The organism is Cupriavidus gilardii, from assembly GCF_017598945.1.
GTDB lineage: Bacteria > Pseudomonadota > Gammaproteobacteria > Burkholderiales > Burkholderiaceae > Cupriavidus > Cupriavidus gilardii_E.
In genome coordinates this window covers 56,929-112,450 of the sequence record NZ_JAGFTW010000038.1, presented here as the reverse complement: position 1 = coordinate 112,450, position 55,522 = coordinate 56,929, and the positions used below count along the sequence as shown (strand labels likewise).

Annotated in this window: 56 protein-coding genes and 1 pseudogene (2 of these 57 running past the window's edge); 51 read left to right on the top strand and 6 right to left on the bottom strand. The window is 67.3% G+C overall.

Annotated features, from left to right (window positions below; all coding sequences use genetic code 11):
• From rplX to dsbD, 19 genes are all read left to right on the top strand, one after another.
• On the top strand, positions 1–168 hold the 3' portion of the coding sequence (gene rplX, locus J5T34_RS14250) for a 50S ribosomal protein L24 (protein WP_006576236.1). 141 nt of this gene lie to the left of the window's left edge; only the last 168 of its 309 coding nucleotides appear in the window; the start codon falls outside the window, past its left edge; it ends in the stop codon at positions 166–168.
• A gap of 25 nt (positions 169–193) precedes the next feature.
• Positions 194–736, top strand: a complete 543-nt coding sequence (gene rplE / locus J5T34_RS14245) for a 50S ribosomal protein L5 (protein WP_006576235.1) — start codon at positions 194–196, stop codon at positions 734–736.
• Between the two features lie 9 nt (positions 737–745).
• Positions 746–1,051: a 30S ribosomal protein S14 gene (gene rpsN / locus J5T34_RS14240; protein WP_006576234.1), complete on the top strand. Its 306-nt coding sequence runs from the start codon at positions 746–748 to the stop codon at positions 1,049–1,051.
• A gap of 27 nt (positions 1,052–1,078) precedes the next feature.
• Positions 1,079–1,474 (top strand): 30S ribosomal protein S8, encoded by a 396-nt coding sequence (gene rpsH, locus J5T34_RS14235; RefSeq protein WP_006576233.1) that lies wholly within the window; start codon positions 1,079–1,081, stop codon positions 1,472–1,474.
• Between the two features lie 9 nt (positions 1,475–1,483).
• Entirely contained in the window at positions 1,484–2,017 is a 534-nt protein-coding gene (gene rplF / locus J5T34_RS14230; RefSeq protein WP_208580298.1) for a 50S ribosomal protein L6, read from the top strand.
• A gap of 11 nt (positions 2,018–2,028) precedes the next feature.
• Positions 2,029–2,385: a 50S ribosomal protein L18 gene (gene rplR / locus J5T34_RS14225; protein WP_053822676.1), complete on the top strand. Its 357-nt coding sequence runs from the start codon at positions 2,029–2,031 to the stop codon at positions 2,383–2,385.
• Positions 2,386–2,406: 21 nt separating this feature from the next.
• Positions 2,407–2,925 carry a 30S ribosomal protein S5 gene (gene rpsE / locus J5T34_RS14220; protein WP_006576230.1) on the top strand — a complete coding sequence of 173 codons (519 nt, stop codon included), beginning with the start codon at positions 2,407–2,409 and terminating at the stop codon, positions 2,923–2,925.
• Between the two features lie 14 nt (positions 2,926–2,939).
• The gene (rpmD, locus tag J5T34_RS14215; protein ID WP_174107812.1) at positions 2,940–3,122 is read left to right on the top strand and encodes a 50S ribosomal protein L30; all 183 of its coding nucleotides are present in this window, start codon (positions 2,940–2,942) and stop codon (positions 3,120–3,122) included.
• Positions 3,123–3,155: 33 nt separating this feature from the next.
• On the top strand, positions 3,156–3,590 hold the full coding sequence (gene rplO / locus J5T34_RS14210) for a 50S ribosomal protein L15 (RefSeq protein ID WP_174107813.1): 435 nt from the start codon (positions 3,156–3,158) through the stop codon (positions 3,588–3,590).
• Between the two features lie 46 nt (positions 3,591–3,636).
• A complete protein-coding gene (gene secY, locus J5T34_RS14205; RefSeq protein ID WP_149319742.1) occupies positions 3,637–4,980 on the top strand; it encodes a preprotein translocase subunit SecY in 1,344 nt (447 codons plus the stop codon).
• 22 nt (positions 4,981–5,002) lie between these two features.
• On the top strand, positions 5,003–5,221 hold the full coding sequence (infA, locus tag J5T34_RS14200; protein WP_006577442.1) for a translation initiation factor IF-1: 219 nt from the start codon (positions 5,003–5,005) through the stop codon (positions 5,219–5,221).
• A 32-nt stretch (positions 5,222–5,253) separates the two neighbouring features.
• Positions 5,254–5,370 carry a 50S ribosomal protein L36 gene (gene rpmJ, locus J5T34_RS14195; protein WP_006160433.1) on the top strand — a complete coding sequence of 39 codons (117 nt, stop codon included), beginning with the start codon at positions 5,254–5,256 and terminating at the stop codon, positions 5,368–5,370.
• A gap of 19 nt (positions 5,371–5,389) precedes the next feature.
• Positions 5,390–5,755, top strand: coding sequence for a 30S ribosomal protein S13 (gene rpsM, locus J5T34_RS14190; RefSeq protein WP_006577443.1), 366 nt, complete (start codon positions 5,390–5,392; stop codon positions 5,753–5,755).
• A 25-nt stretch (positions 5,756–5,780) separates the two neighbouring features.
• Positions 5,781–6,182, top strand: coding sequence for a 30S ribosomal protein S11 (rpsK, locus tag J5T34_RS14185; RefSeq protein WP_023264857.1), 402 nt, complete (start codon positions 5,781–5,783; stop codon positions 6,180–6,182).
• Positions 6,183–6,466: 284 nt separating this feature from the next.
• Complete coding sequence (rpsD, locus tag J5T34_RS14180; RefSeq protein ID WP_174107814.1) at positions 6,467–7,090, top strand: 30S ribosomal protein S4; 624 nt, start codon at positions 6,467–6,469, stop codon at positions 7,088–7,090.
• Between the two features lie 178 nt (positions 7,091–7,268).
• Positions 7,269–8,249 carry a DNA-directed RNA polymerase subunit alpha gene (locus J5T34_RS14175; RefSeq protein WP_149319741.1) on the top strand — a complete coding sequence of 327 codons (981 nt, stop codon included), beginning with the start codon at positions 7,269–7,271 and terminating at the stop codon, positions 8,247–8,249.
• A 161-nt stretch (positions 8,250–8,410) separates the two neighbouring features.
• The gene (gene rplQ / locus J5T34_RS14170; RefSeq protein ID WP_006577446.1) at positions 8,411–8,806 is read left to right on the top strand and encodes a 50S ribosomal protein L17; all 396 of its coding nucleotides are present in this window, start codon (positions 8,411–8,413) and stop codon (positions 8,804–8,806) included.
• A gap of 129 nt (positions 8,807–8,935) precedes the next feature.
• Positions 8,936–9,265 carry a divalent-cation tolerance protein CutA gene (gene cutA, locus J5T34_RS14165; RefSeq protein WP_208580297.1) on the top strand — a complete coding sequence of 110 codons (330 nt, stop codon included), beginning with the start codon at positions 8,936–8,938 and terminating at the stop codon, positions 9,263–9,265.
• A gap of 81 nt (positions 9,266–9,346) precedes the next feature.
• A complete protein-coding gene (dsbD, locus tag J5T34_RS14160; RefSeq protein ID WP_432207670.1) occupies positions 9,347–11,290 on the top strand; it encodes a protein-disulfide reductase DsbD in 1,944 nt (647 codons plus the stop codon).
• A gap of 45 nt (positions 11,291–11,335) precedes the next feature.
• On the opposite strand, the gene J5T34_RS14155 is transcribed toward dsbD, so the two are convergent.
• From J5T34_RS14155 to yihA, 3 genes are all read right to left on the bottom strand, one after another.
• Entirely contained in the window at positions 11,336–12,637 is a 1,302-nt protein-coding gene (locus tag J5T34_RS14155) for a magnesium transporter CorA family protein (RefSeq protein ID WP_208580296.1), read from the bottom strand.
• A gap of 10 nt (positions 12,638–12,647) precedes the next feature.
• Positions 12,648–13,640 carry a porphobilinogen synthase gene (gene hemB / locus J5T34_RS14150; RefSeq protein WP_208580295.1) on the bottom strand — a complete coding sequence of 331 codons (993 nt, stop codon included), beginning with the start codon at positions 13,638–13,640 and terminating at the stop codon, positions 12,648–12,650.
• Between the two features lie 321 nt (positions 13,641–13,961).
• Positions 13,962–14,696, bottom strand: a complete 735-nt coding sequence (gene yihA, locus J5T34_RS14145) for a ribosome biogenesis GTP-binding protein YihA/YsxC (protein WP_208580294.1) — start codon at positions 14,694–14,696, stop codon at positions 13,962–13,964.
• A 291-nt stretch (positions 14,697–14,987) separates the two neighbouring features.
• Between yihA and J5T34_RS14140 the strand changes: the two genes are divergently transcribed.
• From J5T34_RS14140 to msrQ, 6 genes are all read left to right on the top strand, one after another.
• Positions 14,988–15,647: a c-type cytochrome gene (locus J5T34_RS14140; RefSeq protein ID WP_006577451.1), complete on the top strand. Its 660-nt coding sequence runs from the start codon at positions 14,988–14,990 to the stop codon at positions 15,645–15,647.
• A gap of 144 nt (positions 15,648–15,791) precedes the next feature.
• The gene (locus tag J5T34_RS14135; RefSeq protein WP_208580293.1) at positions 15,792–18,008 is read left to right on the top strand and encodes a cytochrome c biogenesis protein ResB; all 2,217 of its coding nucleotides are present in this window, start codon (positions 15,792–15,794) and stop codon (positions 18,006–18,008) included.
• A gap of 10 nt (positions 18,009–18,018) precedes the next feature.
• Positions 18,019–19,227 carry a c-type cytochrome biogenesis protein CcsB gene (ccsB, locus tag J5T34_RS14130; protein ID WP_244258903.1) on the top strand — a complete coding sequence of 403 codons (1,209 nt, stop codon included), beginning with the start codon at positions 18,019–18,021 and terminating at the stop codon, positions 19,225–19,227.
• Between the two features lie 150 nt (positions 19,228–19,377).
• The gene (locus J5T34_RS14125; RefSeq protein WP_208580292.1) at positions 19,378–19,839 is read left to right on the top strand and encodes a COG4315 family predicted lipoprotein; all 462 of its coding nucleotides are present in this window, start codon (positions 19,378–19,380) and stop codon (positions 19,837–19,839) included.
• A 139-nt stretch (positions 19,840–19,978) separates the two neighbouring features.
• Positions 19,979–20,980, top strand: coding sequence for a protein-methionine-sulfoxide reductase catalytic subunit MsrP (msrP, locus tag J5T34_RS14120; RefSeq protein WP_208580291.1), 1,002 nt, complete (start codon positions 19,979–19,981; stop codon positions 20,978–20,980).
• Positions 20,981–20,999: 19 nt separating this feature from the next.
• Positions 21,000–21,749, top strand: a complete 750-nt coding sequence (msrQ, locus tag J5T34_RS14115) for a protein-methionine-sulfoxide reductase heme-binding subunit MsrQ (protein WP_208580290.1) — start codon at positions 21,000–21,002, stop codon at positions 21,747–21,749.
• On the opposite strand, the gene lysA is transcribed toward msrQ, so the two are convergent.
• Positions 21,746–23,005, bottom strand: coding sequence for a diaminopimelate decarboxylase (lysA, locus tag J5T34_RS14110; protein ID WP_208580289.1), 1,260 nt, complete (start codon positions 23,003–23,005; stop codon positions 21,746–21,748). The genes msrQ and lysA overlap by 4 nt on opposite strands.
• 427 nt (positions 23,006–23,432) lie before the next feature.
• On the opposite strand from lysA, the gene cyaY reads away from it, so the two are divergent.
• Positions 23,433–23,768, top strand: a complete 336-nt coding sequence (cyaY, locus tag J5T34_RS14105; protein ID WP_208580288.1) for an iron donor protein CyaY — start codon at positions 23,433–23,435, stop codon at positions 23,766–23,768.
• Positions 23,769–23,854: 86 nt separating this feature from the next.
• Here cyaY and J5T34_RS14100 read toward each other — a convergent pair whose 3' ends face one another.
• A complete protein-coding gene (locus tag J5T34_RS14100; RefSeq protein ID WP_208580287.1) occupies positions 23,855–26,233 on the bottom strand; it encodes a penicillin-binding protein 1A in 2,379 nt (792 codons plus the stop codon).
• 468 nt (positions 26,234–26,701) lie between these two features.
• On the opposite strand from J5T34_RS14100, the gene J5T34_RS14095 reads away from it, so the two are divergent.
• From J5T34_RS14095 to J5T34_RS14055, 9 genes and pseudogenes are all read left to right on the top strand, one after another.
• A complete protein-coding gene (locus tag J5T34_RS14095; RefSeq protein WP_208580286.1) occupies positions 26,702–27,394 on the top strand; it encodes a PilN domain-containing protein in 693 nt (230 codons plus the stop codon).
• A complete protein-coding gene (locus J5T34_RS14090) occupies positions 27,381–28,475 on the top strand; it encodes a pilus assembly protein PilP (RefSeq protein WP_208580285.1) in 1,095 nt (364 codons plus the stop codon). The genes J5T34_RS14095 and J5T34_RS14090 overlap by 14 nt, the downstream gene beginning before the upstream one ends.
• 110 nt (positions 28,476–28,585) lie before the next feature.
• Positions 28,586–29,938: pseudogene (locus J5T34_RS14085) on the top strand (type IV pilus secretin PilQ); the annotation flags it as partial.
• Between the two features lie 226 nt (positions 29,939–30,164).
• Complete coding sequence (locus tag J5T34_RS14080; RefSeq protein WP_208580316.1) at positions 30,165–30,761, top strand: shikimate kinase; 597 nt, start codon at positions 30,165–30,167, stop codon at positions 30,759–30,761.
• Entirely contained in the window at positions 30,748–31,866 is a 1,119-nt protein-coding gene (gene aroB / locus J5T34_RS14075; RefSeq protein WP_208580283.1) for a 3-dehydroquinate synthase, read from the top strand. Before J5T34_RS14080 ends, aroB begins: the two co-directional genes overlap by 14 nt.
• A gap of 60 nt (positions 31,867–31,926) precedes the next feature.
• Positions 31,927–33,063, top strand: a complete 1,137-nt coding sequence (locus J5T34_RS14070; RefSeq protein ID WP_208580282.1) for a deoxyguanosinetriphosphate triphosphohydrolase — start codon at positions 31,927–31,929, stop codon at positions 33,061–33,063.
• 145 nt (positions 33,064–33,208) lie between these two features.
• Positions 33,209–33,922, top strand: coding sequence for a transposase (locus J5T34_RS14065; RefSeq protein ID WP_208580281.1), 714 nt, complete (start codon positions 33,209–33,211; stop codon positions 33,920–33,922).
• A gap of 358 nt (positions 33,923–34,280) precedes the next feature.
• Positions 34,281–39,038, top strand: a complete 4,758-nt coding sequence (locus J5T34_RS14060; RefSeq protein ID WP_244258906.1) for a glutamate synthase-related protein — start codon at positions 34,281–34,283, stop codon at positions 39,036–39,038.
• A 121-nt stretch (positions 39,039–39,159) separates the two neighbouring features.
• The gene (locus J5T34_RS14055; protein WP_208580279.1) at positions 39,160–40,623 is read left to right on the top strand and encodes a glutamate synthase subunit beta; all 1,464 of its coding nucleotides are present in this window, start codon (positions 39,160–39,162) and stop codon (positions 40,621–40,623) included.
• A gap of 176 nt (positions 40,624–40,799) precedes the next feature.
• Here J5T34_RS14055 and J5T34_RS14050 read toward each other — a convergent pair whose 3' ends face one another.
• Positions 40,800–41,330, bottom strand: a complete 531-nt coding sequence (locus J5T34_RS14050; RefSeq protein WP_208580278.1) for a GNAT family N-acetyltransferase — start codon at positions 41,328–41,330, stop codon at positions 40,800–40,802.
• Positions 41,331–41,521: 191 nt separating this feature from the next.
• Between J5T34_RS14050 and J5T34_RS14045 the strand changes: the two genes are divergently transcribed.
• The 16 genes from J5T34_RS14045 to hisH all read left to right on the top strand — a co-directional run.
• Positions 41,522–42,667 (top strand): Bug family tripartite tricarboxylate transporter substrate binding protein, encoded by a 1,146-nt coding sequence (locus J5T34_RS14045; RefSeq protein ID WP_208580277.1) that lies wholly within the window; start codon positions 41,522–41,524, stop codon positions 42,665–42,667.
• 185 nt (positions 42,668–42,852) lie between these two features.
• On the top strand, positions 42,853–43,701 hold the full coding sequence (locus J5T34_RS14040) for an ABC transporter ATP-binding protein (RefSeq protein WP_244258901.1): 849 nt from the start codon (positions 42,853–42,855) through the stop codon (positions 43,699–43,701).
• A complete protein-coding gene (gene mlaE / locus J5T34_RS14035) occupies positions 43,701–44,489 on the top strand; it encodes a lipid asymmetry maintenance ABC transporter permease subunit MlaE (RefSeq protein WP_244258900.1) in 789 nt (262 codons plus the stop codon). Before J5T34_RS14040 ends, mlaE begins: the two co-directional genes overlap by 1 nt.
• A 49-nt stretch (positions 44,490–44,538) precedes the next feature.
• Positions 44,539–45,018, top strand: a complete 480-nt coding sequence (mlaD, locus tag J5T34_RS14030; protein WP_174107839.1) for an outer membrane lipid asymmetry maintenance protein MlaD — start codon at positions 44,539–44,541, stop codon at positions 45,016–45,018.
• Positions 45,015–45,848 carry an MlaA family lipoprotein gene (locus J5T34_RS14025; protein ID WP_208580275.1) on the top strand — a complete coding sequence of 278 codons (834 nt, stop codon included), beginning with the start codon at positions 45,015–45,017 and terminating at the stop codon, positions 45,846–45,848. The genes mlaD and J5T34_RS14025 overlap by 4 nt, the downstream gene beginning before the upstream one ends.
• Before the next feature lie 183 nt (positions 45,849–46,031).
• Positions 46,032–46,655, top strand: coding sequence for an MlaC/ttg2D family ABC transporter substrate-binding protein (locus J5T34_RS14020; RefSeq protein ID WP_149319718.1), 624 nt, complete (start codon positions 46,032–46,034; stop codon positions 46,653–46,655).
• 166 nt (positions 46,656–46,821) lie between these two features.
• Positions 46,822–47,196 (top strand): STAS domain-containing protein, encoded by a 375-nt coding sequence (locus J5T34_RS14015; RefSeq protein WP_208580274.1) that lies wholly within the window; start codon positions 46,822–46,824, stop codon positions 47,194–47,196.
• A gap of 301 nt (positions 47,197–47,497) precedes the next feature.
• The gene (locus J5T34_RS14010; RefSeq protein WP_208580273.1) at positions 47,498–48,535 is read left to right on the top strand and encodes an ABC transporter ATP-binding protein; all 1,038 of its coding nucleotides are present in this window, start codon (positions 47,498–47,500) and stop codon (positions 48,533–48,535) included.
• 77 nt (positions 48,536–48,612) lie between these two features.
• The gene (locus J5T34_RS14005) at positions 48,613–49,383 is read left to right on the top strand and encodes an ABC transporter permease (RefSeq protein WP_208580314.1); all 771 of its coding nucleotides are present in this window, start codon (positions 48,613–48,615) and stop codon (positions 49,381–49,383) included.
• Positions 49,384–49,461: 78 nt separating this feature from the next.
• Positions 49,462–49,725, top strand: a complete 264-nt coding sequence (locus tag J5T34_RS14000; protein WP_208580272.1) for a BolA family protein — start codon at positions 49,462–49,464, stop codon at positions 49,723–49,725.
• A gap of 16 nt (positions 49,726–49,741) precedes the next feature.
• Positions 49,742–51,007: a UDP-N-acetylglucosamine 1-carboxyvinyltransferase gene (murA, locus tag J5T34_RS13995; protein ID WP_208580271.1), complete on the top strand. Its 1,266-nt coding sequence runs from the start codon at positions 49,742–49,744 to the stop codon at positions 51,005–51,007.
• 19 nt (positions 51,008–51,026) lie between these two features.
• Positions 51,027–51,689, top strand: coding sequence for an ATP phosphoribosyltransferase (gene hisG, locus J5T34_RS13990; RefSeq protein WP_149319713.1), 663 nt, complete (start codon positions 51,027–51,029; stop codon positions 51,687–51,689).
• A 31-nt stretch (positions 51,690–51,720) separates the two neighbouring features.
• Entirely contained in the window at positions 51,721–53,049 is a 1,329-nt protein-coding gene (gene hisD, locus J5T34_RS13985) for a histidinol dehydrogenase (protein ID WP_208580270.1), read from the top strand.
• A gap of 52 nt (positions 53,050–53,101) precedes the next feature.
• On the top strand, positions 53,102–54,202 hold the full coding sequence (gene hisC / locus J5T34_RS13980) for a histidinol-phosphate transaminase (RefSeq protein WP_208580269.1): 1,101 nt from the start codon (positions 53,102–53,104) through the stop codon (positions 54,200–54,202).
• A 4-nt stretch (positions 54,203–54,206) separates the two neighbouring features.
• Positions 54,207–54,794: an imidazoleglycerol-phosphate dehydratase HisB gene (hisB, locus tag J5T34_RS13975; RefSeq protein WP_208580268.1), complete on the top strand. Its 588-nt coding sequence runs from the start codon at positions 54,207–54,209 to the stop codon at positions 54,792–54,794.
• A gap of 138 nt (positions 54,795–54,932) precedes the next feature.
• Positions 54,933–55,522 carry the 5' portion of an imidazole glycerol phosphate synthase subunit HisH gene (gene hisH, locus J5T34_RS13970; RefSeq protein WP_208580267.1) on the top strand. 64 nt of this gene lie beyond the right edge of the window, so only the first 590 of its 654 coding nucleotides appear in the window; the start codon lies at positions 54,933–54,935; its stop codon lies beyond the right edge, outside the window.

Here is a 55,522-nt window from a genome sequence, read left to right as displayed (position 1 = left end):
CCGATGCTGGGCACGACCGGTGGCGTGATCGACAAGGTCATGCCCCTGCATATTTCCAACGTTGCGCTCGTGGATGCCAATGGCAAGCCGTCGCGCGTCGGCATCAAGCTGGTGGAAGGCAAGCGCGTGCGCGTGCTCAAGACCACCGGCGCCGTCGTCGCCGCTTGATTCTGGGCACGGATAGGAGTTGAGCATGGCAGCACGTCTGCAAGAGCAGTACAAAGAACAGGTCGTTCCGGCCCTGATGAAGAAGTTCGGCTACAAGTCGGTCATGGAGGTGCCCCGCATCACCAAGATCACGCTGAACATGGGTCTGGGCGAAGCCATCAATGACAAGAAGGTCATCGAGCTGGCAGTGGGCGACCTGACCAAGATCGCTGGTCAGAAGCCGGTCGTGACGAAGGCCCGCAAGGCCATCGCCGGCTTCAAGATTCGTCAGGGCTATCCCATCGGTGCGATGGTGACCCTGCGTGGCGAACGGATGTGGGAATTCCTCGACCGTTTCGTCACCGTGGCCCTGCCGCGCGTGCGCGATTTCCGTGGTGTGTCCGGCAAGTCGTTCGACGGCCGTGGCAACTACAACATCGGTGTGAAAGAGCAGATCATCTTCCCCGAAATCGAGTACGACAAGATCGACGCGCTGCGCGGTCTGAACATCAGCATCACGACGACGGCGAAGAATGACGAGGAAGCCAAGGAGCTCCTCGCCGCATTCAAGTTCCCGTTCCGCAATTAAGGGGTAACCGTGGCTAAATTGGCTCTGATTGAACGTGAGAAGAAGCGCGCGAAGCTCGCGGCGAAGTACGCCGAGAAGCGCGCTGCCCTCAAGGCCATTATCGACGACCAGGCAAAGTCGGAAGAAGAGCGTTACGAAGCGCGTCTGGAGCTGCAACAGCTGCCGCGCAACGCCAATCCGACCCGCCAGCGCAATCGCTGCGCGATCACCGGTCGTCCCCGCGGTACCTTCCGCAAGTTTGGCCTGGCGCGTAACAAGATCCGCGAGATCGCCTTCAAGGGCGAAATTCCGGGTCTGACGAAAGCCAGCTGGTAATTACGCACAGGCTACAGGAGAAACAGTATGAGCATGAGCGATCCTATCGCCGATATGCTGACGCGCATCCGCAACGCCCAGGGCGTGCAGAAGGCGTCGGTTGTCATGCCGTCGTCGAAGCTGAAAGTGGCGATCGCCAAGGTTCTGAAGGACGAAGGCTATATCGACGACTACGCTGTCGCCGAGGAAGGCGGCAAGGCACAACTGACCATCGGTCTGAAGTACTACGCCGGCCGTCCGGTGATCGAGCGCATCGAACGCGTGTCGAAGCCCGGTCTGCGCGTGTACAAGGGCCGCAGCGAAATCCCGCAAGTGATGAACGGCCTGGGCGTCGCAATCATCTCGACCCCCAAGGGTCTGATGACCGATCGCGCGGCACGTGCCACGGGCGTGGGCGGCGAAGTCATCTGCTACGTCGCGTAAGGAGTAACCATGTCCCGTGTAGGTAAGGCTCCCATCGCGCTGCCGAAAGGCGCGGAAGTGAATGTGGCGGCCGGCGTGCTCACCGTCAAGGGCCCGCTCGGTACGCTGTCCCAGCCGATTCACAGCCTGGTCAAGGTCAATGTCGAAAACGACACGCTGACCTTCGCCGCCGCTGACGAATCGCGCGAAGCAAACGCTCTGCAGGGCACCATGCGTGCTCTGGTGGCCAATATGGTCAAGGGCGTGACCACCGGTTTCGAGCGCAAGCTGAACCTTGTCGGCGTGGGTTACCGTGCCCAGGTCCAAGGCGCTGCGCTGAAGCTCCAGCTTGGTTTCTCGCACGACGTGATCCATGAGATGCCGGAAGGCGTGAAGGCGGAAACGCCGACGCAGACCGAGATCATCATCAAGGGTGCGGACAAGCAGAAAGTCGGTCAGGTTGCCGCGGAAGTCCGCGCGTACCGTCCGCCCGAGCCCTACAAGGGCAAGGGTGTTCGCTACGCAGACGAGCGCGTCATCCTGAAGGAAACCAAGAAGAAGTAAGGGGTGCAGTGATGAACAAGAAAGACGCTCGTTTGCGCCGTGCACGTCAGACCCGCGCCAAGATTGCCGAGCTGAAGGTCAATCGTCTGACTGTGTTCCGTACGAATTCGCATATTTACGCTCAGGTCTACTCGCCGTGCGGCACCCAGGTGGTGGCGTCGGCTTCGACCGTCGAAGCAGAAGTGCGCAAGGAACTGACCGGCAGCGGTGCCACCACCGCTGCTGCCACCGTGATCGGCAAGCGCATCGCCGAGAAGGCGAAAGCCGCCGGCGTGGAAACCGTGGCGTTCGATCGCGCCGGCTTCCGCTTCCACGGTCGCGTGAAGGCTCTGGCTGACGCTGCCCGCGAAGCCGGCCTCAAGTTCTAAGCGCAGAGAGAGAGATACGTCATGGCAAAGATGCAAGCAAAAGTCCAGCAGGACGAACGCGACGACGGCCTCCGCGAGAAGATGATCTCGGTCAACCGCGTCACCAAGGTGGTGAAGGGCGGCCGGATTCTCGGTTTCGCTGCGCTGACCGTGGTCGGTGACGGCGATGGCCGCATCGGCATGGGCAAGGGCAAGGCGAAGGAAGTGCCGGTGGCCGTGCAGAAGGCAATGGACGAAGCCCGTCGCAAGATGGTCAAGGTCCCGCTGAAGAACGGCACGCTGCAGCACGAAGTCGTTGGCAAGCACGGCGCCGCCAAGGTGCTGATGATGCCGGCCAAGGAAGGTACCGGCGTGATCGCCGGCGGCCCGATGCGCGCGATCTTCGAAGTGATGGGCGTGACCAACGTGGTCACCAAGTCGCACGGCTCGACCAACCCGTACAACATGGTTCGCGCCACGCTGGACGGTCTGCAGAAGATGAGCACCCCGGGCGAAATTGCTGCCAAGCGCGGCAAGTCGGTCGAAGACATCCTCGGCTAAGGCAGGTGAACGAAATGTCGCAGAAAACTGTAAAAGTGCAGCTCGTGCGCAGCCTGATCGGCACGCGTGAGGATCATCGCGCCACCGTTCGTGGTCTGGGCCTGCGCCGTGTCAACTCGGTGTCGGAACTGCAGGACACGCCGGCCGTGCGCGGCATGATCAACAAGGTCTCGTACCTGGTGAAGGTCCTCGGCTGAGCCCCGGGCTGAGTTCGGGATATGGAGAGCAATATGCAACTGAACAACCTGAAACCGGCCGCCGGTTCGAAGCACGCCAAGCGTCGCGTCGGCCGCGGTATCGGCTCCGGCCTGGGCAAGACCGCCGGTCGCGGTCACAAGGGTCAGAAGTCGCGTTCGGGCGGCTTCCACAAGGTGGGCTTCGAAGGCGGCCAGATGCCGCTGTACCGTCGCCTGCCGAAGCGCGGCTTCACGTCGCTGACCAAGGCGTTCACCGCCGAAGTCACGCTGCGTGATCTGGAGCGCCTGGAAGCGGCCGAGGTCGACCTGCTGGTTCTGAAGCAGGCTGGCCTGGTCGGCGACCTGGTCAAGAGCGCGAAGGTCATCAAGGCCGGCGAGCTGACTCGCAAGGTGACGATCAAGGGTCTGGGTGCCACCGCTGGCGCCAAGGCAGCGATCGAAGCCGCGGGTGGTCAGATCGCGGAGTAAGTAAGCAGATTTCGCAGCATAGGCGAGTCACAAGTCGGAGCATCGTTTGGCCACGGCGAAACCCAATGCAAGCGCACAGGCCAGGAACACGGCGAAGTACGGCGATCTCAAGCGCCGGCTGATGTTCCTGGTGCTGGCCCTGATCGTCTACCGCATCGGTGCGCATATTCCGGTGCCGGGAATCGATCCGGAGCAACTGGCGCAGCTGTTCCAGAGTCAGTCGGGTGGCATCCTCGGGATGTTCAACCTGTTCTCGGGGGGCGCGCTGTCGCGCTTCACCGTGTTCGCGCTCGGCATCATGCCGTACATCTCGGCGTCGATCATCATGCAGTTGCTGACGATCGTGCTGCCGCAGCTGGAATCGCTGAAGAAGGAAGGGCAGGCCGGACAGCGGAAGATCACCCAGTACACCCGTTACGGGACCGTGCTGCTGGCGACCTTCCAGGCGTTCTCGATCGCGGTCGCGCTCGAGTCGCAACCGGGCCTGGTGATCGACCCCGGCATGATGTTCCGCGCTACCGCGGTGATCACGCTGGTGACCGGCACGATGTTCCTGATGTGGCTGGGTGAGCAGATCACCGAGCGCGGACTGGGCAACGGCATCTCGATCATCATCTTCGGCGGTATCGCGGCGGGCTTGCCCAATGCGATCGGCGGGCTGTTCGAACTGGTCCGTACCGGCTCGATGAGCATCATCGCGGCGATCTTCATCGTGGCGATCGTGATCGCGGTGACGTTTGCGGTGGTGTTCGTCGAACGCGGCCAGCGCAAGATCCTGGTGAACTACGCCAAGCGTCAGGTCGGCAACAAGGTGTACGGCGGTCAGTCGTCGCACCTGCCGCTGAAGCTGAACATGGCAGGGGTGATTCCGCCGATCTTCGCATCGTCGATCATCCTGTTCCCGGCGACGATCGCGGGCTGGTTCACGTCGGATTCGACCGGCGCCGTGGGCAGGTTCATCAAGGACCTGGCCGCGACCCTGTCGCCCGGCCAGCCGGTGTACATCCTGCTCTATGCTGCGGCAATCGTGTTCTTCTGCTTCTTCTATACGGCGTTGGTGTACAACAGCCGGGAAGTTGCGGACAACCTGAAGAAAAGCGGTGCCTTCATTCCGGGCATCCGTCCTGGCGAGCAGACGACGCGCTATATCGACAAGATTCTGGTGCGACTGACGCTGGCTGGTGCGATCTACATCACACTGGTCTGCCTGTTGCCGGAATTCCTGGTGCTGCGCTGGAACGTGCCGTTCTATTTCGGCGGAACTTCGCTGCTGATCATCGTGGTCGTCACGATGGACTTCATGGCGCAGGTCCAGTCCTACGTCATGTCGCAGCAGTATGAGTCGTTGCTGAAGAAGGCCAATTTCAAAGGTAACCTGACTTTGCGCTGAGCCGGGTCAGGACAGGCTAGGTATGGCTAAAGACGACGTCATCCAGATGCAGGGTGAGGTAATCGAAAACCTGCCCAATGCGACCTTCAGGGTGAAGCTGGAAAATGGCCATGTCGTGCTGGGCCATATCTCCGGGAAGATGCGGATGCACTACATCCGCATCCTGCCGGGGGACAAAGTTACGGTCGAATTGACGCCATACGATCTGTCACGCGCGCGCATCGTCTTCCGGACGAAGTGAGCCGAAACAGGAATTGAAGGAAGAGGAAAATCATGAAAGTGCTGGCTTCTGTTAAGCGCATTTGCCGCAACTGCAAAGTTATCAAGCGCAACGGTGTCGTGCGCGTGATCTGCTCGTCGGATCCCCGCCACAAGCAACGCCAAGGCTAATCGTAAAGAGGATTGACGAATGGCACGTATCGCAGGGGTTAACATCCCGAATCACAAGCATACCGAGATCGGCCTGACGGCGATTTACGGTATCGGCCGCTCGCGCGCTCGCAAGATTTGCGAGGCCACTGGCGTTCCTTTTGACAAGAAGGTCAAGGATCTGACCGACGCCGACCTGGAAAAGCTTCGCGACGAAGTGGGCAAGGTCACGGTCGAGGGTGACCTGCGTCGTGAAACCACGATGAACATCAAGCGTCTGATGGACCTTGGTTGCTATCGTGGCCTGCGTCACCGCCGCGGCCTGCCGCTGCGTGGCCAGCGCACCCGCACGAACGCCCGTACCCGCAAGGGTCCGCGTAAGGCCGGCGTGGCTCTGAAGAAGTAACGCCCTAGGCAGAGGAAGATAACTAATGGCAAAAGGTCCGAACAACGCCGCCCAGCGCGCGCGTAAGAAGGTCAAGAAGAACGTTGCCGACGGCATCGCGCACGTCCACGCCTCGTTCAACAACACGATCATCACGATCACCGACCGTCAGGGCAATGCCCTGTCGTGGGCGACCTCGGGTGGCCAGGGCTTCAAGGGTTCGCGCAAGTCGACCCCGTTCGCAGCCCAGGTTGCTGCCGAGAACGCCGGCCGCGTGGCGCAAGACCAGGGCATCAAGAACCTGGAAGTGCGCATCAAGGGCCCGGGCCCGGGTCGCGAATCGGCTGTCCGTGCGCTGAACGCGCTGGGCATCAAGATCGCCGTGATCGAAGACGTCACGCCGGTGCCGCACAACGGCTGCCGTCCGCCGAAGCGCCGCCGTATCTAAGCGTCAGGCATCGCCGGACCCGCGCCGGATTTTCCGGGCGCGGGTCCTGTCGTTCTTGTTGTGATAGAATGCCGCGTTTTGTCGGCGAGGCATCCGCGCCAGCGGTTGCTTCCGGACAGATCGTCGGAATTCCGTGCGAATTCATAGTGTGGCGCGCAGCCGTCGGGCCGCGCGCGTTGGATAAGCCCACCGTTCGCCATCACCGCCTTTCCGGGCGGATGCAAGCAGGCGGACTCGCGGCGCGTCGATCCTGGCGTCGCGATCGAATCAGTAAGGAAGATAAAGTGGCACGTTATACCGGCCCGAAGGCCAAACTTTCCCGCCGTGAAGGCACCGACCTGTTCCTGAAGAGCGCGCGCCGCTCGCTCGCCGACAAGTGCAAGCTGGACAGCAAGCCGGGCCAGCACGGCCGTACCTCGGGCGCCCGTACCTCGGACTACGGCACCCAGCTGCGTGAAAAGCAGAAGGTCAAGCGCATCTACGGCGTCCTCGAGCGCCAGTTCCGCCGCTACTTTGCCGAGGCCGACCGCCGCAAGGGCAACACCGGCGAGAACCTGCTGCAACTGCTGGAAACGCGCCTGGACAACGTCGTGTACCGGATGGGCTTTGGCTCGACCCGTGCCGAAGCGCGCCAGCTGGTGTCGCACAAGGCGATCCTGGTCAACGGCCAGACCCTGAACGTGCCGTCGGCACAGATCAAGGTCGGCGACGTGGTGTCGATCCGCGAACAGGCCAAGAAGCAGGCGCGTATCGCCGAGTCGCTGTCGCTGGCCGAGCAGTCGGGCTTCCCGACCTGGGTGGCCGTCGACGCCAAGAAGTTCGAAGGCACCTTCAAGCAAGTGCCGGATCGCGCCGATATCTCGGGCGACATCAACGAAAGCCTGATCGTCGAATTGTATTCGCGTTAATCGCCCGGACCCGTTCGCCTACAACGGCCGCGGCTTGCGATTTCTCGTCGAGCTCCATCTCCAGCCCGGCGCGCTTCGGCGCGCCGGGCTTATTGCCCATCGTACGATGGGTTTTTTCGGGTTCCAAAACTCAGCCTTATCGGTGTAACGAGCCGAGGGTATTGAAAAGGACAACCTAATGCAAACAGCACTCCTCAAGCCAAAAATCATCGCCGTCGAGCCGCTGGGCGATCATCACGCCAAAGTCGTGATGGAGCCGTTCGAGCGCGGCTACGGCCATACGCTCGGTAACGCCCTGCGTCGCGTGCTGCTGTCGTCCATGGTCGGCTATGCCCCGACCGAAGTGACGATCGCTGGGGTGGTCCACGAATATTCCACCATCGACGGCGTGCAGGAAGACGTCGTCAACCTGCTGCTGAACCTGAAGGGCGTCGTCTTCAAGCTGCATAACCGCGATGAAGTCACGGTGTCGCTGCGCAAGGAAGGCGAAGGCGTGGTGACGGCCGCCGATATCGAGCTGCCGCACGATGTCGAGATCATCAACCCCGGCCACGTGATCGCCCATCTGTCCGCCGGCGGCAAGCTGGACATGCAGATCAAGGTCGAACAGGGCCGCGGCTATGTGCCGGGCAACGTTCGCAAGTTCGGCGACGAGTCGAACAAGGTGATCGGCCGCATCGTGCTGGACGCCTCGTTCTCGCCGGTGCGCCGCGTCTCGTACGCGGTCGAATCGGCCCGTGTCGAGCAGCGTACCGACCTGGACAAGCTGGTGATGAACATCGAAACCGACGGCGTGATCTCGCCCGAGGAAGCGATCCGTCAATCGGCGCGCATCCTGGTCGACCAGCTGTCCGTGTTCGCCGCGCTGGAAGGCACCGAGTCGTCGGCGGAAGCCGCTTCGAGCCGCGCGCCGCAGATCGACCCGATCCTGCTGCGCCCGGTCGACGACCTGGAGCTGACGGTGCGCTCGGCCAACTGCCTGAAGGCCGAGAACATCTATTACATCGGCGACCTGATCCAGCGTACCGAGAACGAGCTGCTGAAGACCCCGAACCTGGGTCGCAAGTCGCTAAACGAGATCAAGGAAGTCCTCGCTTCGCGTGGCCTGACGCTCGGCATGAAGCTCGAGAACTGGCCGCCCGCCGGCCTGGAGAAGTAATCTGCGCGGCGGGCGCCAGTCGGCGTCCGCCGCCAGTCCCTGCTGCTCAGGCCAGATGGCCGGGCGGCGCAAACCGACTACCGGCCCGCGCCGGCACGCTCCGACCGGAATGTGCTGGCGATAGAAGAGCTGGTCAAACACTGTTCTAGAAAGGAATCATCATGCGTCACCGTCATGGTTTGCGGAAACTGAACCGCACCTCGTCGCACCGTCTCGCGATGCTGCGCAACATGTCCAACTCGCTGTTCCAGCACGAGCTGATCAAGACCACGCTGCCGAAGGCCAAGGAACTGCGCAAGGTCGTCGAGCCGCTGATCACGCTGGCCAAGAAGGACACCGTCGCCAACCGCCGTCTGGCTTTCGCCCGCCTGCGCGACCGCGACATGGTCACCAAGCTGTTCAACGAACTGGGCCCGCGCTACGCCACCCGTCCGGGCGGCTACACCCGCATCCTGAAGTTCGGCTTCCGTCAGGGCGACAACGCGCCGATGGCGCTGGTCGAGCTGGTCGATCGTCCGGAAGTGACCGAGGCCCCGGCCGAGGAAGCTGCGGAGTAAGACCTTCGCCCCCTCGCCAATCCGACGCGGCGGCCCCACCGGCGCCGCGGATAGGCGAACCGCTTACAATCGAGCCAGGCAATTGCCTGGCTCTTTTGTTTTTGGGCCGACGTCATGCAGGAGGTGTCGATGGACGCATCGGAGGTACTCGTGGTGATCACCACGCTGCCGGACGAGGACAGCGCCGCCGCATTGACCCGCGCGCTGCTGGAAGCGCGGGTCGCCGCGTGCGTGAACCGCTTGCCGGCCTGCGAGTCGCAGTACTGGTGGCAAGGGGCAATCGAGACCGCGCGCGAACTGCCGCTGCTGATCAAGACCACACGGGCGCGCTACGACGCGCTCGAAGCGGTCATCCGCCAGCACCATCCCTACGACGTGCCCGAGATCGTCGCGCTGCCCGTGATGGCGGGCTTGCCGGGCTATCTCGACTGGGTACGCGAGCAGACCGCGGCGACATAGCCCAGAGGCATGGCGCAAAGAGACAAGGCGCAAAGAGACAAGGCGCAGCGACATAACCAATAACAGGCAGGAAACCGAACGATGGGCAGCAGCTTGGGGTCGATGGACAGGGGCACGCGGCAGGGAGCACAACGCTGGCGAAGCTGGCAAACGCTGGCCGCGATCGCGCTGGCGATGCTGACGGCCTGGCTGTGCCTTGGCGCCGGACTCGCCCGTGCCGCCGATCAGGACGAGTTCCTGCCGCCCGAGCAGGCGTTCCGCTTCGCCGCCCGCACCCTCGATGCGCGCACCGTCGAGGTCCGTTTCGATGTCGCGCCGGGCTACTACATGTACCGCGAACGCTTCGCCTTCGCCGCGCAACCGGCGCAGGTCAAGCTCGGCGCGCCCGCCCTGCCTGCCGGCAAGGTCAAGTTCGACGAGACCTTCGGCAAGGAGATGGAGACCTACCGCGACACGGTGACCATCCGCGTGCCGGTCGAGTCTGCGCCCGAGGACGGCAAATGGACGCTGGTCGTGACCTCGCAGGGCTGCGCGGACAAGGGCCTGTGCTATCCGCCGATGGAGAGCGTCTACCAGGTCGGCGGCGGCGCCGGCATTGGCGCGCTGCTCGGCGGCCGTTCCAACGCGTCCATCGCGGCCGCCACGCCGCTCGCCTCGGGTACCGAGGGCGCAGGTCTGGGCGCCGTCACCAGGGCCGATACCGGCAAGGCGGTCGACGACAGCGGCCGCATCGCCGCGACGCTCGCCGGCGGCCAGCTGCTGACCATCGTCGCGCTGTTCTTCGGCCTCGGCCTGCTGCTGACCTTCACCCCTTGCGTGCTGCCGATGGTGCCGATCCTGTCGTCCATCGTGGTCGGCGAGCATCTGCACCGCGGCCGCGCCTTCGTGGTGTCGCTGGCCTATGTGCTCGGCATGGCGGTGGTGTACACCGCGGTGGGCGTCGCCGCGGGGCTGATCGGCGAAGGGCTGGCGGCGACGCTGCAGCAGCCGTGGGTGCTGGCGCTGTTTGCCGCGTTGATGGTGGCCCTGGCGCTGTCGATGTTCGGCCTCTATGAACTGCAGCTGCCGCAGCGCTGGCAGACGCGGCTTGCCGACTCGGCCAATCGCCGCCCGGGCGGCCAGATCGCCGGCGCCGGGGCGATGGGCGCCATCTCGGCGCTGATCGTCGGCCCCTGCGTGACCGCGCCGCTGGCCGGCGCGCTGGCCTATATCGCGCAGAGCGGCGACGCCTGGACCGGCGGCACCGCGTTGTTTTCGATGGCGACCGGCATGGGCGTGCCGCTGCTGCTGGTCGGCGTCGGCGCCGGCAATCTGCTGCCACGCGCGGGCCGCTGGATGGAAGCGACCAAGCGCGTGTTCGGCTTCCTGCTGCTCGGGGTCGCGCTGTGGATGATCGGACCGGTGCTGCCGGCCTGGCTGTCGATGCTCGGCTGGGCGACGCTGCTGCTGGTCGGCGCGGTGTTTCTGCGGGCCTTCGATGGTCTGGGCAACGAGCCGCATCCGGTGGCGCGGCTCGGCAAGGGGCTCGGCGTGCTGTCCGCGCTGGCCGGCGCGATCCTGCTGGTGGGCCTGGCCTCGGGCAGCCGCAATCCGCTGCAGCCGCTGTCGCATCTGGTGGCGGGCGCCCGCGACGACGCGCCGGCGGCCGAGGCGGTGCGTTTCGAACGGGTTCGCTCGGTGGCCGAGCTCGATGCCCGCATCGCGCAGGCCAGCGCAGCCGGCAAGCCGGTGCTGCTGGACTTCTATGCGGACTGGTGCGTCAGCTGCAAGGAGATGGAGCGCTTCACCTTCAGCGATCCGCGCGTGCAGGCACGACTGGCGGACGTGGTGATGCTGCAGGCCGACGTCACCGCCAATAACGCCGACGACAAGGCGCTGCTCAAGCGCTTCGGCCTGTTCGGCCCGCCGGGCATCATCCTGTTCGGCGACGACGGGCGCGAACTGCCGGTGCGGGTGATCGGCTATCAGGCAGCCGGGCGATTCCTGGCGAGCCTGGAGCGCGCGTTCGGACCGGCGGGCGCCTGACTCGCGCCCAGGCCGGCCGTCCCGCGCCGAATCGCTCGCGCTACATCACTCCCGCCACAGCCAGCGGCCGACCGCCCACATCGCCGCGATTCCGACCACTACCGCCCCCATCAGCGAGATCGACCACCAGAAGCCGCTGGGCTCCTGCAGCCACGGCATGCGCTCGAAGTTCATGCCGAAGATGCCGGTGATCAGTGTCAGCGGCATGAACAGCGCGGTGATCATCGTCAGCATCCGCATCGTGCGGTTGGTCCGGTGCGCGACCGCCGAGAAGTGGATCTGCACCGCGGATTCGATCGAATCCTCGAGCCGCCGCGCATGCGCCAGCACGCGCAGGATGTGTTCCATCACATCGTTGATGCGCACCAGCAGCACCTCGTCGCGGTCGTTGGCAGTACCGCCGGCCGGGTCGCTGTAGGTGTTGTCGAGCAGGCTGTCGCGGAATTCCTGCAGCGCGTCGCGTTGTTCCTCGCATAGATGTTCGAGCCGGCGCAGCTGGATGCGCGCATCGAGCAGGCCCTCCCAGCTGGAGAAGCCGCTGCGCGCGTTGAGGAGCGCGCGCTGCCAGCGGTCCAGCTGCCGCGTCAGCGGTGCGCGCAGTTCGAGATAGCGGTCGACCATCGCATTGAGCAGCCGCAGCATCAGGTCCTCGGGGCGCGTCGGCGGACGAATGCCGTGCACCAGCGCCGTGCCGCCGTTGGCGCGGACTTCCGACCGCGGCGCGCGGGTCAGCTCGAGCAGCCGCTGGCGCACCTGCTCGATCGTGCGCGACTGGCCGGGCCGCACGGTGGCCAGCACATGGTCGAACACGAAGAAGGCCACCGGCTGCGTATCGATGCGCGCCAGCGCGGGCAGAAAGCCGGGCGGGTGGCGGCGCGGCTTTGCGGCTGCGGCGGATGCTCCAGACGTGGTGGCCGTCGCCGCTGGTGCCGCCGTCGTCGCCGAAGTTGTCGAAGCTGTCGCACTTGCCGCAGTTGCCGCAGTCTCCGCGCCGCCGCCGTTGGTCTTGGCGACAGCCGGCGCGGGCCCTTCGCTACCCGCCTCCGCAATCAGCCGGCTGGTCTCGAACGTCAGCTTGCGGAAGATCACCATGTCGTAGGCATGCGTCGTATCGAAGAACGACGGATGCGCGGCGTTGGTGGCGTCGGCCAGATGCAGGTCGAGCACCGGCGCCCCGGTCAGCGTCTGCAATTGATCGCGCCAGGCCGCCGGTGCGGCGCTGACCTCGGCAAGCGTGCAATCGACCCAGACGAAGCGCGGCGCGGCCTGTTCGGCGAGAAAGGCGCGGGCGGCCTCGAGCGAGTCGAGCGGATGAACCTGGCTGGCGGAAAAACCGAGCAGCTGCATGCGCGAGGGATCAGCGCGCCAGCAGGCGGGCGGCGTCGAGCGCGAAATAGGTCAGGATGCCGTCGGCCCCGGCGCGGCGGAACGCCAGCAGCGATTCCATCATGACCTTGTCGTGGTCGAGCCAGCCGTTCTGCGCGGCGGCCTTCAGCATCGCGTACTCGCCGCTGACCTGGTAGACGTAGGTCGGGAAGCGGAACTCGTCCTTGACGCGCCGAACGATGTCCAGATACGGCATGCCCGGCTTGACCATCACCATGTCGGCGCCTTCCATGATGTCCTGCGCGACCTCGCGCAGCGCCTCGTCGGTGTTGGCCGGGTCCATCTGGTAGGTCATCTTGTTGCCCTTGCCCAGATTGGCGGCCGAGCCCACCGCGTCGCGGAAGGGGCCGTAGAACGCCGACGCGTACTTGGCCGAGTACGCCATGATGCGCGTGTGGATCTGGCCCGCGTCTTCGAGCGCGTTGCGCACGGCGCCGATGCGGCCGTCCATCATGTCCGACGGCGCGACGATGTCGACGCCGGCCGCGGCCTGGGTCAGCGCCTGGCGCACCAGGATCTCCACCGTTTCCTCGTTCAGCACGTAGCCGTCGGCATCGAGCACGCCGTCCTGGCCGTGGCTGGTGTACGGGTCGAGCGCGACATCGGTCAGCACGCCGAGCTCGGGGAAGCGGTCCTTCAGCGCGCGCACGGCGCGCGGAATCAGCCCGTCCTCGCGGGTGGCCTCGATGCCGTCGGGCGTCTTCAGCGACGGATCGATGACCGGGAACAGCGCGATCACGGGAATGCCCAGCTGCACGCATTGCTCGGCCACCGGCAGCAGCAGGTCCACCGACACGCGTTCGACGCCGGGCATCGACGCGACGCTCTGGCGCTGGCCCTGTCCGTCGAGCACGAACACGGGATAGATCAGGTTGTCCGGCGACAGCCGGTGCTCGCGCATCAGCCGGCGCGAGAAATCGTCGCGGCGCATGCGGCGGGGGCGGAATTCGGGGAAGGTGGACATGGTGGGATCGTCAGTCAGGGGACGGCGGAGCGAGGCGGCCCACGATACCTGGGCGATCACGGCGTCACGGCGAACGGACCAGATGTGGCAGGGGCTTGGCCTGACGGGCGGCAGCGTCCCGCGTCCAATAAAAAACTAAACTTTTGTGCGTGCCCGCTATCATACTCGCGGACCCTTTGCGTTGCGCCGCGTGCGTGGCGCGAGGTCCCCCGCTACTCCTCCCTGAGCGGGTACCCGCCTCGCGGCGGGAATATTCCCCCCCGTTGCTTGCAGCGGGGTTTTTTTTGCGCGCTTGTTGGCTGGCTGGTTTTGCTCGCCGGGTTACGACGGGGTTCCGCCGCTGCCGGGCTCGTCGCCGGGCGCTGCGTCGCCGGCCTGCGGCGTTGCATCGGCCGCCGGCGCCGCGCCCGCGGCCGGCTGCGCCTCGGGCAGCCCCAGCCATCCGGCGATATGGCGCTGCGCCTCCTCGATGCCGCGGCGCTTCAGGCTCGAGAACAACTGCGCGGTCAGCAAGGGCGGGTTCTCCAGCTGGGCCGCATAGTCGGCCAGCACGCGGCGCGTCTCGCGCAGCGCCAGCGCGTTCTCGCTGCTCGTCAGCTTGTCGGCCTTGGTCAGCAGCACATGGATCGGCTTGCCGGTGGGCAGAAACCACTCGACCATCTGGCAATCGAGGTCGGTGAAGGGCCGGCGCGCATCCATCATGATCACCAGCCCGGCCAGTTGCTGCCGGGCCTGCACGTAGTCGCTCAGCAGCGATTGCCAGTGGTACTTGGCCGAGCCGGAGACCTGCGCATAGCCGTAGCCCGGCAGGTCGACCAGGAAGGCCAGCGGATCGGGCGCCTTGACCGGCGCCACTGCAAAAAAGTTGATGTGCTGCGTGCGGCCGGGCGTCTTCGACGAGAACGCCAGCCGCTTCTGGTTGCACAGCACGTTGATGGCGGTCGACTTGCCCGCATTGGACCGTCCGGCGAAGGCGACTTCGGGCACGGCGGTGGCCGGCAGGTCGCGCAGATGGTTGACGGTGGTGAAGAAGCGGGCCTGGTGGAGAAGGGACATGAGGAGAGGCAGGGTCGGGGAGGCCCGCGCGGGAGTGCGCCAGGCGTCTATCCGGGAAGCGATTTATTGTACAATACCGCGGTTAACGGCCTCCCGGCCGGGTGGCGTTCGACGTTCTTTTGGCCTTGTTGGCGGCTGGCATGACCCGGACAGTATCGGGCAATGACTGGCCGGCAGTGGTCTGCCAACGGGTCTGTCCCGTCTTTTCGCCCCAATGCGCGTCCTCATCGCAGGCCGGAGGCTGACCGGCACGCGATAGCGAATTCAAAACAATTCAGACAAGGTGTGCGAATGAATGGCATTGCGAAACTTGTGGCTGTCGTAGCACTGGCCTTGCCGGCAACGGCCTTCACGGGTCTGGCCTCGGCCGCCGAGCAAGCCGCCGCCAAGGCGGACCCGGCCAAGGGCGAGACCCTCTACACGCAGGGCGCGCCGGATCGCAATGTTCCCGCCTGTCTGAGCTGCCACGGCGCCAACGGCAACAGCGGCGCCGCGGTCAATCCGAAACTGGCCGCGCAGCATCCCGAATACGCCCACAAGCAGCTGGCCGACTTCAAGGCCAAGGTCCGCAACAACCCGATCATGACGCCGATCGCGGCGCAGCTGACCGATCAGGAAATGCGCGACGTCGGCGCCTATCTGGCGCGCCAGACGCAGAAGCCGGCCTCCGCGAAGAACAAGGACACCATCGAGCTGGGTCAGAAGATCTACCGCGCCGGCATCGCCAACAAGGGCGTGCCCGCGTGCGCCGCCTGCCACGGCCCGGCCGGCGCCGGTATCCCGGCGCAGTATCCGCGCATCGGCGGCCAGTTCTCCGAGTACACCGAGGCCCAGCTGGTGGCCTTCCGCCAGGGCGGCCGCAAGAACAACGCGGTGATGACCGAGGTCGCGGCGCGGATGTCCGACGCCGAGATCAAGGCGGTGGCCGACTACGTCGCCGGCCTGCGCTAAGCCCGCCGGTACCCCCGAGCCGGCCGGCCCTCGCCGGCGCGGGTGGGGCGCAACCAAACCAGCCGGCGATAATCGAAGAGGGTGGCCTGCGTGAGCGAGCCTCCCTCTTTGTCTTTTGCGCGCTGCGCTCCTGCCTTTCCTGCCATGCCGACCGCTTCCACTTCGGGCCTGCGCCTGAAGACCACCCACCGCCTGCTGCGCGATACCGTCGAGCTGGTCTCGTCGATGCGCTTTGCGATCGCGCTGCTGTCGGTGATTTCGATCGCCAGCGTGATCGGCACCGTGCTCAAGCAGAACGAGCCGTACGCCAACTACGTCAACCAGTTCGGTCCGTTCTGGGCCGAGCTGTTCCACGCGCTGTCGCTGCAGAAGGTGTACGGCTCGTGGTGGTTCCTGCTGATCCTGGCCTTCCTGGTGGTGTCGACCTCGCTGTGCCTGATCCGCAATGCGCCGAAGATGGTGGCGGACATGCGCTCGTGGAAGGACCATGTGCGCGAGCGCAGCCTGCGCGCCTTCCATCACCGCGTCGAGTTCGATGCCGCGCCGTCGCGCGCGGGCGCGGTGCAGCGGCTGGGCGGGCTGCTGGCCAACCGCGGCTATCGGGTGCGCCAGATCGAGCACGAGGGCGCCACGCTGCTGGCGGCCAAGGCCGGCGCCGCCAACAAGCTGGGCTATATCCTTGCGCACGCGGCGATCGTGGTGATCTGCATCGGCGGCCTGCTCGATGGCGACATGCTGATCCGCGCGCAGATGTGGTTCGGCGGCAAGACGCCGATCAGCGGCAATGCGGTGATCAACGAGATTCCGCCGCAGCACCGGCTCTCCAGCAGCAACCCGGGCTTTCGCGGCAATGCCTTTGTGCCGGAGGGCGCCACGGTGTCGACCGCGATCCTGAACGTTGCCGACGGGGCGCTGGTGCAGGATCTGCCGTTCACGCTGACGCTGAAGAAATTCGTCATCGAGCATTACTCGACCGGCATGCCCAAGCTGTTCGCCTCCGACGTGGTCGTCACCGACCGTGCGACCGGCAAGCAGACCGCCGCCACCATCAAGGTCAATGAACCGCTGATCGTCGACGGCATCGCGATCTACCAGTCCAGCTTCGAGGACGGCGGCTCGCGGCTGAAGTTCGTCGGCTATCCGATGCGGGGCAACTCGGCGGCGAGCTTCGCGTTTGCCGGCACGGTCGGCAACAGCGCGCCGCTCAAGGGCACCGGCAGCGGGGTCGACGCGGAAGGGCTGACGGTCGAGTTCAGCGACTTCCGGCTGATGAACATCGAGAACATCACCGATGCCTCGGGCAAGGCCGATGCGCGCGGCGTCGCCACGCGCTCGCTGAACGAGCGCCTCGGGGCGCGGCTGGGCGCCGCGGCCAATCCCGAGCGCGAGAAGCAGCTGCGCAATGTCGGCCCGTCGGTCCAGTACAAGCTGCGCGACCGCAACGGCCAGGCGCGCGAATTCCACAACTACATGGTGCCGGTCCAGCTCGACGGCCAGTCGGTGTTCCTCGCCGGCACGCGCGATTCGCCGAGCGAGCCGTTCCGCTATCTGCGCATTCCGGCCGACGAGCAGGGCAGCGTGGCCGACTGGATGCGGCTGCGCGCGGCGCTGCAGGACAGCGCGCTGCGCGGCGAGGCCGCGCGCCGCTTCGCGCTGGCGTCGATGCCGGGCGGCGACAAGGCCGAGGTGCGCTCGCAATTGGCCGAAAGCGCGCGGCGCGCGCTCGATCTGTTCGCCGGCGCGGCGCGGCACGATGCCGATGCGCCGCCGGGCGGCTTCGCCGCGATCGCGGCCTTCCTCGAGCGGTCGGTGCCGCAGACCGAGCAGCAGAAGGCCGCCGACGTGCTGCTGAAGATCCTGAACGGCTCGATGTGGGAGCTGTGGCAGCTCGCGCGCGAACGCGCCGACCTGCCGGTGGTTGCCAACAGCGCGCAGAGCGGCGCCTTCCTGCAGCAGGCGATCAACGCGCTGTCGGACAGTTTCTTCTATGTGGCGCCGGTGTTTCTGCAGCTGGACGACTTCCAGGAGGTCAAGGCCAGCGTGTTCCAGATGACCCGTGCGCCTGGCAAGAACATCGTGTATCTTGGCTGCCTGCTGCTGGTACTGGGCGTGTTCGCCATGCTCTATATCCGCGAGCGCCGCGTGTGGGTCTGGGTGAAGGATGCCAAGCCGGATGCACAGCCGACCGGCGCGCCGAACGATGGCGCGCAACGCGCCGCCGGCAGCCACGTGCTGATGGCGATGTCGACCCAGCGGCGCACCCTGGACTTCGAGAAGGAATTCGCCGCGCTGCGCGAGGACGTGCAGCGTGCCGCGGCGGCAGCGCAGGACGCGCCGCCCCCGGCGCCGGCGACACGGTAGGGATTTCGTCATGTCTTCCAATTCTTCCAAGCTGCACGCCCCCGCCAACGCCCCGGCGACCGAAGGGCACGTCGCGTCGGCAGCGGACACCTCGTATCTGGAGCCGTCGTTTCTGCGCCGGCTGTCGTGGCTGGACTGGCTGTTCGCGCTGCTGCTGGTGGTGGGCGCCGGCGTCGGCCTGGCGCGCTACGGCCAGTGGATGGACGGCTACGACAAGGCGGTGCTGATCGGCGCGGTGCCGACCTTCGCGCTGCTGGGCTGGCACTGGAAGCCGGTGCGCGCGCTGATGATCGGCCTGGCGGTGCTGGCGCTGCTCGCGGTCCAGCTGTATCAGGGCGAACTGGCGCGCGCGGAGCAGGCCTTCCTGCTCAAGTACCTGCTGTCGAGCCAGTCAGCCATCCTGTGGATGTGCGCGCTGGTGTTCCTGTCGACGCTGTTCTACTGGGGCGGCCTGCTGGCGCGCTCGCAGACCGGCTACGGCATCGGCCACAAGCTGGCCTGGGCAGCGGTGGTGCTCGGCTTTACCGGCATGCTGGTGCGCTGGTACGAGTCTTATCTGATCGGTCCCGATATCGGCCATATCCCGGTGTCGAACCTGTACGAAGTCTTCGTGCTGTTCGTGCTGATCACCACGCTGTTCCATCTGTACTACGAGGGCCGCTACCGCACCGGCGCGCTGGGCCCGTTCGTGATGCTGGTGGTGTCGGCCGCGGTCGGCTTTCTGCTGTGGTACACGGTCAGCCGCGATGCGCATGAAATCCAGCCGCTGGTGCCCGCGCTGCAGAGCTGGTGGATGAAGATCCATGTACCGGCCAACTTCATCGGCTACGGCACCTTCGCGCTGGCCGCGATGGTCGCGGTGGCGTATCTGCTGAAGCAGCGCGGCATCCTGGCCGAGCGCCTGCCGGCGCTGGAGTTGCTCGACGACGTCATGTACAAGGCGATCGCGGTCGGTTTCGCCTTCTTCACGATCGCCACCATCCTCGGCGCGCTGTGGGCGGCCGAGGCCTGGGGAGGCTACTGGAGCTGGGATCCGAAGGAAACGTGGGCGCTGATCGTCTGGCTGAACTACGCCGCCTGGCTGCACATGCGGCTGATCAAGGGGCTGCGCGGCGCGATGGCCGCCTGGTGGGCGCTGATCGGGCTCTTGATCACGACCTTCGCCTTCCTCGGCGTCAACATGTTCCTGTCCGGCCTGCATAGCTACGGTGAACTGTGATTCGTAAGTAACTTATCGGTCAGTGAAGCGAGCAAACCTGCCCTTTTGGGCAGGTTTTTTTATGGAAAGGGAATAAAACGGCGCCTGAGGGTGTTTACTGGGAAACACGGCGCCGGTGGGCGGCGCCGCCTTTTCCTGGAGACAGACATCATGACCCTCTCGCGCTTTACCGCTTCCGGTCGTCTTGCCCTTCCCGTGACCGTCGCCGCCGCCATCCTGCTCACCGCCTGTTCCGGCATGGGCATGGGCTCGGGCAGCAGCAGCGCCAGCGGCGGCAGCACGGCCAGCACCAGCGGCAACATGCCGCCGACGGTCAAGGTCAGCAACGGCGTGCTGACCGATCCGCAGGGCCTGACGCTGTACACCTTCGACCGCGATACGGCGGGCAGCGGCAAGAGCGTCTGCAACGGACAATGCGCGGTCAACTGGCCGCCACTGCTGGCCCAGCCCGGCACCTCGGCCACCGGCCAATACACCATCATCACGCGCGACGACGGCAGCCGTCAGTGGGCCTATCGCGGCAAGCCGCTGTACCGCTTCGCCAAGGACACCAAGCCGGGCGACCGTACCGGCGACAAGGTGATGAACGTCTGGCACATCGCCACGCCGTAAGGCATCCGCCACGGGCACCGCGGGGCCGGACCCTACGCACCAATGGTCCGCCGGCCGGTCCAAAGTGTGCCGGCCCGGCACGGTTCCGCAGCCCCGCAGAACCGCCGCGCGCCGGCGCTCCGCCAAGCAAGGAACGACGATGTGGATTCCCTCTCCGAAATGGCTGCGCGGCGACGACATCCCGTCCAGCGAGATCACGCCGCCGGAAGCGTTCGCCGCGCGCCGCCGCTGGCTGGCGATGGTCGCCGCCGGCGCGGCCGGCAGCACGCTGGCACCGTGGGCCGCACGCCAGGCGCTGGCGCAGCCGGGCCGCGGGCAGAAGCTGGCGGCCACCGCCAACCCCGCCTATGTGGTGACCGAGAAGCGCACGCCTTACGAGGACGTCACCACCTACAACAACTTCTACGAGTTCGGTACCGACAAGGCCGACCCGGCGCGCAACGCCGGCACGCTGCGGACGCGTCCGTGGCAGGTCAAGGTCGAAGGGCTGGTGCGGCAGCCCAAGGTCTATGACATCGACGGCCTGATGAAGATGGCCGCGATGGAAGAGCGGGTCTACCGGCTGCGCTGCGTCGAGGGATGGTCGATGGTGATTCCGTGGATCGGCTTTCCGCTGGCCGAGCTGATCCGGCGCGCCGAGCCGCTGGGCAGCGCCAGGTTCGTCGAGTTCGTGACGCTGGCCGACAAGAAGCAGATGCCCGGACTGGGCAGCCCGGTGCTGGATTGGCCCTATCGCGAAGGCCTGCGCCTGGACGAGGCCATGCATCCGCTGACCTTGCTGACCTTCGGGCTGTACGGCGAGGTGCTGCCGAACCAGAACGGCGCGCCGGTGCGCATCGTGGTGCCGTGGAAGTACGGCTTCAAGAGCGCCAAGTCGATCGTCGCGATCCGCTTCGTCGACAAGCAGCCCGCCACCAGCTGGAACCTGGCCGCGCCGCAGGAGTACGGCTTCTATTCGAACGTCAATCCGGAGGTCGACCATCCGCGCTGGAGCCAGGCCACCGAGCGCCGCATCGGCGACGACAAGGGCGGCGGCTTTGCGGCGCTGTTCGCGCCCAAGCGCAAGACGCTGCCGTTCAACGGCTACGCGCAGCAGGTCGCCTCGCTGTATCAGGGCATGGATCTGCGCAAGTTCTTCTAGCCCGTCTTCGGACTACCGCATGCCTTCCACCGAGACGACGCCGGCCGCCCCGCGTACCGCAGCTGCGGGCGGGCGCCGGGCTAGCGCCACGCCCGGCACCTTGTCGCCCACGCGGCTGCGCGCGCTGAAGACGCTGATCTGGGTACTGGCCTTGCTGCCGTTCGCGCGGCTCGTGTACCTGGGCGCGACCGGCCAGTACGGCGTCAATCCGCTGGAATTCGTCACGCGCTCCACCGGCACGTGGACGCTGGTGATGCTGTGCGCGACGCTGGCGGTGACGCCGCTGCGGCGTCTGAGCGGCTGGAGCTGGCTGCTGCGGATACGGCGACTGCTGGGTCTGTTCGCCTTCTTCTACGGCACGCTGCACTTCCTGCTGTGGCTCGGCGTGGACCGCGGCTTCGATCTGGCCTACATGGCCAAGGACGTGTTCAAGCGTCCGTTCATCACGATGGGGTTTGCCGCGTTCGTGCTGATGGTGCCGCTGGCCGCGACCTCGACGCATGCGATGGTGCGCCGGCTGGGCGGCCGGCGCTGGCAGGCCCTGCACCGCAGTATCTATGCGATCGCGGTGCTGGCGATCCTGCACTACTGGTGGCACAAGGCCGGCAAGAACGATTTCGGCGAGGTGTCGATCTACGCCGCCGTGGTGGCGGCGCTGCTCGGCGCGCGGCTGTGGTGGTGGTGGCGCGGGACGGCCCGCGCCGGCGCCAACACTGACACCAACACCACCGGGACGAGGGCGCCGTCGCGCCAGTCGACGCGACGTTAGCGCGGCAGCAGCTTCTCGTCGCGGAACAGGTCCTCGACGCGCTCGCGGGCGCGCACCAGATGCACCGCGTCGCCATCGACCATCACCTCGGCCGCGCGCGGACGGGTGTTGTAGTTCGAGCTCATCACGAAGCCATAGGCGCCGGCGGACATCACCGCCAGCAGATCGCCCGGCGTCACCGCCAGCGCGCGATCGCGGCCCAGCCAGTCGCCCGATTCGCACACCGGGCCGACCACGTCATAGGTCACCGCTTCACCCGCATGCGGCACCACCGGCTCGATCCGATGGAACGCCTCGTACATCGCCGGGCGCGCCAGATCGTTCATCGCCGCGTCGACGATGCAGAAGTTCTTGGCCTCGCCGGGCTTGAGGAATTCGACGCGCGTCAGCAGCACGCCCGCATTGCCGACCAGCGAACGGCCCGGTTCGAACAGCACCTCGCGATGGCCGTGGCCGCGCTGCGCCACGCGCTCGAGCAGCGTGCGGGCGAAGCCGGTGATATCGGGCGGCGTCTCGTCGTCATAGGTGATGCCCAGCCCGCCGCCGACATCGATATGCGACAGCACGATGCCTTCGCGCTCGAGCGCCTCGACCACGTCGAGCACCTTGTCCAGCGCCTCCAGATACGGCGCGACCTCGGTGATCTGCGAGCCGATATGGCAGTCGATGCCGGTGATCTCCAGATGCGGCAGCGCGGCGGCGGCGCGGTAGGTCGGCAGCACGTCGTCGAAGGCGATGCCGAACTTGTTGCCCTTGAGCCCGGTGGAGATATACGGATGGGTGCGTGCGTCGACGTCCGGATTGATCCGCAGCGACACGCGCGCGCGCTTGCCGACGCGGCCCGCGACCGCATTCAGGCGATCGAGCTCGGGGATCGATTCGACGTTGAAGCACAGCACGTCGTGCGCCAGCGCCAGTTCCATCTCGGCCTCGGACTTGCCCACGCCCGAGAACACGACCTTGCGCGGATCGGCGCCCACCGCCAGCACGCGCTGCAGTTCGCCGCCCGACACGATGTCGAAGCCCGCGCCCAGCTGCGCGAAGACCTGCAGCACGGCCAGGTTCGAGTTGGCCTTCATCGCGTATTGCACGCGGGCGCGATGGCCGGCGCAGGCGGCGGCGTACGCCTGGTAGGCGGCGGTCAGCGCCGCGCGCGAATAAACGTAGGTCGGCGTGCCGAATTGTTCGGCGATGCGCGCGAGCGGCACCTGTTCGACGGCGAGGGCACGGTCGCGGCGATGGAAGAATGCGGTCATGTTATCGGGCGGCGGGTGCGGACGCGGGCGCGGCGGACGAGGGCGATGAAGACGACGAAGACGTGCGGGCCGGCGGCGTGCGCGCCGGCATCGGCGCGGCGTCCGGCTGCGACAGGCCGGGGTCGGGAACGCTGGGCTGCACCGGCGCGGGCGGGCGCTGCGGCATCACCAGCGGGCCGCGGATGCCGCATCCGCCGAGCAGGGGCATCGCTAGGCCGGCGGCAAACGCCGCTACAATCGCAACACGACGCAACATCGGGTCGTCCTTGGAAACAGGGGTCGAACGGGAGGCGGACCGGATGGACCGGATTCGCCGTGGCCGGGCAGCGATGCCGGCAGGCATCCGGAGCGGCCCGCAGAACAAATGCATCAGCCGCGCTGCGGTCCAGACAGGGACCGGCCGCGGCTGGCGGTCTTGGAGTGTAGCATGTCCCTTTTGAGCGAAAGCGAGTTCCTGGCGCTGGCGACCGGCGAGCTGGATCGGCTGGAAAGTGCGATCGAACAGGCGGCCGATGCGGCCGACGCCGATATCGAGATCAACCGCAGCGGCAATGTGATGGAGCTCGAGTTCGAGGACGGCTCGAAGATCATCATCAACAGCCAGGCCCCGATGCAGGAGCTGTGGGTCGCGGCGCGCGCGGGGGGCTTTCACTTCCGCCGCGACGGCCAGCGCTGGGTCGACACGCGCGAGGGCACCGAGCTGTATCAGGCGCTGTCGCGCTATCTGAGCCAGCAGGCCGGGACCACGCTGACGCTGGGCTGACACCGGCGTCGCGACAAGCAGCACAAACGAAAAGGCCAGCCCATCATCGGGCTGGCCTTTTCGTTGTGCCTTTAGGTACGGCCGCGTCAGCCGCCGCCGAACATCTCCAGGATGCGGCGCTTCTCCTGCTCCAGATCGGCAGCCGATGGCGCGCCGGGATCGGGCGCCTTGCCCGGCCACGGGTCGCCCAGACCGACCGACGCCACGCCGGCGCCGCCGGCATTCTCTTCCAGCGTCCAGTCGCCGGCCACCATCAGCACGCCTTCCGGCGGCTGGCGGTCCGGGCTCTCGGGCACGCCCTTGAGCATCTTCGACATGTAGCTGATCCAGATCGGCAGCGACAGGCCGCCGCCGGTCTCGCGCACGCCCAGGCTCTTGGGCTGGTCGTAGCCCATCCAGGCCACCGCCACCAGCTTCGGCGTATAGCCGGCGAACCAGGCATCGACCGCATCGTTGGTGGTACCGGTCTTGCCCGCCAGGTCGTTGCGGCCCAGCCGCTGCTTGGCGGTATAGGCCGTGCCGGTGCGCACCACGTCGCGCAGCATGCTGTCCGCGATAAAGGCCGTGCGCGCATCGAGCACCCGCACCGCATCCTCGCCGGCGCGCTGCGGCTTGGTCTCCGACAGCACGTTGCCGCGCGAATCGACCACGCGCTGGATCAGGTACGGATTGATGCGATAGCCGCCGTTGGCGAACACCGAGTAGGCGCCCGCCATCTGCAGCGGCGTCACGCTGCCCGAGCCCAGCGCCATCGGCAGATAGGCCGGATGCTTGTCGGCCTCGAAGCCGAAGCGCGTGATGAAGTCCTGCGCGTACTGCGTGCCGATCGCGCGCAGGATCCGCACCGACACCAGGTTCTTCGACTTGGCCAGCGCGCGGCGCATCGTCATCGGGCCTTCGAAGCGGCCGTCGTAGTTCTTCGGCTCCCACACCTGGCCGCCGGTATCGGGGCCGATCGACAGCGGCGCGTCGTTGATCACGGTCGCCGGCGAGAAGCCCTTCTCCAGTGCGGCGGTATAAATGAACGGCTTGAAGCTCGAGCCCGGCTGGCGCCACGCCTGCGTGACGTGGTTGAACTTGTTGCGGTTGAAGTCGAAGCCGCCGACCATCGCGCGGATCTCGCCGTCCTCCGGGTTCAGCGAGATGAACGCCGCGGCCACCTCGGGCAGCTGCGCCACCGACCACGCACCCTTGTCGTTCTGCACCACGCGGATGATCGCGCCGGGACGGATCTTGACCTTGGGCTGCGCGTTGGCCGCCAGCGACGGCGCGATATAGCGCAGCGCCGACCCTTCGATCACCACTTCCTCGCCGGACAGCAGCACCGCGCGGACCTGCTTGCTCGATGCCGCGGTGACCACCGCCGAGCGCATGTCGTCGCTGGCCGGATGCTCGACCAGCGCATCGTCGATGGCCTGCTCGCGCTCGGCCGGATCCGACGGCAGGTCGATGAAGGCCTCGGGACCGCGGTAGCCGTGCTTGCGCTCGTAATTCATGATGCCGGCGCGCACGGCCTCGTAGGCCGCGTCCTGATCGGGCTTGGTCAGCGTGGTGTACACCGTCAGGCCGCGCGTGTAGGTCTCCTCGCGGTATTGGGCGTACATCAGCTGGCGCACGATCTCGGCCACGTATTCGGCGTGGGTCGAGAACTCGTTGCCCTCGTTGCGGACCTTCAGTTCCTCGTGCACCGCCTCGTCGTACTGTTGCGGCGTGATATAGCCCAGGTCGCGCATTCGCTGCAGGATGTATTCCTGCCGCACCTTGGCGCGCTTGCGGTTGACCACCGGGTTGTAGGCCGACGGGGCCTTCGGCAGGCCGGCCAGCATCGCGGCCTCGGCCACGGTGACGTCCTTGATCGATTTGCCGAAGTACACGCGCGCGGCGCTGGAGAAGCCGTAGGCGCGCTGTCCCAGATAGATCTGGTTCATGTACAGCTCGAGGATCTGGTCCTTGCTCAGGTTCGCCTCGATCTTGTACGCCAGCATCATCTCGTAGATCTTGCGGGTGTAGGTCTTCTCGCTGGACAGGAAGAAGTTGCGCGCGACCTGCATCGTGATGGTCGACGCGCCCTGCGACAGGCCGCCGCGCAGATTGGCGAGGCCCGCGCGCAGCACGCCGATGAAATCGACGCCGCCGTGCTCGTAGAAGCGATCGTCCTCGATCGCCAGCACGGCCTTCTTCATCACGTCGGGGATCTCGGCGATCGGCACGAAATTGCGCCGCTCCTCGCCGAATTCGCCGATCAGCACGTTGTCGGCGGTGTAGATGCGCAGCGGAATCTTGGGACGGTAGTCGGTCAGCGTATCGAGCGACGGCAGATTCGGCGCCGCCACCAGAAGCGCGTAGCCGAGCAGCAGGGCCACCGTGACGACACCCGCGGCCATCAGGCCCAGCGCCCAGTAGCTGGCGCGTATCCACAGCGGGCGGCGAGCCGGTTTAGCCGGCTTCTGTTGTGCAGTAGCCATTGGGTAATACCTAGTTGGAGGTGCCCGGATTATATCGCTCGCATCCGCGGCTCCCGGGCGGGTAGTGCCGTGGCGGGCGCATCCATGCTGTTACAAGTTGTAAGACCGAAAAGTCGTCGCCGCTCGTACCAGTATGGGCGCCAGCGGCCCAACTGCAATCGCGCCGTGACTTGCGAAAACCGGCGCGATGGGCATGGCGTCGCATTGCCGCTGCCATGTCCGGCTGCCGAGAATCGGTCCATCGGCGCGCCATGCGGGGCGGGCGTGCACGAGGCCCGTCCGCTGGGAACACGGCGAGAGACACGGGCTTGGCAGGATCTGGACTGGCCTTGTACCAGGCGAGGCGGGCAGGGACGGGCAGGGCGAACAGGGCGGATGGGCTTGCGCTCGGCGGCGAGAAAGGCGGTTAGAGCCGCCTTCGCGCCGCCGAGTTCAACGCCGCGCCGGATCGACGGAGGGAGGGGCATCGTGCGAGCGCGGCAGAGGTGGCGGGCGGCATGGCATTCGGTCAGGGATCGTGGACGGCATCTGGCCAGTCGCGCCGGCTCGCTGCGTCCGGGGTGGCGCGCGATGGCGGCCGTGGCGGGCACGGCGGTGCTGGCGGGCGGCTACCTGCTCGATCGGCGTATCGCGGCCGCCGAGGCAGAGAACCGTGCATTGGCCGAGCGGGCGCGCCGTTGGGAAGCCCCGGCGCGCGAGGCAGAGGCACTGCGCCAGCAGATCGGCGCGGTGAGCCGGCGCGGCAGCGCGCTGGACACGCTGCTGCAGAATCGAGGCCGGCCGGCCCGGCTGCTCGATGCGCTGGCCAGCCACGTGCCGCGGGGCATTCAGCTGCGCAGCGTCGGCCAGCGCGACGACACGGTGACGATCGAAGGCGTGGCCCGGGGTCACGAGCGCGTGGCGGCCCTGATGCGGGAACTGGAGCCGGCGCCGTGGCTGGCCCGCGTCGATCTGCTCGAATCGCGCACCGCAGCGTCGGGGCCCGGCGCCGCCGGAGGGGCAGTCGACCGCATGGAGGCCGAGCCCCGCTTCGACTTCGCCGTCCGGCTGGTCCATCGCGCTTTCGCCACGGCGGCCAACGTCGACGGGGCCAACGTCGACTCCTCCGGCGCGTCCATGCCCGCGCCAGCGCGGGACGGGAGCCCAGATGGCGCCGGATGACGAAGACGAGATCGCGCCCGGCTCGGCATCGTGGCCGGGCCAGTGGGCCGGTCGCGATGGTTCGGACCTGCGCGGGCTGTGGCCGATCCTGGTCGCCTGTGCGGTGGTGGCGGCCGGGTGGCAATGGCATTGGCGCGACAAGCTGGCCTTGCTGAACAGCCGGCAGGCCGAGCACGCCGCGCTGCATCAGTCGGCCGCACGACTGGCGGCCGAGGCGGCGAGCGCCGAGCCGATGCGGCGGCGGCTGGCCGAACTGACGCAGGCGCTGACAGTGCGGGAGCGCCATCTGCCCGACCATGGCGGCATCGACGAACTGCTCGTCACGTTGAGTTCGCTCGCCAACGCGCACGGCCTGCGGATCGCGCTGTTCCAGCCGCAGGCCGCGGTCGTGGGCGCGGACTTCGTGCAGATTCCATTGACGCTGCGTGTCGACGGCGGCTATCGCGAGATCGCGGCATGGCTGGCGGGCCTCGCCGCCTTGCCCCGCCTGGTGACGCTGCAGTCGATGCAGTTGGCGGCCGGCAAGGACGACGGCGCACTGACGATGGAGGCGGTCGTGCTGGCCTATCGGGCGCTCGATGCCGCCGAACGCGCCGCGCCGCAGCGCACGACGCGCGCATCGCGAGGGAAAGGCGGGCACGACGCCGCGCCACCGCCGACATGGCATCCCGCACCGCTGGACCCTGCGCCTCGCCTGCCGCTGCTCCAGGACGCAAATGCCGGCGCGGCCGGTGCCGCCGTGGCCGATCTTTTCGCGGATGCGCGGCTGGCCGCACCGGCATTTGCGCCGTCCGACGATGCAGTCGCGGCGCGGGCGCGCGAGCCGCTGGAGGCCTATGCCCTCGAGCAGATGCGGATGGTCGGAAGCCTGCAGAGCGCGGGCCGCGCCTACGGCGTGGTGCGCGTGGATGGCGCGGATGGCCTGGTCGCCGCGGTGCAGGTGGGCCAGCGCCTGGGCCGCCGCGACGGCGTCGTGGTGCGCATCGAGCGCGACGGGATCGTGCTGCGCGAGCGGGTCTGGAACGGGGAGGATCGATGGATCGAAACGACGGCCCGCCTCGCGCTCGATGCGCCGGCATGATGGGGCTGATCTTCGGGATGCTGGCGCTCGCGCATGCCGCGCCGCTGCGCGTGCTGGCCGCGCCCGCCGCGGCCGCGGTGGCAGCGCCGTCAGCCGACGCCGCGCCTTCGGCATCGGGCGAACGCCTGTCTCTCAACTTCCAGCGCGTCGATATCCGGGCGCTGCTGCAGGTCTTCGCGGACTTCACCGATCTGAACGTGGTCGCCAGCGACAGCGTGCAGGGCAATCTGACGCTGCGGCTCAAGGACGTGCCATGGGAGCAGGCGCTGCGCATCGTGCTCGATGCCAAGGGACTGGCGTCGCGGCGCGAAGGCAATGTGCTGTGGGTCGCGCCGCGCGCCGAACTGGCGGCCCGCGACCGGCAGGAACTGGAGGCGCGGCAGCAACTGGCCGATCTGGAGCCGGTCGGCAGCCAGGTGTTCCAGCTGAACTATCAGCGTGCCGACGATGTCCGCCGGCTGCTGCTCGGCAGCGGAGCCGCCGCGCCCGCGGCGAGCCCCGGCGCGTATGGCGGGCAACAGGGATCGCAGCATGGGCAGGCCGCATCGTCGGTCCGCCTGCTGTCCCGCCGCGGCAGCCTGACCGCGGACGCCCGTACCAATCAGCTGTTCGTCTCGGACCTGCCGGAGCGGCTGCAGCAGATCGCCGAATTTCTGGCCCGCATCGACGTGCCGGTGCGGCAGGTCATCATCGAGGCCCGCATCGTCGAGGCCGACGACAAGTTCAGCCGCAATCTGGGCGTCAAACTGGGCTTTGCCGCGCAGTACGGCCACGGCCGCGTCGGCGATACCTTGCCGAACGTGCTGCCCGGCGCGGCGGGCGAGCCCGGGCCCTTGCTCAGTCTGCCGGCCGGCGCGCTGCATGGCGCCGATCCCGGCCATCTGGCGGTCAGCCTGTTCAACAGCGCCGCCAGCCGTTTCGTCGCGCTGGAGCTGTCGGCGCTCGAGGCCGATGGCAAGGGCAAGATCGTGTCGAGCCCGCGCGTGGTGACCACCAACAATATCAAGGCGCTGATCGAGCAGGGCACCGAGCTGCCCTATCAGGCCGCGACCTCCAGCGGCGCGACCTCGGTGCAGTTCCGCAAGGCCAATCTGAAGCTGGAGGTGACGCCGCAGATCACGCCCGAGGGCCAGGTGCTGCTCGATGTCGACGTCAGCAAGGACAGCGTCGGCGTGCAGACCACGCAGGGCTTCGCCATCGATACCAAGCACGTGCAGACGCAGGTGCTGCTCGAGAACGGCGGCACCGCGGTGATCGGCGGCATCTATACGCGCGCCGAGCGCGGCGACGCGGCCAAGGTGCCGCTGCTGGGCGATATCCCGGTGCTTGGCAGGCTGTTCGGCAGCCGCTCGGTCTGGCGCGATCGCACCGAGCTCCTGGTCTTCCTGACGCCGCGCATCCTGCACGATGCCGTCTCGCCGGTCCGCCGCCATTCGCACGCCCCGCTCGGCGGGATGCAGTAGACTGAGGCCCGCCATGCGAGGCAGCCACGCGCATGCGGCAGGATCCGGCAAATCTGGCCGCCGATTTGCCGTCTGTGCCGGCCGCGCGCCTGCACGGGTCTTGCCCCGCCGGGCCCGACATAAGAAGATGATGCCGTTTCCAACCCGCGAGCCGCCTGCAGAGCGCCGATCGGCTCGCCGCGAATCCGTGACCGCTTCCCGCCCGAACCTTTTTTTCGTCGGCCTGATGGGCGCCGGCAAGACCACTGTCGGCCGCACCGTGGCCCGCCGCCTCGGCTATGCCTTCTTCGATTCCGACCATGAGATCGAGGCCCGCTGCGGCGTGCGCATCCCGGTGATCTTCGATCACGAAGGGGAGAGCGGCTTTCGCGACCGCGAGGCGCAGATGATCGACGAACTGACGCAGCGCGAGGGCATCGTGCTGGCGACCGGCGGCGGCGCGGTGCTGCGGCCGGAGAACCGCAGCCGGCTGAAGGCGCGCGGCACCGTGGTCTATCTGCGCGCCAGCCCGCACGACCTGTGGCTGCGCACGCGGCACGACCGCAACCGGCCGCTGCTGCAGACGCAGGACCCGAAGGGGCGACTGGAGGCGCTGTACGCCGAGCGCGACCCGCTTTATCGCGAGGTCGCCGATTTCGTCATCGAGACCGGCAAGCCCTCGGTAGCCCAGCTTGCTAATATGGTGCTGATGCAACTCGAGATGTCCGGCTGGATCGCTGCGGCGGCCGGCGGTGCCGATGCCCATCCCCATACCGATGCCGACGCGGAGGCCAATGCCGACGCCGCGCCGTCGCAAGATACCAAGACCGATGATCACGCTTGAAGTCGACCTGGGAGAGCGCAGCTATCCCATCCATATCGGCGCCGGCCTGCTGGACCGCGCTGAAGTGTTGGCCCCTCTGTTGGCCCCCCATATCCGTGGCCGCCATGCCGTCATTGTCACCAACGAGACCGTCGGGCCGCTGTATGCGGCGCGGGTCGAGGCCACGCTGACGAGTCTGGGCAAGACCGTGCGTACGGTGACGCTGCCCGACGGCGAGTCCTTCAAGCACTGGCAGACGCTGAACCTGATCTTCGACGCGCTGCTCGGCGCCGGCGCCGACCGCAAGACCACGCTGATCGCGCTGGGCGGCGGCGTGGTCGGCGACATGACCGGGTTTGCCGCAGCCTGCTACATGCGCGGCGTGCCGTTCGTGCAGATGCCGACGACGCTGCTGGCCCAGGTCGATTCGTCGGTGGGCGGCAAGACCGGCATCAATCATCCGCTCGGCAAGAACATGATCGGCGCCTTCCACCAGCCGCAGGCGGTCATCGCCGATATCGGCACGCTGAAGACGCTGCCGCCGCGCGAGCTGGCCGCAGGCCTGGCCGAGGTCATCAAGCACGGCGCGATCGCCGATGCCGACTACTTCGGCTGGATCGAGCAGCATATCGGCGCGCTCAACAACTGCGACGCCGACCTGCTGGCGCTGGCGGTGCAGCGCTCCTGCGAGATCAAGGCCGCGGTCGTGGCGGCCGACGAGCGCGAGGGCGGCATCCGCGCCACGCTCAATTTCGGCCATACCTTCGGCCATGCGATCGAGGCCGGCATGGGCTACGGCCAGTGGCTGCACGGCGAGGCGGTGGGCTGCGGCATGGTGATGGCCGCGGACCTGTCGCTGCGGCTCGGCTTCATCGACATCGAGACGCGCTCGCGCATCGAGCGCCTGGTGGCCGCCGCGATGCTGCCGGTGGTGGCGCCGGACCTGGGCGTCGATCGCTATATCGAACTGATGAAGGTCGACAAGAAGGCCGAGGCCGGCCAGATCAAGTTCATCCTGCTCAGGAAGCTCGGCGAGGCGCTGATCACCAGCGTGCCCGACGCCGATCTGCGCAGCACGCTGCAGCATGCCGTATTGAAACGTCCCGTCGAGGCACCGGTCGCGTAAGCGCTCGGCCATGCCTCGCAACCCTCAGACGATGCCCGCATCGCCCAACCGGATTGCCGCATGACCGACCTCGAAAGCCATCTCGCTCCCTATGCCGCGCACTCGGCGCAGTCGCGCGGGCGTGTCCATGTCGAACCGGCGTCGTCCTCGCGCAGCGAATTCCAGCGCGACCGCGACCGCGTGATCCACAGCACCGCGTTCCGCCGGCTCGAATACAAGACGCAGGTATTCGTCAATCACGAGGGCGACCTGTTTCGCACGCGGCTGACGCATAGCCTCGAGGTGGCGCAGATCGCGCGGTCGATTGCCCGCAACCTGCGGCTGAACGAGGATCTGGTCGAAGCGATCTCGCTGGCGCACGACCTCGGCCACACGCCGTTCGGCCACGCCGGGCAGGACGCGCTCAATGCCTGCATGAAGAACCACGGCGGCTTCGAGCACAACCTGCAGAGCCTGCTGGTCGTCGACGAACTGGAAGAGCGCTACGGCGGCTTCAACGGCCTGAACCTGACCTTCGAGACGCGCGAAGGCATCCTCAAACACTGCTCGCGCGTCAACGCGGCCGCGCTCGGCGAGCTCGGGCGGCGCTTTCTCGAGGGCACGCAGCCGTCGCTGGAGGCGCAGCTGGCGAATCTGGCCGACGAGATCGCCTACAACAACCACGATATCGACGACGGCCTGCGCTCGGGGCTGCTGACGCTGGAACAGATGGACGAGGTGCCGATGTGGGGCCGCCATCGCGCCGAAGCGTTGGCGGCCTATCCGGGCATCAACGGCCGTCGGCTGATCAACGAGACGGTCCGCCGCATGATCAACACGCTGATCGTCGATCTGATCGAGACGACCCAGCGCAATATTGCCGCGGCCCGGCCCGCCGACATCGACGCGGTGCGCGCCGCCGGTCCGCTGGTCGCCTTCAGCCCGGCGGTCAGGGAAGAGGCGCAGGCGCTCAAGCGCTTCCTGTTCCGCCACCTGTACCGTCACTACCTGGTGATGCGGATGTCGGCCAAGGCGCAGCGCATCATCACCGATCTGTTCGATGCCTTCATGGGCGATCCGCGCCTGCTGCCGCCGCAGTATCAGGCCTCGCACGGCGGCGACCAGCCGCGGCTGATCGCCCACTACATCGCCGGCATGACCGACCGCTACGCGATCCGGGAGCATCGGCGGATGTTCGCGGTCGGCGAGCAGAACTGAAGCGCCAAACGCCAGCAAGGGTTTTCTTCCCCTCTCCCGCAAGCGGGAGAGGGGAGCAACCCCGTGGTCTGGCAAGTCATCCTTAAGACAATAAAACAGGGACAGATCAGCTATCATCCCGCCATCGCTTTGACTCGATGGCGCCATGGCTCGACTTCCCCGCTTCTCTCCGACCGGCCTGCCGGCGCTGGTGTTGCAACGTGGCAACAACCGCCAGCCGGTCTTCCTCGGTCCCGACGACTACCGCTTCTACCTCGACTGCCTGCGTATGGCGGCGCGCGAGCACGATCTGGCGGTGCACGCCTACGGCCTGCGGCCGAACCATATCCATCTGGTGGCGACCCCCCGCCGCGACGACGCGCTGAGCCTGACCATGCAGGCGGTCGGCCGCCGCTACGCCCGTTACTTCAATCGCGTCGCCGACCGGACCGGCACGCTGTGGGAAGGGCGCTTCCGTTCGGCCGTGCTGGAAGCCGACACCTGGCTGCTGCCGGCGATGCTCTACGTCGAAGGCAACGCGGTCCGCGCCGGCGAGGCCAACACGCCGGACGAGGACAAATGGAGCAGCCACCGCCATCACGTCGGCCTCGAAGCCAGCCCATTTGTGAGCGATCACTCTGCCTATTGGGCGCTTGGCAACACGCCTTTCGAACGCCAGTCTCGCTACCAGTCGCTGGCGGCGGAAGGGCTGTCGTCGTCGACGCTGGCCGTGCTGCGCAAGCACGCGCACAGCGGCTGGCCGCTCGGCAGCGAAGCCTTCTTGCGGGGCCTGGAGCGCTACGGGGAACGCCGGGTGAAGCCGCTGCCGAAGGGGCGGCCCAAACGCGTCGCGACGGACGGAGAGGCGGTGCAACCCTGATGACCGCAGCGGCAACAGCGAACCGATTCCGGTGCACCTAAATAGTGCGATATTAATGTGTCCCCATTAAATACCCCTCACCAAAACAGGGCATGGGTTAATATGATCTGACCCCATTTTATTTTTTTGCGGGCATCGGACGATTCTTTTATATTTGCTCCACCCACATTCATTGTGCGGCGCGTCACGTCCTGTGTACGCCGCTGCGGTCCCATCGCCTGCGAACCCCCGTCCGACCCGATCCGGACCGCACGCGAACGCCGTTTCGGCCGATGCCACACGAGGCGCGCAGCCCTCACCGGAATCGAAGCCCGTGGACCAACCGCAAATCCCGTCGGCCGAGCAGGCCCAGCAGCAGATGGCCTCGCAGGGTCAGCTGCCCGCCGAGCGCCCGCAGGCGCAAGGCATGTACGACCCCGCCAACGAGCATGACGCCTGCGGCGTCGGCATGGTCGCCCATATCAAGGGCAAGAAGAGCCACGAGATCGTGCTGCAGGGCCTGAAGATCCTGGAAAACCTGGATCACCGGGGCGCGGTGGGCGCCGACCACCTGATGGGCGACGGCGCGGGCATCCTGATCCAGATCCCCGACCAGTTCTATCGCGAGGAAATGGCCAGGCAGGGCGTGACCCTGCCGCCGGCCGGCGAATACGGCGTCGGCATGATCTTCCTGCCGAAGGAGCATGCGTCGCGCCTGGCCTGCGAACAGGAGCTCGAACGCACCGTCCGCCTGGAAGGCCAGGTCGTGCTGGGCTGGCGCGACGTGCCGGTCGACGCGACGATGCCGATGTCGCCGACCGTGCGCAAGACCGAGCCGGTGATCCGCCAGATCTTCATCGGCCGCGGCCGCGACATCATGACGACGGACGCGCTGGAGCGGAAGCTGTACGTAATCCGCAAGACCGCGAGCCACGCCATCCAGGCGCTCAAGCTCAAGCACGGCAAGGAATACTTCGTGCCGTCGATGTCGGCGCGCACCGTGGTCTACAAGGGCCTGCTGCTGGCCAACCAGGTCGGCCAGTACTACCGCGACCTGCAGGACCCGCGCGCCGTGTCGGCGCTGGCGCTGGTCCACCAACGCTTCTCGACCAACACCTTCCCGGCGTGGGAGCTGGCGCACCCGTACCGCATGGTGGCCCACAACGGCGAAATCAACACCGTCAAGGGCAACGTCAACTGGATCAACGCGCGCACCGGCGCGATCTCGTCTCCGGTGCTGGGCGACGATCTGCCCAAGCTGTGGCCGCTGATCTATCCGGGCCAGTCCGATACCGCGTCGTTCGACAACTGCCTCGAGCTGCTGACGATGGCCGGCTATCCGCTGGTCCACGCGATGATGATGATGATTCCGGAAGCGTGGGAGCAGCACACGCTGATGGACGACAACCGCCGCGCCTTCTACGAGTACCACGCCGCGATGATGGAGCCGTGGGACGGCCCCGCGGCGATCTGCTTTACCGACGGCCGCCAGATCGGCGCGACGCTCGACCGCAACGGCCTGCGTCCGGCGCGCTTCTACGTGACCGAGGACGACGTCGTGGTGCTGGCCTCCGAGGCCGGCGTGCTGCCGTTCCCCGAGTCGCGCGTGGTGCAGAAGTGGCGCCTGCAGCCGGGCAAGATGTTCCTGATCGATATGGAGCAGGGCCGCATCATCGACGACAAGGAACTGAAGGACAACCTGGCCAACGCCAAGCCGTACAAGAGCTGGATCGACGCCGTGCGCATCAAGCTCGACGAGATCGACGCGAAGCCCGAGGACGTCGCCTCCGAGCAGAAGCCGGCGGCCAAGCTGCTGGACCGCCAGCAGGCGTTCGGCTTCACGCAGGAGGACGTCAAGTTCCTGATGGCGCCGATGGCGCTGTCCGGCGAAGAGGCGACCGGCTCGATGGGCAACGACTCGCCGCTGGCCGTGCTGTCGTCGAAGAACAAGACGCTGTACCACTACTTCAAGCAGCTGTTCGCCCAGGTCACCAACCCGCCGATCGACCCGATCCGCGAGAACATGGTGATGTCGCTGGTGTCCTTCATCGGGCCGAAGCCGAACCTGCTCGAGCTGAACAACATCAACCCGCCGATGCGTCTTGAAGTATCCCAGCCGGTGCTGGACTTCAAGGACATCGCCAAGATCCGCAACATCGAGCACTACACCGGCGGCAAGTTCCGCTCGTACGAGCTCGACATCTGCTATCCGGCGCAGTGGGGCAAGGAAGGCATCGAGGCGCGCCTGGCCTCGCTGTGCGCCGAGGCCGTCGATGCGGTGAGATCCGGCTACAACATCCTGATCGTGTCGGACCGCCGCGTCGATCCGTCGCACGTCGCGATCCCGGCGCTGCTGGCCACCTCGGCCATCCATCACCACCTGGTGGAGAAGGGCCTGCGCACCTCCACCGGCCTGGTGGTCGAGACCGGCTCGGCGCGGGAGGTCCATCACTTCGCGCTGCTGGCCGGCTACGGCGCCGAGGCGGTGCACCCGTATCTGGCAATGGAAACGCTGGCCGAGATGGCCGGTGGCCTGTCGGGCGACCTGTCGGCCGAGAAGGCGATCAAGAACTTCATCAAGGCGATCGGCAAGGGCCTGCAGAAGGTGATGTCCAAGATGGGCATCTCGACCTACATGTCGTACACCGGCGCGCAGATCTTCGAGGCCATCGGCCTGTCGCGCGAGCTGGTGCAGAAGTACTTCCACGGTACCGCGTCGAACGTCGAGGGCATCGGCATCTTCGAGGTCGCCGAGGAAGCGCTGCGCCTGCACCGCGACGCCTTCGGCGACAGCCCGGTGCTGGAGACCATGCTCGACGCCGGCGGCGAATATGCGTTCCGCGTCCGCGGCGAAGAGCATATGTGGACCCCGGACTCGATCGCCAAGCTGCAGCACTCGGTGCGTGCCAACGAAGGGCAGGGCGCGTACCAGACCTACAAGGAATACGCGAACCTGATCAACGACCAGAGCCGCCGCCACATGACGCTGCGCGGCCTGTTCGAATTCAAGGTCGATCCGGCCAAGGCGATTCCGCTGGAGGAAGTCGAGCCGGCCAAGGAAATCGTCAAGCGCTTCGCCACCGGCGCGATGTCGCTCGGCTCGATCTCCACCGAGGCGCACACCACGCTGGCGATCGCGATGAACCGCATCGGCGGCAAGTCGAACACCGGCGAGGGCGGCGAGGACGAGAAGCGCTATCGCAACGAGCTGCGCGGCATTCCGATCAAGAACGGCGACACCCTCAAGAGCCTGCTCGGCGACGACGTGGTCGAGCGCGACATCGAACTGAAGGACGGCGATTCGCTGCGCTCGAAGATCAAGCAGGTCGCCTCCGGCCGGTTTGGCGTGACCGCCGAATACCTGGCCTCGGCCGACCAGATCCAGATCAAGATGGCGCAGGGCGCCAAGCCCGGCGAGGGCGGCCAGCTGCCCGGCCACAAGGTATCGGACTACATCGGCAAGCTGCGTTACTCGGTGCCGGGCGTCGGCCTGATCTCGCCGCCGCCGCACCATGACATCTACTCGATCGAGGATCTGGCGCAGCTGATCCACGACCTGAAGAACGTCAATCCCCAGGCCGACATCTCGGTCAAGCTGGTGTCCGAAGTGGGCGTCGGCACGGTCGCGGCCGGCGTGGCCAAGGCCAAGGCCGACCACGTGGTGATCGCCGGCCATGACGGCGGCACCGGCGCCTCGCCGTGGTCGTCGATCAAGCATGCCGGCACGCCGTGGGAGCTGGGCCTGGCCGAGACGCAGCAGACGCTGATGCTCAACGGCCTGCGCAACCGCATCCGCGTGCAGGCCGACGGCCAGATGAAGACCGGCCGCGACGTCGTGATCGGCGCGCTGCTGGGCGCAGACGAGTTCGGCTTCGCCACCGCGCCGCTGGTCGCCGAGGGCTGCATCATGATGCGCAAGTGCCATCTGAACACCTGCCCGGTCGGCGTCGCCACGCAGGATCCGGTGCTGCGCAAGAAATTCCAGGGCAAGCCCGAGCACGTCGTCAATTTCTTCTTCTTCGTCGCCGAGGAAGCGCGCGAGATCATGGCGCAGCTGGGCATCCGCACCTTCGACGAGCTGATCGGCCGTGCCGACCTGCTCGACACCCGTGGCGGCATCGAGCACTGGAAGGCGCGCGGCCTGGACTTCTCGCGGATCTTCTACCAGCCGCCGTTCCCGGGCGATCAGCCGCGTTTCCACACCGATACGCAGGACCACGGCCTGGCGCCGGAATCGGGCAAGGCGCTCGACCACGTGCTGATTGCCAAGTCGCGCGCGGCGATCGACAAGGGTGAGCGCGTGTCGTTCATCCAGCCGATCAAGAACGTCAACCGCACCGTCGGCGCGATGCTGTCGGGCGTGGTGGCGCGCCAGTACGGCCATGAGGGCCTGCCGGACGACACCATCCACATCCAGCTGCAGGGCACCGCCGGCCAGTCGTTCGGCGCGTTCCTGGCGCACGGCATCACGCTGGACTTGGTCGGCGACGCCAACGACTACGTCGGCAAGGGCCTGTCGGGCGGCCGCGTGATCGTGCGCACGCCGCACGAGTTCCGCGGCGATCCGACCCGCAACATCATCGTCGGCAATACCGTGCTGTACGGCGCGATCGCGGGCGAGGCCTTCTTCAACGGCGTGGCGGGCGAGCGCTTCGCGGTGCGCAACTCGGGCGCCGTCGCAGTGGTCGAGGGCACCGGCGACCATGGCTGCGAGTACATGACCGGCGGTACCGTGGTGGTGCTGGGCGCCACCGGCCGCAACTTCGCGGCCGGCATGTCGGGCGGCGTGGCCTACGTCTATGACGAGGACGGTCTGTTCGACAAGCGTTGCAACACCTCGATGGTCGCGCTCGAAGCAGTACTGGGCGCCGCCGACCAGGAGAAGGGGCAGAGCGCTGCCAGCTGGCACAAGTTCGGCGGCAAGCGCCAGCTGGACGAGGTAATCCTGCGCGGCCTGATCGAGCAGCACTTCCGTTTCACTGGCTCGGAGCGCGCCAAGGCGCTGCTGTCGGACTGGACCACGGCGCGCCGCAAGTTCGTCAAGGTCTTCCCGACCGAGTACAAGCGGGCGCTGGGCGAGATGTACGCCAAGGAACAGGCCGCGCGCGACAGCGACCGCGAGGCGATCGCCGCCTGAGCGCAGGCAGTTCGGCCAGGACGGCGCCGGGCTGGTCCCCGCCGTCCACCACACCACAATGACCTCACAACGGGGCGCGCGCGTGTCGCGCTGCGCCCCGAGCACAACCCAAGGAAGCGACATGGGCAAGGCGACTGGCTTTCTCGAATTTCCGCGCCAGAGCGAGAGTTACGAACCGGCACCGAAGCGGGTCCGGCATTACAAGGAATTCGTATTCCGGCTGAGCGACAACGAAGCCAAGGTGCAGGGCGCGCGCTGCATGGACTGCGGCATTCCGTTCTGCAACAACGGGTGCCCGGTCAACAACATCATCCCGGACTTCAACGACCTGGTGTATCGCCAGGACTGGAAGTCGGCGATCGACGTGCTGCACCAGACCAACAACTTCCCCGAGTTCACCGGCCGCATCTGCCCGGCACCGTGCGAGGCCGCCTGCACGCTGGGCATCAACGAGGACCCGGTCGGCATCAAGTCGATCGAGCGTGCGATCGGCGACAAGGCCTGGGAAGAGGATTGGGTCAAGCCGCAGCCGCCGCAGCACAAGACCGGCAAGACGGTGGCCGTGGTCGGCTCGGGCCCGGCGGGCCTGGCCGCCGCGCAGCAGCTGGCGCGTGCCGGCCACGATGTCACGGTGTTCGAGAAGAACGACCGCATCGGCGGCCTGCTGCGCTACGGCATCCCCGACTTCAAGCTGGAGAAGACGCTGATCGACCGCCGCATGGCGCAGATGCAGGCCGAGGGCGTGACCTTCCGCGCCGGCGTGATGGTGACCGACGGCAAGCTGCCGGCCGGCATCAAGAACTACGCGCGCGAAACCATCTCGGCGCAGGAGCTGATGGACCAGTTCGACGCGGTCGTGCTGGCCGGCGGCGCCGAAGTGCCGCGCGATCTGCCGGTGCCGGGCCGCGATCTGCAGGGCGTGCATTTCGCGCTGGAATTCCTGATTCCGCAGAACAAGGAAGTGGCCGGCGACGGCCCCAACGAGATCCGCGCCGACGGCAAGCACGTCGTGGTGATCGGCGGCGGCGACACGGGTTCCGATTGCGTCGGCACCTCGAATCGCCATGGCGCGGTGTCGGTGACCCAGTTCGAGCTGCTGCCGCAGCCGCCGGAAGAAGAGAACAAGCCGCTGGTGTGGCCGTACTGGCCGATCAAGCTGCGCACCTCGTCGTCGCACGAGGAAGGCTGCGAGCGCGACTGGTCGGTGGCGACCAAGGAATTCATCGGCGAGAACGGCAAGGTCACCGCGCTGAAGGCCTGCCGCGTCGAATGGAAGGACGGCAAGATGCAGGAAGTGCCGGACAGCGAGTTCGTGCTGAAGGCCGACCTGGTGCTGCTGGCGATGGGCTTCACCAACCCGGTGGGCTCGATGCTGGAAGCGTTCGGCGTCGACACCGATGCGCGCAAGAACGCCAAGGCGTCGACCGAAGGCGGGCGCGCGTACTTCACCAATGTGCCCAAGGTGTTTGCCGCGGGCGACGTGCGCCGCGGCCAGTCGCTGGTGGTCTGGGCGATCCGCGAAGGCCGCCAGGCCGCGCGCTCGGTCGATGCCTTCCTGATGGGGCATTCGGAACTGCCGCGCTGAAGTTGCGCTGGCGCGGGGGGAGGCGCTGGTTGCCCTCTCCCCCGGCCCCTCTCCCGCACGCGGGAGAGGGGAGCAAACCGGCAGCCTTGTGCCGCTGATGGTGTTCTCCCTCTCCCGCTTGCGGGAGAGGGCCGGGGAGAGGGCAGCGGCGTACCTCATGCCACCGCCACCCGACACTACTCCCCGATCTCCTTCCCCATCACCACCGCCCCCTCCCCATAGCGCGACAGCTTCGTCGCCGCTTCCCCGGCAAGCGTCACCGGCGCATATCCCATCCCCTGCCACCAGCGCGCCGCGCTCTGTACCGCGATCAGCCGCGAGCAGCGCAGGCCGGCCCGCATCGCGCCGTGCCGCGCCTTCGCATACAGCCGTTTCGCCAGGCCTTGCCCCTGTCCGGCAGGCGCGACCCCCATGTCGTGGATGAACCAGGTCAGCGGCGTCCGGCCCGCGGCGACACCGTGTTCCGGCAGTACGCCGTCGAGCGACGGCAGCGTCTCGCGCGGCCATGGGTGGGTCAGCAGATAGGCGGCGAGCCGCTGCGGCGCGTCGGCGTGCGCGGCGACCCAGCATAGCGTCGGCGCCAGCGCCAGGCGGCTTGCCAGCGCGTCGGCCGATTCGATCAGTTCGGGGCGGTAGCACTGCGCCTGTACCGCCAGCACTTCGGGCAGGTCGGCCGCCGCCATCGGCCGCAACAGGAATTCGGACATGGCGCGGATTATAGGGCGGCACAGCGCAGTGCCGCGCCATGTGCGTCGGGGTTGACCCGGCTATGGTTAACGCGGTCTGTGCTGGCCGGAACCGACTCCGTACAATCGGCCAGAGCAAGAACAACGCTGCCTCGCTCACCCCTGTCAGCCAATCCAGGCGCCCCGCCAGCGCGGCGCCCCGGAGGATCTTGATGCCCGAAGTACGCATGCTTGCGCGGCTTTGGCGAGGTAAGGCGACGTTGCACTTCCCCGCCGTGACGGCGACCGGCGCGCGCGATGCACGACCGGGCGCGGCGTCAGGCCCCAGGCGCGCGGTGGTTCCGATGTGCTTTCTGTCGTGCCTTCTGTCGGCCGTCCTCATCCCGGCCAGCGGCGCGCTGGCCGCTGGCTCTGCCTCTGCCGCGGCACCGGCCGCCACCGCGGGGCGCTCCGCCTCGATGTCCTTCCCCGCCCGCCCGATGCGCCTGGTGGTGCCGTTTCCCGCCGGCGGCGTGCCGGACGCCATTGCCCGGACCCTCGCCGAGAAGCTGACCGCCAGGCTTGGCGTGCCGGTCGAGGTCGACAATCGCCCCAGCGCCAACGGCACCACCGCCGGCGATGTGGTCGCCAAGGCCAGTTCCGACGGCCACACGCTGCTGCTGCACCAGTCCACCATGCTGATCCAGTCCGGCGTGGAGCCGCTGCCCTACGACGTCGTCCGCGATTTCACGCCGGTGGCGCGCGTGGCGGCGATGCCGCTGTTCCTGGTGATCGACGCGCGGCTGCCGATGCGCACGCCGCAGCAGTGGGTCGCCGCGGTGCGGGCCAATCCCGGCGCCTACAGCGTCGGCACCGCCCAGGCCGGTACGCCGGCCCATCTGTACGCGGAATACGCGGTGCGCGGCATCCCGAACGGCGTGCCGCTGGTCACCGCCAAGGGCGAGGCCGCGCTGGTGCAGGAGATGCTGGCCGGCCGCATCAGCGCCTGTTTCTGCAATTTCGCCGCGGTTCAGCAGCATGTGCGCGAGGGCACGCTGCGGTTGCTCGGCGTGGCGGGCTCGGCGCGTTCTTCGCTAGCGCCCGGCGTGCCGACACTGCATGAGAGTGGACTGGACGGCTACGGCGCCGGGCCGTGGCTGGGCGTGCTGGCGCCGGCCAAGACGCCGCGCGCGATCGTGGCCAAGCTGGCCACGGTGCTGGACGAGGTGGTCCGGGAGGGGGATGTCGGGCGCCGGCTGGAATCGGTCGGGCTGACACCGCTGCGCGATTCGCCGGAGGCCTTCGCCACCTCGATCCGATCCGAATCGATCCAGTGGCAGGTGATTCTGCGCCAGGCGGGAAGGCCGGTGGAACCTTGACGGCGGGGGCGCCGGTCGGCGGCGTTTCCCGTCTTTCACTGCGGCTTGGGCCGGCTTTCCCAGCAGGCCGCGGCCGACAAATCCGCTTCGTCGCTCGATAGTGCACGTCGCGCTGCCATGCAGCATTTCATCGCGGGCGCATTGCCCGGCACGCGCACGGACGAGTATAGGTATTAGCACTTATAATGCCGACCGTCCCTAGCGATGCCAACGTGACTGAAACCACACCCAACCTCGTCGAGCTGCAAGCGGTCGACTTCGCCTACGCGGCGGGCGGCAAGCCCATCCTGTCGGGCCTGTCCATGCGGATCCCGCGTGGCAAGGTCGTCGCGGTCATGGGCGGCTCCGGCTGCGGCAAGACCACCGTGCTGCGGCTGATCGGCGGCCAGGTCCGGCCGCAGCGCGGCCATGTCCGCTTCGACGGCGCCGATATCCCGACGCTGGACCGCGCCGGCCTCTATGCGGCACGGCGGCAGATGGGCATGCTGTTCCAGTTCGGCGCGCTGTTTACCGATCTGTCGGTGTTCGACAACGTCGCCTTCCCGCTGCGGGAACACACCGACCTGCCCGAATCGATGATCCGCGATCTGGTGCTGATGAAGCTCAACGCGGTGGGCCTGCGCGGCGCGCGCGACCTGATGCCGGCGCAGATCTCGGGCGGCATGGCGCGCCGGGTGGCGCTGGCCCGCGCGATCGCGCTGGACCCCTCGCTGCTGATGTACGACGAGCCCTTTGCCGGGCTCGATCCGATTTCGCTGGGCCTGACCGCGCGCCTGATCCGCACGCTGAACGACGCGCTCGGCGCCACCACGATCATCGTGTCGCACGACGTGCACGAGACCTTCCAGATCGCCGACTACGTGTATTTCATCGCCGAAGGCCGCATCGCGGCGGAAGGGGAGCCCGACGCGCTGCGCGCCTCGACCGACCCCTTCGTCCACCAGTTCGTGCATGCCGAGGCCGATGGCCCGGTGCCGTTCCACTACGGCGGACCGTCGCTCGCCGAGGACTTCGTCGGCGGGGCGGGGCGGTGATGGGCGCGCTCTACAACGCCATCGCGATGATCGGCTCGGCGGTCCGCCAGACTGTCGAGGGGCTGGGCATGGCCACGCGGATGTTCTTCGCGATGCTCGGGATGTCGCCGTCGCTGCTGCGGCGCTTCCGGCTGGTGTCGGACCAGATCTTCTTCGTCGGCAACCTGTCGCTGGTGATCATCGCCGTGTCCGGCCTGTTCGTCGGCTTCGTGCTCGGCCTGCAGGGCTACTACACGCTGAACCGCTATGGCTCCGAACAGGCGCTGGGCCTGCTGGTGGCGCTGTCGCTGGTACGCGAACTCGGGCCGGTGGTGACCGCGCTGCTGTTCGCCGGACGCGCCGGCACCTCGCTGACCGCGGAGATCGGCCTGATGAAGGCCGGCGAGCAGCTGACCGCGATGGAAATGATGGCGGTGAACCCGCTGCAGCGCGTGGTGGCGCCGCGCTTCTGGGCCGGCGTGATCGCGATGCCGGTGCTGGCGGCGATCTTCAGCGCGGTCGGCATCCTCGGCGGCTACATCGTCGGCGTGCAGCTGATCGGCGTCGACGCCGGCGCCTTCTGGTCGCAGATGCAGGGCGGCGTCGATGTGCGCGACGACGTGCTGAACGGCGTCATCAAGAGCTTTATCTTCGGCATTGCCGTGACGTTTATCGCCTTGTACCAGGGCTACGAGGCCAAGCCGACGCCCGAGGGCGTGTCGCGCGCCACCACCCGCACCGTGGTGATCGCGTCGCTCGCCGTGCTGGGGCTCGATTTCCTGCTGACGGCGCTGATGTTCAGTACCTGAGCCCCGCATGGGCGCCGTCGCATCCCGCTGGTTGAACTAGAGAATTCCGATGAGAAAGAACGCACTCGATTTCTGGGTGGGGCTGTTCGTGGTGGCCGGCTTCGTGGCCCTGCTGTTCCTGGCGCTCAAGGCCGGCAACATGAGCGCCTTCAGCTTCGAGGACACCTACACCGTGCAGGCCCGCTTCGACAATATCGGCGGCCTGAAGGCGCGCGCCCCGGTCAAGAGCGCCGGCGTGGTGGTGGGCCGCGTCGGGCAGATCAGCTTCGACGACAAGAACTACCAGGCCACGGTGACGCTGAACCTGGAGAAGCGCTACCAGTTCCCCAAGGACACGTCGGCCAAGATCCTGACGTCGGGGCTGCTGGGCGAGCAATACATCGGCCTCGAAGCGGGCGGCGACACCGCGATGCTGGCCGACGGCGCACGGATCACGATGACCCAATCGGCCGTGGTGCTGGAGAACTTGATCGGGCAATTCCTGTACAACAAGGCGGCCGACGCGGGCGGCACGGGAGCGGAGAAATGAGGGGTTCGGGAGTTCACGGGCGCTGGCTGTTGGCCGGCGCGATGGCGGTCGCCCTGGCGGGCTGCGCGACGGGGCCGGACGCCAATCCGCGCGATCCGCTCGAGCCGTTCAACCGCGAAGTCAACAAGATCAACGAGGACTTCGACAAGGGCGTGATGCGCCCGGTCGCCGAGGTCTATGCCGACTATGTGCCGTCGCCGGTCCGCACCGCCGTCAGCAACGTGTTCTCCAACGTCAGCGACGTCTACTCGGCGCTGAACAACCTGCTGCAGGGCAAGCCGACGCGCTTCGCCGAGGACACCATGCGGGTGGCGATCAACACGGTGCTGGGCATCGGCGGCCTGATCGACATCGCCACGCCGGCGGGCCTGCCGAAGTACAAGGAAGACTTCGGCCAGACGCTGGGCGTGTGGGGCGTGCCGCCCGGTCCGTACCTGGTGCTGCCGCTGTTCGGGCCGAGCACGGTGCGCGACACCGGCGGCATGCTGGTCGACCGGCAGGCCGATCCCACCGCCTACCTGCATCCGGTATGGATGCGCAATTCGCTGATCGGCGTGCGCGTGGTCAGCGCGCGTGCCGAACTGCTCGGCGCCAGCAACCTGGTCGAGATGGCCGCGCTGGACCGCTACTCGTTCATGCGCGACGCCTATCTGCAGCGCCGCGAGTATCTGGTCTATGACGGCAATCCGCCGGACCGCGAGGACGACGACATCGACAGCGACGCCGAGCCCAAGCCGCCAAGCTCCGGCTCCGGCGAAAGCCTGCCGGGCCAGACCATGCCGGTGCCGCCGGTGGCGCCGTCGTTCTCGCCGGGACGCCTGGGCCTTTGATGTGACTCGCCGTGAGATGGCCGCTTCACTTCAGTTGGGAGCGCGCCGTCACGGCTGCAACAAACTGTGATAACCGGTGCGAGCGCCACGAGCGCCCGGCACCATGAACTTGCCCGGGGTGCGCGCTCTCCAACCTACGCACCCCCGCCGCCCCCGGCGAAACAGGATAGACAAGGAAAAACCATGTTCAAGCGACTGTTGCTTCCCTTCATTGCCGCCTTCGCCATGGCCGGCGCGGCCATGGCCCAGAGCCCGGATACCTCGACGCCGGACGGACTGATCAAGGCGCTGGTGGACGACGTGATGGCCACCGTCAAGGCCGACAAGGAAATGCAGGCCGGCAGCATTCCGAAGATCACCGCGCTGGTCGAGCAGAAGATCCTGCCGAACGCCAACTTCCAGAAGACCACGCAGATCGCAATGGGCCGCAACTGGGCGAAGGCCACGCCGGAGCAGCAGAAGCAGATCGTCGAGGAATTCAAGATGCTGCTGATCCGCACCTACGCCGGCGCCGTCTCGCAGATCCGCGACCAGACTGTGCAGTTCCGCCCGTTTCGCGCCGCGCCGGAAGACACCGAGGTGACCGTGCGCACCCAGGTCATCAACAAGGGCGAGCCGATCCAGATGGACTACCGCCTGGAAAAGACCCCGCAGGGCTGGAAGGTCTATGACATCAACGTGCTGGGCGCCTGGCTGACCGAGGCCTACAAGGGCAGCTTCAACACCATCGCGAGCCAGCAGGGCATCGAAGGCGTGATCAAGACCCTGCAGGACCGCAACCGCCAGCTGGCCAGCGCCAAGGGCTGAACCCTGCGATGCCGGCGGATGTCGTGACGGCGCGGCGCAGCACGCCGATGCTGCGCCGCGTTACAATGCCGGCCTGGCCCGGATGCGTCACCCGTGCCGCCGGCTTTCGCTGATCCCGATCTCTGCCGACCGACCTACCGACCTACCTGCCGACCTGCTCGATTCGATGCTTTCACTCGGAACCTCGCTGACCAACCGCAACGCCGCCGCCGTGCTGCGCGATGCGGCCGCGCGCGTGGCGCAGGGCGAAGCGCAGATCGATTGCAGCGCGCTCGGACAGGTCGATTCGTCGGCGGTGGCCGTCATGCTGGCACTGCATCGCGATGCCGCCGCACGCGGGCAGACCGTTGCCTTCGTCGGCGTGCCGCAGCAACTGGCCGCACTTGCCAGCCTGTACGGCGTCGATACGCTGCTGACGCTGTCGCCGCGGCCCCCGGCATCGATGGCTGCGGCCACCCAATCGAGCCCCCCATCCGGCGCCGAACCCGGCGCGGAAGCCCTCGCCGCTGCCGCCGGGCAAGCCGCCTTGCATCGACATTGAACCGGCATCCGCGGTGAGCCGCCGGCCGATGGCCAGCGCCGGCACCGTCGCGATGCCTCGGCGCCGGCCGCCAGCCGACGCCGCGTCCCAAGCGGGGATTTCTCCGCATCCCCTATAATTCCGGGTTATTCGTTCGTCAGCCCCGCCGCGCGCCAACGCGCGATGCGCCTGCCACGCCGGCAGCCGGCAAGCCAGGCGGGCGACCAGGCCGGCAGCTGTATCACCCTCAGGCGGTTCCCGCCATTTCCAGGAGCCCGGCGCGGCAGCGCGACGCTCGCACGCCCGCCAGACGATATCGGCCATGAAAGCCATCGAAATCCAGGATGTCCGCAAGCGCTACCGCAATCTGCAGGCGCTCAAGGGCGTCAGCTTCAGCGTCGAGCGCGGCGAATTCTTCGGCCTGCTCGGCCCCAACGGCGCGGGCAAGACCACGCTGATCTCGATTCTTGCGGGACTGAACCGCGCCGACTCGGGGCAGGTGCGCGTGCATGGCCACGACGTGGTCGGCGACTACCGGCTGGCGCGCCGCATGCTGGGCGTGGTGCCGCAGGAACTGGTGTTCGATCCGTTCTTCACCGTGCGCGAGACGCTGCGGCTGCAGTCCGGCTATTTCGGCCTGACGCGCAACGACGACTGGATCGACGAGATCATGGCCAACCTGGACCTGACCGACAAGGCCGACGCCAACATGCGCCAGCTGTCGGGCGGCATGAAGCGACGCGTGCTGGTCGCGCAGGCGCTGGTCCATCGTCCTCCGGTGATCGTGCTGGACGAGCCTACCGCGGGCGTCGACGTGGAGCTGCGCCAGACGCTGTGGAAATTCATCTCCCGGCTCAACCGCGAAGGTCATACCATCATCCTGACCACCCACTATCTGGAAGAGGCCGAAGCCTTGTGCGATCGCATCGCGATGCTCAAGTTCGGCGAGGTGGTGGCGCTGGACCGCACCAGCAGCCTGCTGAGCCAGTTCGCCGGCCTGCAGCTGGTGCTGAGGCTGTCGGCCGGACGCCTGCCGGCCTCGCTCGAGCCGCTGCGGATGCCGTCCAATCCGGGCGAGCGCGCGATCCGGCTGCGGCTGTCCGGCTACCAGGTGGTCGAACCGATCCTGGCGGCCTGCCGCGAGGCGGGCTGCGAAATCGAAGACATGGAAATCAACAAGGCGGACCTCGAGGACGTATTTGTGCAGATCATGGGGAGGGAAGGGCGCAAGCCGGCCTCGCGTGACGGCGCCGACGGTGGCGACGCGGGGGGCAATGTGGACCGCGACGGCGGCAAGCGCGCCGCGGACCGCGCCGAACCCGTCAATGCCACCCCTTCCTCGCTGGAGAGCCCGGTATGAAACATCCAGCCGGACTCGATCGCGCGGACCGGGACGCCCGCAGCGGCGGCGGCGACGACAGCCTGCACCTGGCGCCGATGGCGGTGGGCGGCCTGGTCGGCTTTCGCACGCTGCTGTACAAGGAAGTGCTGCGCTTCTGGAAGGTCAGCTTCCAGACCGTGGCCGCGCCCGTGCTGACCGCCATCCTGTATCTGCTGATCTTCGGCCACGTGCTCGAGGACCGTGTCCGCGTCTACGACCAGATCAGCTACACCGCCTTCCTGGTGCCCGGGCTGGTGATGATGAGCATCCTGCAGAACGCCTTCGCCAATAGTTCGTCGTCGCTGATCCAGTCGAAGATCACCGGCAACCTGGTGTTCGTGCTGCTGCCGCCGCTGTCGCACTGGGAGATGTTCGGCGCCTACGTGACCGCCGCGGTCGTACGCGGGCTCGCGGTGGGCCTGGGCGTGCTGCTGGTGACGGTCTGGTTCGCCGACCTGCATGTGGCCAATGTCGCGTGGATCGTCGTGTTCGCGCTGCTGGGCGCCGGCATGCTCGGCACGCTGGGCCTGATCGCCGGCATCTGGGCGGAGAAGTTCGACCAGCTGGCCGCCTTCCAGAATTTCCTGATCATGCCGGCGACCTTTCTGTCCGGCGTGTTTTATTCGATCCACTCGCTGCCCGCGTTCTGGCAGAAGGTGTCGCACGCCAACCCGTTCTTCTACATGATCGACGGGTTCCGCCACGGCTTCTTCGGCGTCTCCGACGTGTCGCCGTGGTTCAGCCTGGCCGTGGTGGCAAGCGCCTTCGCGGTGGTCGCGGCGATCGCGCTGCGGCTGCTGCAGAGCGGCTACAAGCTGCGCCACTGATCGCGAACCCGCACTGCGACACCAGATCGCATCGACGCGCGCGACAGCGGGATGCAAACCGACGAAACGAGATTAGTCATGCTGCCTACACCTGAACAAGTCAGGGACTACATTGCCCAGGGGCTGCCCTGCGAACACCTCGAAGTGGAGGGCGACGGCCAGCACTTCTTTGCCACCATCGTCAGCGCGGAATTCGAAGGCAAGCGGCTGATCCAGCGTCATCAGCGCGTCTATGCCGCGCTCGGCGACCGCATGCGCGCCGAGATCCACGCGCTGTCGATGAAGACGCTGACGCCCGCCGAATGGCAGGGGGATCAGGCCGGACAAGCCGGCCAGCGCTGAGCCGCCGCCGATCCTCATGGACAAGCTCGAAATCCACGGCAACGGCTCGCTGCGCGGCGAAATCCGCATCTCCGGCGCCAAGAACGCGGCGTTGCCGATCCTGTGCGCGAGCCTGCTGACCGGCGACACGCTGACGCTCGAGAACGTGCCCGGCCTGCACGACGTGCGCACCATGCTGACGCTGCTGCGCCAGATGGGCGTGCGCGCCGAGCAGAGCGGCACGCAGCTGACGCTGAACGCGGGCGAGATCACCTCGCCCGAGGCGCCCTACGAGATGGTCAAGACCATGCGCGCGTCGATCCTGGTGCTGGGACCGCTGGTCGCGCGCCTGGGCGACGCGCGGGTGTCTTTGCCCGGCGGCTGCGCGATCGGCGCGCGGCCGGTGGATCAGCACATCAAGGGCCTGCAGGCGATGGGCGCCGAGATCGCGATCGAGCACGGCTTCATCCATGCCCGCGCGCGCCGGCTCAAGGGGGCGCGCATCGTCACCGACATGATCACGGTGACGGGCACCGAGAACCTGCTGATGGCGGCCACGCTGGCCGACGGCGAGACCGTGCTGGAGAACGCCGCGCGCGAGCCCGAGGTTACCGACCTGGCCAATCTGCTGGTCGGCATGGGCGCGCGCATCGACGGCATCGGCACCGACCGGCTGGTGATCCAGGGTGTCGAGCGCCTGCACGGCGCCGAGCACCGCGTGATTGCCGATCGCATCGAAGCCGGCACCTTTCTGTGTGCCGCCGCGGCGACGCTGGGCGAGGTGGTGGTGCGCGATGTCCCGCCGGCCATCCTCGACGCGGTGCTCGACAAGCTGGCCGAAGCCGGCGCAACCATCGAGCACGGCGTCGAGCGCGGCGCCGACTGGATCCGGTTGTCGATGCGCCAGCGCCCGCGCGCGGTCAGCTTTCGCACCTCGGAGTACCCGGCCTTTCCGACCGACATGCAGGCGCAGTTCATGGCGCTAAATTGCGTGGCCGACGGCGCCGCTCGGGTCACCGAGACGATCTTCGAGAACCGCTTCATGCACGTGCAGGAGCTGAACCGGCTCGGCGCCAATATCGCGGTCGAGGGCAATACCGCGGTGGTGACCGGCGTGCCGCGCCTGTCCGGCGCGCGGGTGATGGCCACCGATCTGCGCGCCTCGGCCAGCCTGGTGATTGCCGGCCTGATTGCCGACGGCGAAACGGTGATCGACCGCATCTATCACCTGGACCGCGGCTACGACCGCATGGAAGACAAGCTGTCGGCAGTGGGTGCGCGCATTCGCCGCATCGCCGGCTGACCCAGCGACCAACAAGACGATGAGCCCTTCTCCGAATCAGCTGACCCTGGCCCTGTCCAAGGGCCGGATCTTCACCGAAACCATGCCGCTGCTGGCGGCCGCGGGCATCGAGGTCACCGAAGACCCCGAAACCTCCCGCAAGCTGATCCTGCCGACCACCGACCCGGACGTGCGCGTGATCATCGTGCGCGCCTCCGACGTGCCGACCTATGTGCAGTACGGCGCCGCCGATTTCGGCGTGGCGGGCAAGGACGTGCTGATGGAACACGGCATGGCCGGCCTGTATGCGCCGATCGATCTGAATATCGCTCGCTGCCGCATGTCGGTGGCGGTGCCGGCGGGGTTCGACTATGTCCGCGCGGTGCGCCAGGGGGCGCGGCTCGCGGTGGCGACCAAGTATGTACAGACCGCGCGCGAGCATTTCGCCAAGAAGGGCGTCCACGTCGATCTGATCAAGCTGTACGGCTCGATGGAGCTCGGTCCGCTGGTCGGGCTGGCCGACGCGATCGTCGACCTGGTCAGCACCGGCGGCACGCTGCGCGCCAACAATCTGGTGGAAGTCGAGGAGATCGTGCAGATCTCGTCGCGGCTGGTGATCAACCAGGCCGCGCTCAAGCTCAAGCGCGAGCGGCTGGCGCCGATCCTCGAAGCATTTGAACGGGCCTCCGCGGCCGTGGCGTGATGCCATGGCCGACGGCCCGGGGAATGGAGTCATGAAGGAACAAAGCCTGAACATCCGCCGACTGGACTCGGTCAGCACGGATTTCCCGTTGCGGCTGCGCCAGCTGCTGGCCTTCGAAGCCAGCGAGGACGAGGCCATCGAGCGCGCCGTGGCGCAGATCCTGGCCGACGTCAAGGTTCGCGGCGATGCCGCGGTGCTCGAATACACGCTGCGCTTCGATCGCGTCGAGGCCGAGTCGGTGGCGGCGCTGGAGCTGTCGCCGGCCGAGATGGACGCCGCGCTCGAGGAGCTCGAACCCAAACGCCGCGCGGCGCTCGAGGCGGCCGCGGCGCGCGTGCGTGCCTATCACGAGAAGCAGAAGATCGAATGCGGCAGCCATAGCTGGGAATACGCGGAAGCCGACGGCACCGTGCTGGGCCAGAAGGTGACGCCGCTCGATCGCGTCGGCCTGTACGTGCCGGGCGGCAAGGCCGCCTATCCGTCGTCGGTGCTGATGAACGCGATTCCGGCCCGCGTCGCTGGGGTCAAGGAAGTGATCATGGTGGTGCCGACGCCGGGCGGCGTGCGCAATCCGCTGGTGCTGGCGGCCGCGGCGATCGCCGGGGTCGACCGCGTGTTCACCATCGGCGGGGCCCAGGCGGTCGGCGCGCTGGCCTACGGCACCGAGACGCTGCCGCAGGTCGACAAGATCGTCGGCCCGGGCAACGCTTATGTCGCCGCGGCCAAGCGCCGCGTGTTCGGCACGGTGGGCATCGACATGATCGCCGGCCCGTCCGAGATCCTGGTGATCTGCGACGGCAGCACCGACCCCGACTGGGTCGCGATGGACCTGTTCTCGCAGGCCGAGCACGACGAGATGGCGCAGTCGATCCTGCTGTGCCCGGATTCGGGCTATCTGCTGAAGGTCGAAGACAGCATCCGCCGCCTGCTCGACGACATGCCGCGCCGCGACGTGATCGCGGCCTCGATCGGCGGCCGCGGCGCGCTGATCAAGGTGCGCGACATGGACGAGGCCTGCGACATCGCCAACGCGATCGCGCCCGAGCATCTGGAGATCTCCGCGCTCAATCCGCGCCAGTGGGCCGAGAAGATCCGCCACGCCGGCGCGATCTTCCTGGGCCAGTTCACCAGCGAATCGCTGGGCGACTACTGCGCGGGTCCGAACCACGTGTTGCCGACCTCGCGCACCGCGCGCTTCTCGTCACCGCTGGGCGTCTATGACTTCCAGAAGCGCTCGAGCCTGATCGAGGTCAGCGAGGCCGGCGCGCAGATGCTGGGCCAGATCGCTGCGGAACTTGCCTATGGCGAGGGTCTGCAGGCGCATGCCCGCAGCGCGGAATACCGGCTCAAGCGCAATTGATTTACCGGGGCGGCAACGGTACCGCCCCATTACCCCAACCGAAGAGGAATCCATGCCAGCAGTCGAGCCTTCCCTGATCGAGCGAATCATCCGTGACGACGTCCGCGCCATGGGCGCCTATCACGTGGCCGATTCGCACGGTCTGATCAAGCTCGATGCGATGGAGAACCCGTACCGGCTGCCCGCTCCGCTGCGCGAGCAGCTCGGCAAGCGGCTCGCCGAGGTCGCGCTGAACCGCTATCCGGTGCCGACCAGCGAGGCGCTGCGCGCGCGGCTCAAAGACGTGATGGACGTGCCGGCCGGCATGGAAATCCTGCTGGGCAACGGCTCGGACGAGATCATCAGCATGCTGGCGCTGGCGGTGGCGCGGCCCGGCGCGAAGGTGATGGCGCCGGTGCCGGGCTTCGTGATGTACGCGATGTCGGCGCAGTTCACCGGTCTGGAATTCGTCGGCGTGCCGCTGCGCGCGGACTTCACGCTGGACCGCGCCGCGATGCTGGCGGCGATGGCCGAGCACCAGCCGGCGGTGATCTACCTGGCGTATCCGAACAATCCGACCGGCACGCTGTTCGACGAACAGGACATGGAGGCCATCGTGCGCGCCGCGCAGGGCGAGGTCTGCCACAGCCTGGTGGTGGTCGACGAGGCCTACCAGCCGTTCGCGCAGCACAGCTGGATGCCGCGGCTGCCCGAGTTCGGCAATCTGCTGGTGATGCGTACCGTGTCGAAGCTGGGTCTTGCCGGCATCCGCCTCGGCTATCTGGCCGGCGATCCGGCCTGGCTCGCGCAGATCGACAAGGTCCGCCCGCCGTACAACGTCAACGTGCTGACCGAGGCGACCGCGCTGTTCGTGCTCGAGCATGTCGACGTGCTCGACGAACAGGCCGCGCAACTGCGTGCCGAGCGCGCCAGCGTGGCCGCGGCGATGGCCGCGCACCCCGGCGTCACGGTGTTCCCCAGCGCCGGCAATTTCCTGCTGGTGCGCGTGCCCGATGCCGCGCGAATCTTCGATCGGCTGCTCGCGCGCAAGGTGCTGATCAAGAACGTGAGTAAAATGCACCCATTGCTGGCCAACTGTCTGCGCGTGACGGTCAGCACCCCCGAAGAAAATGCGCAGTTTCTCGAGGCGTTTGCCGCCTCGCTGCAGGATTAGCACCATGCGTGTTGCCGAGGTCACCCGCAATACCTCCGAGACCCAGATCCGCGTCGCCCTGAATCTGGACGGCACCGGACGCCAGCTGCTGGCTTCCGGCGTTCCCTTCCTGGACCACATGCTGGACCAGATCGCCCGCCACGGCATGATCGATCTCGAGGTCGAGGCCAAGGGGGATACCCATATCGACGACCACCATACGGTCGAGGATGTCGGCATCACGCTGGGGCAGGCGGTGGCCAAGGCAATCGGCGACAAGAAGGGCATCACCCGCTATGGGCACAGCTACGTGCCGCTGGACGAATGCCTGTCGCGCGTGGTCATCGATTTCTCGGGCCGCCCGGGGCTGGAGTTCCACGTGCCGTTCACCCGGGCGCGTGTCGGCAGCTTCGATGTGGACCTGACCATCGAATTCTTCCGCGGCTTTGTCAATCACGCCGGCGTAACGCTGCATATCGACAACCTGCGCGGCATCAATGCGCATCATCAATGCGAAACGGTATTCAAGGCCTTCGGCCGGGCGCTGCGCATGGCGGTGGAACTGGATCCGCGCGCGGCCAACACGATTCCGTCGACCAAGGGCACGCTCTGATCTCGATACCGGTCCGATGAAGGGCGGCGGCGTCCTGCCTGCCGCCCACGACTCCGACCGGTCGCTACCGGACTCCACCTACCCAACTCCACCGTTCCGACGGGGCGGCCACGCGATGCCACGGCCGTTTCCAACATCATGACTACGATTGCAATTGTGGATTACGGCATGGGCAACCTGCGCTCGGTGGCGCAGGCGCTGCGCCGTGCGGCGCCCGACGCCGATGTGCGCGTCGTCGATGCGCCCGAGGGCATCCGCGCCGCCGAGCGCGTGGTGCTGCCGGGCCAGGGCGCGATGCCCGACTGCATGGCGGCGCTGAACGCCTCGGGGCTGCGCGAGGCCGTGCTCGAGGCCGCCGCCAGCAAGCCGCTGCTGGGCGTGTGCGTTGGCGAACAGATGCTGTTCGAGGCCAGCAGGGAAAGTAGGGCCGGTGCGGACAGCACGCCATGCCTGAGCCTGATGCCCGGCGAGGTGGTCCGCTTCGAGCTCGATGGCATGACGCAGCCGGACGGCTCGCGCTACAAGGTGCCGCAGATGGGCTGGAACCGCGTTCGCCAGACCAGGCCGCATCCGCTGTGGCAGGGTATTCCCGATCAGAGCTGGTTCTATTTCGTCCACAGCTACTATGTGCAGCCGCGCGATTCCGCCCATACTGCCGGGGAAACCGAATATGGCGTCGTGTTTACCAGCGCGGTGGCCCGAGATAATATTTTTGCCACGCAGTTCCA

Coding starts and splice junctions, on each gene's coding strand:
- rplE (WP_006576235.1), top strand. CDS start 194: ATGGCAGCACGTCTGCAAGAGCAGTACAAAGAACAGGTCGTTCCGGCC.
- rpsH (WP_006576233.1), top strand. CDS start 1,079: ATGAGCATGAGCGATCCTATCGCCGATATGCTGACGCGCATCCGCAAC.
- rplF (WP_208580298.1), top strand. CDS start 1,484: ATGTCCCGTGTAGGTAAGGCTCCCATCGCGCTGCCGAAAGGCGCGGAA.
- rplR (WP_053822676.1), top strand. CDS start 2,029: ATGAACAAGAAAGACGCTCGTTTGCGCCGTGCACGTCAGACCCGCGCC.
- rpsE (WP_006576230.1), top strand. CDS start 2,407: ATGGCAAAGATGCAAGCAAAAGTCCAGCAGGACGAACGCGACGACGGC.
- rpmD (WP_174107812.1), top strand. CDS start 2,940: ATGTCGCAGAAAACTGTAAAAGTGCAGCTCGTGCGCAGCCTGATCGGC.
- rplO (WP_174107813.1), top strand. CDS start 3,156: ATGCAACTGAACAACCTGAAACCGGCCGCCGGTTCGAAGCACGCCAAG.
- infA (WP_006577442.1), top strand. CDS start 5,003: ATGGCTAAAGACGACGTCATCCAGATGCAGGGTGAGGTAATCGAAAAC.
- rpmJ (WP_006160433.1), top strand. CDS start 5,254: ATGAAAGTGCTGGCTTCTGTTAAGCGCATTTGCCGCAACTGCAAAGTT.
- rpsM (WP_006577443.1), top strand. CDS start 5,390: ATGGCACGTATCGCAGGGGTTAACATCCCGAATCACAAGCATACCGAG.
- rpsK (WP_023264857.1), top strand. CDS start 5,781: ATGGCAAAAGGTCCGAACAACGCCGCCCAGCGCGCGCGTAAGAAGGTC.
- J5T34_RS14175 (WP_149319741.1), top strand. CDS start 7,269: ATGCAAACAGCACTCCTCAAGCCAAAAATCATCGCCGTCGAGCCGCTG.
- rplQ (WP_006577446.1), top strand. CDS start 8,411: ATGCGTCACCGTCATGGTTTGCGGAAACTGAACCGCACCTCGTCGCAC.
- cutA (WP_208580297.1), top strand. CDS start 8,936: ATGGACGCATCGGAGGTACTCGTGGTGATCACCACGCTGCCGGACGAG.
- dsbD (WP_432207670.1), top strand. CDS start 9,347: ATGGGCAGCAGCTTGGGGTCGATGGACAGGGGCACGCGGCAGGGAGCA.
- J5T34_RS14155 (WP_208580296.1), bottom strand. CDS start 12,637: ATGCAGCTGCTCGGTTTTTCCGCCAGCCAGGTTCATCCGCTCGACTCG.
- hemB (WP_208580295.1), bottom strand. CDS start 13,640: ATGTCCACCTTCCCCGAATTCCGCCCCCGCCGCATGCGCCGCGACGAT.
- yihA (WP_208580294.1), bottom strand. CDS start 14,696: ATGTCCCTTCTCCACCAGGCCCGCTTCTTCACCACCGTCAACCATCTG.
- J5T34_RS14140 (WP_006577451.1), top strand. CDS start 14,988: ATGAATGGCATTGCGAAACTTGTGGCTGTCGTAGCACTGGCCTTGCCG.
- J5T34_RS14135 (WP_208580293.1), top strand. CDS start 15,792: ATGCCGACCGCTTCCACTTCGGGCCTGCGCCTGAAGACCACCCACCGC.
- ccsB (WP_244258903.1), top strand. CDS start 18,019: ATGTCTTCCAATTCTTCCAAGCTGCACGCCCCCGCCAACGCCCCGGCG.
- J5T34_RS14125 (WP_208580292.1), top strand. CDS start 19,378: ATGACCCTCTCGCGCTTTACCGCTTCCGGTCGTCTTGCCCTTCCCGTG.
- msrP (WP_208580291.1), top strand. CDS start 19,979: ATGTGGATTCCCTCTCCGAAATGGCTGCGCGGCGACGACATCCCGTCC.
- msrQ (WP_208580290.1), top strand. CDS start 21,000: ATGCCTTCCACCGAGACGACGCCGGCCGCCCCGCGTACCGCAGCTGCG.
- lysA (WP_208580289.1), bottom strand. CDS start 23,005: ATGACCGCATTCTTCCATCGCCGCGACCGTGCCCTCGCCGTCGAACAG.
- cyaY (WP_208580288.1), top strand. CDS start 23,433: ATGTCCCTTTTGAGCGAAAGCGAGTTCCTGGCGCTGGCGACCGGCGAG.
- J5T34_RS14100 (WP_208580287.1), bottom strand. CDS start 26,233: ATGGCTACTGCACAACAGAAGCCGGCTAAACCGGCTCGCCGCCCGCTG.
- J5T34_RS14090 (WP_208580285.1), top strand. CDS start 27,381: ATGGCGCCGGATGACGAAGACGAGATCGCGCCCGGCTCGGCATCGTGG.
- J5T34_RS14080 (WP_208580316.1), top strand. CDS start 30,165: ATGGGCGCCGGCAAGACCACTGTCGGCCGCACCGTGGCCCGCCGCCTC.
- aroB (WP_208580283.1), top strand. CDS start 30,748: ATGATCACGCTTGAAGTCGACCTGGGAGAGCGCAGCTATCCCATCCAT.
- J5T34_RS14070 (WP_208580282.1), top strand. CDS start 31,927: ATGACCGACCTCGAAAGCCATCTCGCTCCCTATGCCGCGCACTCGGCG.
- J5T34_RS14065 (WP_208580281.1), top strand. CDS start 33,209: ATGGCTCGACTTCCCCGCTTCTCTCCGACCGGCCTGCCGGCGCTGGTG.
- J5T34_RS14060 (WP_244258906.1), top strand. CDS start 34,281: ATGGCCTCGCAGGGTCAGCTGCCCGCCGAGCGCCCGCAGGCGCAAGGC.
- J5T34_RS14055 (WP_208580279.1), top strand. CDS start 39,160: ATGGGCAAGGCGACTGGCTTTCTCGAATTTCCGCGCCAGAGCGAGAGT.
- J5T34_RS14050 (WP_208580278.1), bottom strand. CDS start 41,330: ATGTCCGAATTCCTGTTGCGGCCGATGGCGGCGGCCGACCTGCCCGAA.
- J5T34_RS14045 (WP_208580277.1), top strand. CDS start 41,522: ATGCCCGAAGTACGCATGCTTGCGCGGCTTTGGCGAGGTAAGGCGACG.
- J5T34_RS14040 (WP_244258901.1), top strand. CDS start 42,853: ATGCCGACCGTCCCTAGCGATGCCAACGTGACTGAAACCACACCCAAC.
- mlaE (WP_244258900.1), top strand. CDS start 43,701: ATGGGCGCGCTCTACAACGCCATCGCGATGATCGGCTCGGCGGTCCGC.
- mlaD (WP_174107839.1), top strand. CDS start 44,539: ATGAGAAAGAACGCACTCGATTTCTGGGTGGGGCTGTTCGTGGTGGCC.
- J5T34_RS14025 (WP_208580275.1), top strand. CDS start 45,015: ATGAGGGGTTCGGGAGTTCACGGGCGCTGGCTGTTGGCCGGCGCGATG.
- J5T34_RS14020 (WP_149319718.1), top strand. CDS start 46,032: ATGTTCAAGCGACTGTTGCTTCCCTTCATTGCCGCCTTCGCCATGGCC.
- J5T34_RS14015 (WP_208580274.1), top strand. CDS start 46,822: ATGCTTTCACTCGGAACCTCGCTGACCAACCGCAACGCCGCCGCCGTG.
- J5T34_RS14010 (WP_208580273.1), top strand. CDS start 47,498: ATGAAAGCCATCGAAATCCAGGATGTCCGCAAGCGCTACCGCAATCTG.
- J5T34_RS14005 (WP_208580314.1), top strand. CDS start 48,613: ATGGCGGTGGGCGGCCTGGTCGGCTTTCGCACGCTGCTGTACAAGGAA.
- J5T34_RS14000 (WP_208580272.1), top strand. CDS start 49,462: ATGCTGCCTACACCTGAACAAGTCAGGGACTACATTGCCCAGGGGCTG.
- murA (WP_208580271.1), top strand. CDS start 49,742: ATGGACAAGCTCGAAATCCACGGCAACGGCTCGCTGCGCGGCGAAATC.
- hisG (WP_149319713.1), top strand. CDS start 51,027: ATGAGCCCTTCTCCGAATCAGCTGACCCTGGCCCTGTCCAAGGGCCGG.
- hisD (WP_208580270.1), top strand. CDS start 51,721: ATGAAGGAACAAAGCCTGAACATCCGCCGACTGGACTCGGTCAGCACG.
- hisC (WP_208580269.1), top strand. CDS start 53,102: ATGCCAGCAGTCGAGCCTTCCCTGATCGAGCGAATCATCCGTGACGAC.
- hisB (WP_208580268.1), top strand. CDS start 54,207: ATGCGTGTTGCCGAGGTCACCCGCAATACCTCCGAGACCCAGATCCGC.